This is a genomic window from Jezberella montanilacus, assembly GCF_003003055.1.
Lineage (GTDB): Bacteria > Pseudomonadota > Gammaproteobacteria > Burkholderiales > Burkholderiaceae_B > Zwartia > Zwartia montanilacus.
Genome location: NZ_PVTV01000001.1, coordinates 57,672 through 98,812, shown reverse-complemented (window position 1 = coordinate 98,812; position 41,141 = coordinate 57,672). Strand labels below are relative to the sequence as shown.

General features: G+C 52.0%; 44 protein-coding genes (1 of these 44 only partly in view). 22 read left to right on the top strand and 22 right to left on the bottom strand.

Features of this window, described 5'->3' with window-relative positions:
• Positions 1-227: 227 nt before the first annotated feature.
• A complete protein-coding gene (locus BCM14_RS00485; RefSeq protein ID WP_106226034.1) occupies positions 228-809 on the bottom strand; it encodes a phasin family protein in 582 nt (193 codons plus the stop codon).
• Positions 810-1,055: 246 nt separating this feature from the next.
• On the opposite strand from BCM14_RS00485, the gene BCM14_RS00480 reads away from it, so the two are divergent.
• Entirely contained in the window at positions 1,056-2,057 is a 1,002-nt protein-coding gene (locus tag BCM14_RS00480) for a tripartite tricarboxylate transporter substrate binding protein (protein ID WP_106226033.1), read from the top strand.
• A 6-nt stretch (positions 2,058-2,063) separates the two neighbouring features.
• Here the strand turns inward: BCM14_RS00480 and BCM14_RS00475 are convergent, their stop codons facing one another.
• Positions 2,064-2,879, bottom strand: a complete 816-nt coding sequence (locus BCM14_RS00475) for an IclR family transcriptional regulator (RefSeq protein ID WP_106226032.1) — start codon at positions 2,877-2,879, stop codon at positions 2,064-2,066.
• 11 nt (positions 2,880-2,890) lie between these two features.
• Positions 2,891-3,718 (bottom strand): competence/damage-inducible protein A, encoded by an 828-nt coding sequence (locus BCM14_RS00470; RefSeq protein WP_106226031.1) that lies wholly within the window; start codon positions 3,716-3,718, stop codon positions 2,891-2,893.
• A gap of 73 nt (positions 3,719-3,791) precedes the next feature.
• On the opposite strand from BCM14_RS00470, the gene BCM14_RS00465 reads away from it, so the two are divergent.
• The gene (locus BCM14_RS00465) at positions 3,792-4,181 is read left to right on the top strand and encodes a thioredoxin family protein (protein WP_106226030.1); all 390 of its coding nucleotides are present in this window, start codon (positions 3,792-3,794) and stop codon (positions 4,179-4,181) included.
• A gap of 39 nt (positions 4,182-4,220) precedes the next feature.
• Here the strand turns inward: BCM14_RS00465 and BCM14_RS00460 are convergent, their stop codons facing one another.
• The 3 genes from BCM14_RS00460 to BCM14_RS00450 are packed head-to-tail and all read right to left on the bottom strand — an operon-like array spanning position 4,221 to position 6,720.
• The gene (locus BCM14_RS00460; protein WP_106226029.1) at positions 4,221-5,651 is read right to left on the bottom strand and encodes a DEAD/DEAH box helicase; all 1,431 of its coding nucleotides are present in this window, start codon (positions 5,649-5,651) and stop codon (positions 4,221-4,223) included.
• A gap of 36 nt (positions 5,652-5,687) precedes the next feature.
• Positions 5,688-6,023, bottom strand: coding sequence for a branched-chain amino acid transport AzlD family protein (locus BCM14_RS00455; protein WP_375318449.1), 336 nt, complete (start codon positions 6,021-6,023; stop codon positions 5,688-5,690).
• Positions 6,010-6,720, bottom strand: a complete 711-nt coding sequence (locus tag BCM14_RS00450; protein ID WP_375318451.1) for an AzlC family ABC transporter permease — start codon at positions 6,718-6,720, stop codon at positions 6,010-6,012. The genes BCM14_RS00455 and BCM14_RS00450 overlap by 14 nt, the downstream gene beginning before the upstream one ends.
• A 180-nt stretch (positions 6,721-6,900) precedes the next feature.
• Between BCM14_RS00450 and BCM14_RS00445 the strand changes: the two genes are divergently transcribed.
• From BCM14_RS00445 to BCM14_RS00425, 5 genes are all read left to right on the top strand, one after another.
• Positions 6,901-7,071 carry a zinc-finger domain-containing protein gene (locus BCM14_RS00445; RefSeq protein ID WP_106226044.1) on the top strand — a complete coding sequence of 57 codons (171 nt, stop codon included), beginning with the start codon at positions 6,901-6,903 and terminating at the stop codon, positions 7,069-7,071.
• 17 nt (positions 7,072-7,088) lie between these two features.
• The gene (locus BCM14_RS00440) at positions 7,089-7,511 is read left to right on the top strand and encodes a YybH family protein (RefSeq protein WP_106226043.1); all 423 of its coding nucleotides are present in this window, start codon (positions 7,089-7,091) and stop codon (positions 7,509-7,511) included.
• A gap of 21 nt (positions 7,512-7,532) precedes the next feature.
• On the top strand, positions 7,533-8,528 hold the full coding sequence (locus tag BCM14_RS00435; RefSeq protein WP_106226028.1) for a YheT family hydrolase: 996 nt from the start codon (positions 7,533-7,535) through the stop codon (positions 8,526-8,528).
• 92 nt (positions 8,529-8,620) lie between these two features.
• The gene (locus tag BCM14_RS00430) at positions 8,621-8,989 is read left to right on the top strand and encodes a CidA/LrgA family protein (RefSeq protein ID WP_106226027.1); all 369 of its coding nucleotides are present in this window, start codon (positions 8,621-8,623) and stop codon (positions 8,987-8,989) included.
• Complete coding sequence (locus BCM14_RS00425; protein ID WP_106226026.1) at positions 8,964-9,689, top strand: LrgB family protein; 726 nt, start codon at positions 8,964-8,966, stop codon at positions 9,687-9,689. The genes BCM14_RS00430 and BCM14_RS00425 overlap by 26 nt, the downstream gene beginning before the upstream one ends.
• 2 nt (positions 9,690-9,691) lie before the next feature.
• On the opposite strand, the gene BCM14_RS00420 is transcribed toward BCM14_RS00425, so the two are convergent.
• Positions 9,692-11,149, bottom strand: a complete 1,458-nt coding sequence (locus BCM14_RS00420) for a M48 family metalloprotease (protein WP_259673313.1) — start codon at positions 11,147-11,149, stop codon at positions 9,692-9,694.
• 137 nt (positions 11,150-11,286) lie between these two features.
• Here BCM14_RS00420 and galU point away from each other — a divergent pair, with 137 nt between their 5' ends.
• Positions 11,287-12,123: a UTP--glucose-1-phosphate uridylyltransferase GalU gene (gene galU / locus BCM14_RS00415; protein WP_106226024.1), complete on the top strand. Its 837-nt coding sequence runs from the start codon at positions 11,287-11,289 to the stop codon at positions 12,121-12,123.
• A gap of 11 nt (positions 12,124-12,134) precedes the next feature.
• Here the strand turns inward: galU and BCM14_RS00410 are convergent, their stop codons facing one another.
• Both BCM14_RS00410 and BCM14_RS00405 read right to left on the bottom strand, forming a co-directional pair.
• Positions 12,135-12,962, bottom strand: coding sequence for a cytochrome c oxidase assembly protein (locus tag BCM14_RS00410; protein ID WP_106226042.1), 828 nt, complete (start codon positions 12,960-12,962; stop codon positions 12,135-12,137).
• Between the two features lie 32 nt (positions 12,963-12,994).
• Entirely contained in the window at positions 12,995-13,462 is a 468-nt protein-coding gene (locus tag BCM14_RS00405) for a TM2 domain-containing protein (RefSeq protein ID WP_106226023.1), read from the bottom strand.
• A 67-nt stretch (positions 13,463-13,529) separates the two neighbouring features.
• Between BCM14_RS00405 and BCM14_RS00400 the strand changes: the two genes are divergently transcribed.
• Genes BCM14_RS00400 through ruvA form a run of 6 tightly spaced genes read left to right on the top strand, consistent with a single transcriptional unit; the run spans position 13,530 to position 18,822 of the window.
• Positions 13,530-14,690, top strand: a complete 1,161-nt coding sequence (locus tag BCM14_RS00400) for an FAD-dependent monooxygenase (RefSeq protein ID WP_106226022.1) — start codon at positions 13,530-13,532, stop codon at positions 14,688-14,690.
• A gap of 20 nt (positions 14,691-14,710) precedes the next feature.
• The gene (gene dusB, locus BCM14_RS00395; RefSeq protein ID WP_106226021.1) at positions 14,711-15,763 is read left to right on the top strand and encodes a tRNA dihydrouridine synthase DusB; all 1,053 of its coding nucleotides are present in this window, start codon (positions 14,711-14,713) and stop codon (positions 15,761-15,763) included.
• Positions 15,764-15,779: 16 nt separating this feature from the next.
• Positions 15,780-16,016, top strand: coding sequence for a helix-turn-helix domain-containing protein (locus BCM14_RS00390; RefSeq protein WP_106226020.1), 237 nt, complete (start codon positions 15,780-15,782; stop codon positions 16,014-16,016).
• Positions 16,017-16,075: 59 nt separating this feature from the next.
• Positions 16,076-17,668, top strand: coding sequence for a bifunctional phosphoribosylaminoimidazolecarboxamide formyltransferase/IMP cyclohydrolase (gene purH, locus BCM14_RS00385; RefSeq protein ID WP_106226019.1), 1,593 nt, complete (start codon positions 16,076-16,078; stop codon positions 17,666-17,668).
• Between the two features lie 10 nt (positions 17,669-17,678).
• A complete protein-coding gene (ruvC, locus tag BCM14_RS00380) occupies positions 17,679-18,230 on the top strand; it encodes a crossover junction endodeoxyribonuclease RuvC (RefSeq protein WP_106226018.1) in 552 nt (183 codons plus the stop codon).
• A gap of 19 nt (positions 18,231-18,249) precedes the next feature.
• Complete coding sequence (gene ruvA / locus BCM14_RS00375) at positions 18,250-18,822, top strand: Holliday junction branch migration protein RuvA (protein ID WP_106226017.1); 573 nt, start codon at positions 18,250-18,252, stop codon at positions 18,820-18,822.
• 12 nt (positions 18,823-18,834) lie between these two features.
• On the opposite strand, the gene BCM14_RS00370 is transcribed toward ruvA, so the two are convergent.
• Positions 18,835-19,749 carry a complex I NDUFA9 subunit family protein gene (locus tag BCM14_RS00370; protein WP_106226016.1) on the bottom strand — a complete coding sequence of 305 codons (915 nt, stop codon included), beginning with the start codon at positions 19,747-19,749 and terminating at the stop codon, positions 18,835-18,837.
• Positions 19,750-19,779: 30 nt separating this feature from the next.
• Positions 19,780-20,754 (bottom strand): threo-3-hydroxy-L-aspartate ammonia-lyase, encoded by a 975-nt coding sequence (locus BCM14_RS00365; protein ID WP_106226015.1) that lies wholly within the window; start codon positions 20,752-20,754, stop codon positions 19,780-19,782.
• Positions 20,755-20,833: 79 nt separating this feature from the next.
• On the opposite strand from BCM14_RS00365, the gene ruvB reads away from it, so the two are divergent.
• Complete coding sequence (ruvB, locus tag BCM14_RS00360; protein ID WP_106226014.1) at positions 20,834-21,904, top strand: Holliday junction branch migration DNA helicase RuvB; 1,071 nt, start codon at positions 20,834-20,836, stop codon at positions 21,902-21,904.
• Here ruvB and recQ read toward each other — a convergent pair.
• A complete protein-coding gene (recQ, locus tag BCM14_RS00355; RefSeq protein WP_106226013.1) occupies positions 21,901-23,721 on the bottom strand; it encodes a DNA helicase RecQ in 1,821 nt (606 codons plus the stop codon). The two genes, ruvB and recQ, sit on opposite strands and share 4 nt — an antisense overlap.
• Before the next feature lie 118 nt (positions 23,722-23,839).
• Between recQ and BCM14_RS00350 the strand changes: the two genes are divergently transcribed.
• Both BCM14_RS00350 and BCM14_RS00345 read left to right on the top strand, forming a co-directional pair.
• Positions 23,840-24,541, top strand: coding sequence for a response regulator (locus BCM14_RS00350; RefSeq protein ID WP_106226041.1), 702 nt, complete (start codon positions 23,840-23,842; stop codon positions 24,539-24,541).
• 47 nt (positions 24,542-24,588) lie between these two features.
• On the top strand, positions 24,589-25,953 hold the full coding sequence (locus BCM14_RS00345) for an ATP-binding protein (protein WP_259673312.1): 1,365 nt from the start codon (positions 24,589-24,591) through the stop codon (positions 25,951-25,953).
• On the opposite strand, the gene BCM14_RS00340 is transcribed toward BCM14_RS00345, so the two are convergent.
• Positions 25,910-26,935, bottom strand: a complete 1,026-nt coding sequence (locus BCM14_RS00340; protein ID WP_106226011.1) for a cytochrome d ubiquinol oxidase subunit II — start codon at positions 26,933-26,935, stop codon at positions 25,910-25,912. The genes BCM14_RS00345 and BCM14_RS00340 overlap by 44 nt on opposite strands.
• The gene (locus BCM14_RS00335; protein ID WP_106226010.1) at positions 26,932-28,212 is read right to left on the bottom strand and encodes a cytochrome ubiquinol oxidase subunit I; all 1,281 of its coding nucleotides are present in this window, start codon (positions 28,210-28,212) and stop codon (positions 26,932-26,934) included. Before BCM14_RS00335 ends, BCM14_RS00340 begins: the two co-directional genes overlap by 4 nt.
• A 72-nt stretch (positions 28,213-28,284) precedes the next feature.
• Between BCM14_RS00335 and BCM14_RS00330 the strand changes: the two genes are divergently transcribed.
• From BCM14_RS00330 to minE, 4 genes are all read left to right on the top strand, one after another.
• Positions 28,285-30,057, top strand: a complete 1,773-nt coding sequence (locus BCM14_RS00330; protein ID WP_106226009.1) for a glutamine--tRNA ligase/YqeY domain fusion protein — start codon at positions 28,285-28,287, stop codon at positions 30,055-30,057.
• The gene (gene minC, locus BCM14_RS00325) at positions 30,054-30,821 is read left to right on the top strand and encodes a septum site-determining protein MinC (RefSeq protein ID WP_106226008.1); all 768 of its coding nucleotides are present in this window, start codon (positions 30,054-30,056) and stop codon (positions 30,819-30,821) included. The genes BCM14_RS00330 and minC overlap by 4 nt, the downstream gene beginning before the upstream one ends.
• Positions 30,822-30,894: 73 nt before the next feature.
• The gene (minD, locus tag BCM14_RS00320) at positions 30,895-31,710 is read left to right on the top strand and encodes a septum site-determining protein MinD (RefSeq protein ID WP_106226007.1); all 816 of its coding nucleotides are present in this window, start codon (positions 30,895-30,897) and stop codon (positions 31,708-31,710) included.
• On the top strand, positions 31,710-31,964 hold the full coding sequence (minE, locus tag BCM14_RS00315; RefSeq protein WP_106226006.1) for a cell division topological specificity factor MinE: 255 nt from the start codon (positions 31,710-31,712) through the stop codon (positions 31,962-31,964). The genes minD and minE overlap by 1 nt, the downstream gene beginning before the upstream one ends.
• A gap of 22 nt (positions 31,965-31,986) precedes the next feature.
• Here the strand turns inward: minE and BCM14_RS00310 are convergent, their stop codons facing one another.
• On the bottom strand, positions 31,987-32,424 hold the full coding sequence (locus BCM14_RS00310; protein WP_106226005.1) for an acyl-CoA thioesterase: 438 nt from the start codon (positions 32,422-32,424) through the stop codon (positions 31,987-31,989).
• Positions 32,421-34,094, bottom strand: a complete 1,674-nt coding sequence (ettA, locus tag BCM14_RS00305) for an energy-dependent translational throttle protein EttA (RefSeq protein WP_106226004.1) — start codon at positions 34,092-34,094, stop codon at positions 32,421-32,423. Before ettA ends, BCM14_RS00310 begins: the two co-directional genes overlap by 4 nt.
• 122 nt (positions 34,095-34,216) lie before the next feature.
• Between ettA and BCM14_RS00300 the strand changes: the two genes are divergently transcribed.
• Positions 34,217-34,741, top strand: a complete 525-nt coding sequence (locus BCM14_RS00300) for a hypothetical protein (protein ID WP_106226003.1) — start codon at positions 34,217-34,219, stop codon at positions 34,739-34,741.
• Between the two features lie 22 nt (positions 34,742-34,763).
• On the opposite strand, the gene BCM14_RS00295 is transcribed toward BCM14_RS00300, so the two are convergent.
• The 6 genes from BCM14_RS00295 to BCM14_RS00270 all read right to left on the bottom strand — a co-directional run.
• On the bottom strand, positions 34,764-35,789 hold the full coding sequence (locus tag BCM14_RS00295) for an ABC transporter ATP-binding protein (RefSeq protein WP_259673309.1): 1,026 nt from the start codon (positions 35,787-35,789) through the stop codon (positions 34,764-34,766).
• On the bottom strand, positions 35,786-36,754 hold the full coding sequence (locus tag BCM14_RS00290) for an ABC transporter ATP-binding protein (protein WP_106226002.1): 969 nt from the start codon (positions 36,752-36,754) through the stop codon (positions 35,786-35,788). Before BCM14_RS00290 ends, BCM14_RS00295 begins: the two co-directional genes overlap by 4 nt.
• An 8-nt stretch (positions 36,755-36,762) precedes the next feature.
• The gene (locus BCM14_RS00285; protein WP_106226001.1) at positions 36,763-37,677 is read right to left on the bottom strand and encodes an ABC transporter permease; all 915 of its coding nucleotides are present in this window, start codon (positions 37,675-37,677) and stop codon (positions 36,763-36,765) included.
• Positions 37,677-38,666, bottom strand: coding sequence for an ABC transporter permease (locus tag BCM14_RS00280; RefSeq protein WP_106226000.1), 990 nt, complete (start codon positions 38,664-38,666; stop codon positions 37,677-37,679). The genes BCM14_RS00285 and BCM14_RS00280 overlap by 1 nt, the downstream gene beginning before the upstream one ends.
• A 65-nt stretch (positions 38,667-38,731) precedes the next feature.
• On the bottom strand, positions 38,732-40,303 hold the full coding sequence (locus BCM14_RS00275; protein WP_106225999.1) for an ABC transporter substrate-binding protein: 1,572 nt from the start codon (positions 40,301-40,303) through the stop codon (positions 38,732-38,734).
• A gap of 116 nt (positions 40,304-40,419) precedes the next feature.
• Positions 40,420-41,141: the 3' portion of a glycosyltransferase family 2 protein gene (locus tag BCM14_RS00270; RefSeq protein ID WP_106225998.1), read on the bottom strand. The gene runs 310 nt beyond the window's last position; the window shows 722 of its 1,032 coding nt (coding positions 311-1,032); its start codon lies beyond the right edge, outside the window; the stop codon is at positions 40,420-40,422.

The following is a 41,141-nucleotide window of genomic DNA, read 5'->3' as shown; positions in this document are numbered from 1 at the left end:
CGCTGCTGTTGACCATGAGACATCAGCTCAAATTTGTACGCTTGCAATCGCTTCATGCTGTGATTATATACAGCAGTCTGTGTATTCACAAGATATCAACATCTAGGACAGCTACGCTGTCCGTGCTATTCATCCTCGCCCTGAACGCCGAGGTTTTCCGCACAATTTGATAAAAAAACCCACTCGCAAGGGATGCTAGTGGGTTTTGGAACCGCTTTTACTTCAACTTAAGCTGCAGTGCGGCGACCACGTGCTGTGGTTGTCTTAACAGCTTCTGCTGCTTGGTTCGCGACTTTGAATGAAGCTGAAGCAGCATCTGACAAGTTTTTCTCTGCAACAGCGCCAGCTTGCTTGGCAGCTTTGGTCATTGCTTCGAAGGCACCCGTTGCTTGAGCCAAGGACGATTTGATAATGGCAACCGCGCCTTCAGCACCAGTTGGGGCATGCTTGGACATCTGCTCAACAGCTTCGTGGATGTTTTTCTGGCCAGTCGCAATGTGGGCTTCACCCAATTTGCTCAGATCTGCCTGAACACCAGTTACGATGTCATAGATGTGCTTGCTGTAAGCCATTGCTTTCTCGGCAGCAGGCTGAGCCAGTGCTGAGGTCATCGCAACTGCTTCTTGAGGATCTTTAATCGAGATGGCTTCAGCGGATTTTTCTGAAACTTCATCCATCGACGCTTTCATGACTTTAAGATTCAAGTCAACCAGTTTTTCGAAACCGGTAAAGATTGTTGTTTGAGCAGAAATCATCGCTTCGAGGGCTGATTTCTGGCTGTCTAAAAACTGCTTAGGGATCTGGGACATGTGGGGCTCCGGTAAAAAAGGTTAAAGTTAAGTCAAAATACGATGCATGGATCACAGTACAGACGACTTCAAATACCTTTGTTGCACTGCACAATTCAATTATAGGTCTATTTCTTTTGAATTCAAGTGTTTTTTGTTGCATTGCAACAAAAAATTCATAATCCCGCTCTATTCCAATATTTGGATTAGCATGGCAGTACCACTTTTGCTTCCACAATCTTAAGCATTACTTATGGCTCACTCCTCATGCAAACTCTGAATCAACTGTGCCGAGCGCTTCGTCGCTTTGTTCTGGTCCTCGGGTTCAGCTCCCTGGCTGCAACCAGCTATACATTTGCCACCGAAACCCCCGAGCAATACCCAACACGTCCTATCAAAATCATTGTCGGCTTTGCACCGGGCGGTGGGTCTGATTTCATTGCGCGAATTGTTGCAAAAAAGCTCACCGAGAAACTGGGCCAGACTGTCTTCATCGAAAACAAACCTGGCGCGGGGGGTAATCTGGGCGCTGAAATTGCCCTGAAAGCGCCAAATGATGGCTACACCCTCTTTTTGGCGGCAGCGAGCTACACCGTCAACGCCAACCTCTATAGCCTGCCCTTCGATCCTATCAAAGACATCACGCCGATTGCGGTTTTAGCGGCCGGGCCCTTCATTGTTTCGGCAAACCCGAAGACAGGTTTCAAGACTCTTCCAGCGCTGGTCGATTTCGCAAAAAAGAACCCCGGAAAACTGAGCTATGCCTCTGCAGGCAGCGGCAGCATCACACACGTCGGAACCGAATACTTTCTCAGCGTTGCCGATCTTGATGTATTGCACGTGCCCTATAAAGGGACATCACCCGCGCTCACCGATACAGTCGGCGGTCAAGTGCAAATGATATTCGGTACAGTCGCCTCGACCCTGCCACACGTGAGCTCTGGCAAGTTAACAGCGCTAGCTGTGACGACCCCCACTCGCTTAGCCGCGTTACCAAATGTTCCAACGGTGGCTGAGTCAGGATATCCAGGATTTGACGTGCTTGTCTGGCACGGTCTGATTGGCCCTAAAGGCATCCCAGCCCCTATTGTCAATAAAATTAATCAAGCAATTCGAGAGTCACTGAGTGATGAGCAAACCACTGCTCAGTTCGCCTCTGACGGTTTAACCGCCCGGCCTGACACGCCCGAGCAATTCGCCTCGCTAATCGCTGAGGAAATCAAGCGCTGGGGCAAACTCATTAAAGAAAGAAACATCACCTTGCGATAGCAAAGCCTATTGTTTGCCGTCCGGGACAAACCCCAGAGATTGAGAGATGCTGGTCGCGGTGGCAACCAGATGGGGTATCCACTCATTTTGAAGTCTGTCGGCAGGGGCAGAAATCGACAAGCCAGCTACTAAGCGGCCGGTGTCGTCATGAATACCGGCGGCGATACAACGCACGCCCATTTCAAGCTCTTCGTTGTCACGGGCAAAGCCGAGACGCTTGACCGAAGCAAGGTCTTGCTCGAGCTTATGCACGTCTGTCAGGCTATTGACAGTGCTGCCGCTTAAGCCGGTGCGCAAGACGTAAGCGCGCAGCGCCCGGGCATCCAGTGAGCACAAAAACAATTTGCCCGTTGAAGTGAGATGCAAAGGTGCTCGCCCTCCGATCGCCCTAACCACCTGCATCCCGGATCGCTCGCTCCAAGCTCGATCAACATAGACAATTTCGTCGCCTTGTCGGACTGACAAATTGACGGTTTGCCCAGTGAGCTCATGCAACGATCGCATCGCATCGATGGCGGTCGCGCGCACATCCAAACGACCTTTAACAAGCGAGCCCAACTCAAGCAGGCGCATTCCAAGTTGATACGTGCCGTTATCAACGCGCTCGACATAACGGCCTATCACCAGATCGCTCAAAATTCTGTGCGCGGTTGACGGGTGTAAGCCTGTTGCAACGGCAAGATCTTTCAGGCTGACAGGATCAGATTTGTGAGCCAGCACATCAAGCAAGCGAGTCGCTCTATCCAATACCTGAATCGTCATGCCCGCTTCTTCGCGGCTGACGGATCCGTCACGTTGGCCAGGCAGTAGCTCAGCAGGCATCAAGATAGCGCTCAGTTACCCACACCCGAACCCACCGGTATTTCTATTCGAGCCCCCAGCCTTGTCGCCTCGTTGCGCAAGAATTCGAGGGCTGGTAAGGCTAAATCAGGAGGACCCTTGACGCCCAGTTCAATATGAGGCTGGCCACCCGCTTCTCCGACCGTTGGCAAACTAAAGGCCTTGACGCCGGGCCATTGTTTTTCAAGCGCCTCCATCGCGGGTGTAATCCGAGATTCGGGGATGGCATACGCGATAAAGGACTGCTCTGTGTGCTGGATAGCATGGTGCAAGTGGGGATAGCGGTGATCTAGCGTCCACTCGAGCATCGGCCACGCCATAACCGGAAAACCAGGCACAAAGGTGTGATTACGAATATAAAACCCGGGAATTCTGTTGTACGGATTAGCCACCGTCTCACAACCCTGAGGGAAGAAACCCATCTGCAGGCGTTGCTGATTTTCAGGCGTGCTCATATCAGCACTACCTTGCCCTTTCGCCGCCATTTCAGCACAACGCAAGGTGATTTGGTCTTTAGCGTCAGGATGCAACACAAGCGGCAAATCCAGCGCTGCTGCTGCCGCTTGACGAGTGTGATCATCCGGCGTGGCACCGATGCCACCACAGCTAAGTACGATATCGTCGGACGCAAAGCTTAGCCGCAAGGCCTTAGTCAACACTTCCCTGTCATCCGATAAAATCTGCACCCAATCGAGTTGCAAACCGCGGGCACTCAACAACTCGATGACTTTAGGCAGGTGCTTATCCTGGCGGCGACCCGACAGAATCTCATCACCCACCACGATTAGCCCAAGGCGATTTTTTTGTGTTGCTGCAGACATTGCGGATTCCAGTGGCAAAATTACAATCAGTAAAGAGATATATGATAGTCAAACAATTAGCTTCGCGCCTGATATGACTTTGTATTTTCCCGGCTCGCCAGAGCTCGCTCAACGGTTAACCAATCCCGATCATTTAATGGTTGCATGTTTTTGCGCCGCTTGGTGCGACACGTGTCAGCTCTATCAACCAAAACTTGAGCAATTATCGGTGCAACATCCAGACGTAAGCTTCGTGTGGATCGATATTGAAGACTACCCTGACTTAGTCGGCGACGAGGATGTCGAGAATTTCCCGACGATTCTGATCAATAAGCAAAAGCAAAACCGTTTCGCCGGCACGATCTTGCCCCACATTGAACATCTTGATCGACTCGTGCACGCTTTGGTCGAGAGTGAAAATAATCAACAGACCGCTTTACCTGCCGTGCGAGACCTGTTGATCGAGATGGCGGCCAGTCATTGACTGCCAGGGTCACTCAAGGTGGTCGGACCCAAGCAGGCTTCAGGCTTTTTTAATACCGCCCAGCAGTAGGCCTACAGGTCGTTTGGGCAAAGGCATACCCGGTCTGATCGCAGAACTAGTTGAAGAAGCTAGTTTGTCGGCCGATGACGAAGCCGGCACATAGGGCTTCAAGAAAAATTCATCTATCGGTGCTTGTTTAGCAGTGTAGCGACTGGGGCGCTCGGTTCGGCTGCCTCTATCGCGACGGTGCTCGTCGTCACCAGTTCTGGGACTCGATATTTTAAGTGCGCCGGGTATCTGCAGGGTTGCACGAGTAATCGTCGCTTTGATGAGCTTTTCAATATCGATCAAAAACTTTTCTTCGCCCGGTGCATAAAAAGCAATGGCTTCGCCTTTAGCGCCAGCGCGACCGGTTCGACCGATGCGATGGACATAGTCCTCTGCACTGTGCGGCAAGTCATAATTAATCACACAGGGAACACCCGCCACGTCTAGACCACGAGCTGCGACATCTGTCGCTACCAGCACTTCAAGCTCACCCGCCTTGAACGCCTCCAGCGCTTTCATCCGGTCGGCTTGGGTTTTATCGCCATGAATCGACTCGGCGCGTACGCCGTCCAACTCGAGTTGACGTGCCAGACGGCTAGTCCCGAGTTTGGTATTGGAGAAGACAATCACCTGCTTTAGGCCACGCGATTTAACGAGGTGAACCACCGCTGCACGTTTTTCGTCCGCGGGGATGGCATAGGCAATTTGCGTCACCGTATCGGCTGTCGCGTTGCGTTTAGCGACTTCGATCTCAATCGGTGCGTTGAGATAAGTGCGACCGAGTTTACGAATTTCGTTACTGAAAGTTGCCGAAAACAACAAAGTTTGGCGTTGTTGCGGCAGCAAGCGAATGATGCGTTCAAGATCGGGTAAGAAACCCATATCGAGCATGCGATCTGCCTCATCCAGCACGAGAATACCGACTTGCCCTAAATTGACATTTTTTTGTTCAACGTGATCAAGCAAGCGGCCGGGCGTCGCGATCAACACTTCACAACCATTACGCAGGGCTTCTTTTTGCGGACCAATATCGACACCACCGAATACCACTGCTGCGCGCAAGGGGGATTGTGCCCCATAACGCTTGACACTCTCAAAAACCTGATCGGCTAATTCGCGCGTCGGAGTGAGAATCAAGGCACGAACAGGATGTCGTGCAGGGGAGGCACTGGTATTAGCCAGAGGCATGAGTCGATGCAGAATGGGCAACGTGAATGCTGCAGTCTTGCCAGTACCGGTCTGGGCGGCACCCATCACATCCTGCCCAGCCATGATATGCGGCAAGGCCTGTGCCTGGATCGGGGTGGGCGATGTGTAACCAGTGTTGGTGACAGCCTGAAGCAAGGATGGGTGCAGACCGATTTCGGCAAATGTAGCGGCAATCGGTGCTGGGGATTCTGGAGTTTGGATGTTTGAAGTCATTGAATTATTTAGGAAATCTTGCTGCAGTGTAACCCACTAACCCATCCAGGTCCGTAATAACCACAATGCTACCGTCCCCCCCACAATCACCACGACAGCGCTTCGCGTAAGCTTGAAAAGTGCGATCGCGATCAATGCCGCCCATAATTTGAAATCGAACACGGGCCCTGCTCCAGCAGTCCAGGGCAGGATTTCGGGGACGATGATGGCGACCAGACCCGCAGCTGGCGCGTATTTCAAGGCTAGACGGACACGATCTGGCAGAGGAATGTGATGCCCAAAAAGCCAGTAACTGGCCCGCGTCGCCACGACTGAGACCATCAACAGGCAGATGGCCAGGTAAACGTACCACTGATCCTCAAAGCTCATCATTTTTCACTCGTTTGTGCTCAGCTTGCTCCGCCCACATCCCTCCGGCAATTCCAGCAAGTACCGCTAGCAGTAAGCCCAGTTTAAGTGGCAACGGTTGCGCAAGCCAGGCAACGCAACCCGCCACAGCGACCGATACCACCATGGGTTTTGATTTAACGATGGGCAGGACGATGGCCAACAAAGCCAGAATGGCTGAAAACTCGAGTGACCAGGCGCTCGGAACAACCGATCCAAGAGCAATCCCGACACAGGAAGCCAGTTGCCACAATAGCCAACAGACTGAAGCAGAGGCAAAATAAAACCAGCGTTGCTCGGTTGTCCCGCGCTCAGGTTGATCGGCGAATCTCGGCATAAATGCAACAAAACAAATGTCGACAGTTAAATAGCCCAAAAGCAATCGCTTCGGCCAGGACATATTTTGAAAAAATGGGTGTAGCGCTGCGCCAAAAATGAGAAACCTCAGATTAACAATGCAGCCAATTGCAAAAATAAGCCACAGCGGTGCACCGGCAGCGATGAGAGGCAGGGAGGTCAACTGGGCAGAGCCTGCATAGACCAGCACACTCATAGCGATGGCAGCGTGCTCAGTCAGCCCTGACTTCACCATGGCGACCCCAGTCACAATCCCCCAGACCGAAAGCGCAACAAAACCAGTTTGGCTGGCGCGTAATCCACTCAGAAAGGCCGCTTTACGCAAAGCGTGATGATTATCTACTGGCAAATCCACTATCACCGTCAAGTCGTTGGTTGAATTGTCATCATTGTAGACTCGGCCCTTGTTACAATCCGACCAATCCTTTTATTTTTGTCACTTTCCAAGCTGAGATACAACATGGCACAGTCAGGCTCCGCAGGGTCGACCACCTTGGACCCAATCATGGTGGGGTCAGAAGACCTCCCCCTTCACTGTCCGACCAACAGTACCCCGGTCTGGGATATGCACCCACGGGTCTTCCTCGACATCGTCGACACGGGATCCGCCCAGTGCCCTTATTGCGGTGCCAAATACCAACTGAAGCCGGGCGTTTCTGCCGGGCACGGTCATTAAGGTCAGGCATGCCTGTCATGTTCGCCACTGCAGAAGAAGCAGAACTTGCTTTCTACGACGCCCTTGAAAAAGCTGATTTGGTTCGTCTGATGCAGGTTTGGGCCGATGATGAAGAAATCGTTTGTGTTCATCCCGGCGGCCTGAGGGTAGTCGGCCATCACGCCGTGCAGGAATCTTTTCAAGAGATTCTGTCTTCTGGGGGTCTCCATATACGACCGGCACGCACCATGGTCGTCCATAGCATGATGAGTGCGGTGCATTCGCTGATTGAACAAGTGACTGTTCACGGGACCCAAAACACAGAAGTCGCGAATTGTTACGCGACCAATGTTTTTCACAAAGGGCCAACAGGCTGGCGAATGGTTATCCATCACGCTTCCGCTGCGCCCGCACAAGCTGGCACGCTCGACCTACACGATATCCCTGGTCTTCTCCATTAATCAAAACAAGTTGAACCGGTTGTGGCAGCACGCATAGACACCTCGCCGTGCCCAGTGCCGCCCTGGCTGCCTGGTGGTCACTTTCAAACGCTTTATGGCGCTTTATTTACGCCCTACGAACGCCTGGGCTTTATCCGAGAACGCGTTGATACGCCTGACGGTGACTTTATTGACTTCGACTGGTCAAAACCTTGGCAGGATGATCAAGCCAACCCCAGTCATCAGCGTGCCATGCTGTTGTTACACGGACTCGAGGGCAGCAGTCAGAGCCGCTATGCACAATCGATCGCTCACTATTTTTGGTCACGAGGTTGGGTTGTTGTCGTGGCTCATTTTCGTGGTTGCTCAGGGACACCCAACAGACTTGCGCGAGCGTATCACTCTGGCGACACGCAAGAAGTGGACTTTATCGTCAACACGCTCACGACAAAGCTGCCCCAAGCAGACTGGCATGCAGTTGGTATTTCACTGGGTGGCAATGCGCTTCTAAAGTACCTGGGTGAGTGCTGCGAACAGGCAAACTGGTTCAAAGCCGCCTGTGCGATTTCAGTACCGGTTGATTTGGTCGCCTCCGGCAATTATTTGTCGGATCAGTTTTTTAATCGCGAAGTCTACACACGCTTTTTTCTGCATGCGTTGAAACCAAAGGTGTTGGCCAAAGCGAGACAGTTTCCGGGTGCGATTGATGTTGAGCGGGTAGCAAAAGCAAAAACGCTCAGGGATTTTGATGACGCATATACTGCCCCGATGCACGGGTTCCGGGACGCACTGGATTACTGGACCACAGCGTCTAGCAAGCCATGGCTCACTAAAATTGATGTACCGACTTTATTGATCAATGCTCGCAATGATCCCTTCTGGCCCGAGGCCTGTCTCCCCTCCTCAGCCGAAGCCTCCGACAACATGATGCTGCATTATCCTGCTGAAGGTGGTCATGCCGGTTTTGTGACGGGCAGTTTCCCGGGCAATCTGGATTGGTTGCCGGCTCGGATCGATCGTTTTTTTGCGATTGATTAGCGATTAAGCAGTACCAACCGCCAACCCTCCAATACGCTCAGACGGCGTGGAAGGGTTGTGATCCGCTTGCCTCCTTGGCGTAAAATCGGGTCATGTTATCCGGACTGATTCAAATCCTTTTTTTTCAAGGCCTGGGCGAGCTAGCCTCCCGGCTGTTGATACCTCTGTTGCCTGGCCCGGTAATCGGACTGGTACTTCTGTTGTGTTGGTTGCTAATAAAAAAAGAAGTGGGTCCTGACTTGGCTATGGTTAGCAACGCGCTAAGCAAATATCTTGGTTTACTGTTCGTGCCAGCGGCGGTTGGGGTGGTCTTATTCTTGCCACAGTTAAAAGAAAATGCGCTTGCAATGATTTGCGCACTAGTCGGTAGCGTCACGTTGACGATTGGCGCCACCGCACTGTGCTTGAAGTTGAACAGACAGTCTGTAAAGCCAGATGACAAAAACAAATCTGATCACTGAGATTTGGGTCTATCTATCGGGCAGCCCCTTGCTGGCGCTGTTCATCACACTCACCGCCTATCAAATTGGGCTCATTGCTCACCAGAAATCCAAAACCAATCCCTTAGTTAATCCGGTTGCAATTGCTGTTGTATTGGTCGCGACTTTTATTCAGCTGTTTGATATGCCCTATGAGAAATATTTTCAGGGCGCTCAGTTTGTTCACTTTCTTCTTGGCTCTGCCACAGTGTCTCTGGCAATCCCAATATACAAGGGGATGGGCAGCTTGAAGGGTCGATCCTTACCCCTGCTGCTTGCCTTAGTGGTTGGTGGGTGCGTCTCGATTGGCAGCGCCGTTGGTATCGCTAAGCTACTGGGTGCCGATCACACCATTGTTGGGGCTTTTTATTCGAAGTCCGTGACGGCACCGATCGCAATGGGCATTGCCGAAAGAATTGGCACGTCCCCGACGTTGACTGCGATTTTTGCCATCTGCACTGGGATCTTAGGTTCGATCGCTGCGCCTTTTGTTTTTAAAGTTCTAAAAATAAAGGCATCGTGGCAGAAAGGCTTTTCCATGGGCGTTGGCGCGCACGGGATCGGCGCTTCGACTGCGTTCAGCATAAATATTGAAGCAGGCACCTACGCCAGCCTGGCCATGGGCCTTCACGGCATCGTCGGCTCGGTCGCGATCCCTTTGATCTATCATTTATTTAATTAACTTTACCCTGCCTTAAACCGCTCAAGCATTCTGCGTTCTTGAGTCATCTGCTCTCTGATTTTTTGTACTCTGGCATCAAGTTGAGACTGCTCGTAGAAGTCGTTAGACATCTTGCGCGCCTCTTGTAACTGATTCATTGCCGCGACTAGCGCACCCGTCAGCCGATAGTAGGTGGCGATGTTCTCTCTGGACTCAATGCGCAAGCCCATTCGCTCTTGCGCGTTACCAAGAGATTGATAAAGGCTGGGCACTTGATCTGGCCACCGCTGGATGTACTGGTTAAGAAGCTCGACGAGTTCATGATCTTTATGGGATACCTCATAGACCTTCACCAGGCGCTGCAGAATAGCCACTTGCTCGGGCCATTTTTTGATTGCTGCCTGAGCAGTAACCAGGGCATGGTTTGTATTGCCCTGTGCCAAATCAATATCGATAGCCTGGGCAGACAAAAAAGGGGATGCCGGGACGTTGACCTGAGCGGATTTCAAATACTGCTCGGCGGCAGGATAGTTTTTATTTTGAAACGCCAGCAAAGACAAACCAAACAAAGCGGCAGACCGATTGGATCCGTCGCTCACTCGAGCCTCTTCTTGAAACTGCTCAGTGACCAGCAAAGCGGTTTTCACGTCACGAGACTGAATAACGCGAGCTTTTGCCCGCACATACCAATAGTTGGCCGAACTTTGATTGGGCACGGGCTTCATTAACCGAGCCCGATTCTGCATGTCGGTCATGCGTTGCATACTGAGTGGATGTGTACTTGCAAACACCCCGCCACGAACGCTTTCGTTGAGCGTCGCCGCATTCGTCATGCCAGCAAACATTCGAACCATACCCGTTGGGTCATAGCCTGCTTGGCTGAGCATGTCGAAACCAATTCGATCTGCTTCTTGCTCAGCTTCTCTTGAAAATCCGAGCTGCTGGTCTAAGGCTGCTGCCTGACCGAACAAGGCAACCCCTGCCGCTGCGTTGCCCCCAGCATGCGCCAAAGCGGCCAAGATCGCGGCTGCCATCGACGCAAGCATGATGGCATTGCTTTGTTTCTGTTGCGTCAGACCTCTTGCCATATGACGTTGCACGACATGAGCCGTTTCATGTGCCAACACCCCAGCCAATTCGGCTTCGGATTTCGTTGACACGATCAGACCAGTATTCACACCAATAAAGCCACCAGGCATGGCAAAGGCATTGACGACAGGATCTCTGACCCCAAACACGTCAAGCTCGGGTCCACCATGTGGTGCAAAAGCAACCAGATGATGGGCCATGTCGTTAAGATACTGATTAATCGCCGGATCTGACACGAAATCCGGATCGCGACGAGCTTCGACCATGATGGCTTCGCCCAGTTTTCTTTCAACAGCTGGCGAAAGTTCATCGGCTGAAGCAGGCCCAAGCGACGGGGCGCCCATTGGCTGAGCGTGGGTTAAACCGACCGATAAAGAACAAAAAATACTCATTAACAATCGTTGAGATCGAGTCAAGGAGAATTTCGCGCGTCGATTGATGAACGTCACAGCTTTATGCATTCGCTTATGATAGCTTTCTGATTGATTGGTTCCGACATTTTTTGAATGACACCTCAGGATAATAAATTATGCGCCCGGTTCGTAAAGCAGTTTTCCCCGTTGCTGGCATGGGAACGCGTTTCTTGCCCGCCACCAAGGCGATGCCTAAAGAAATGCTGCCCGTCGTCGATAAGCCACTGATTCAGTATGCAGTCGAGGAGGCAGTTGCCGCAGGCATCACTGATCTGATTTTTGTCACGGGTCGTAACAAACGTGCTATCGAGGATCATTTTGACTCCAATCCTGAGCTTGAAGCAGAATTGGATAAAAAGGGTAAGGATGCCTTGCTCTCTATCGTCAGAAACATCCTGCCTTCCAACGTCAATTGCATCTACATTCGTCAGTCAGCACCGTTAGGGCTCGGCCACGCCGTTCTCACTGCTGCCCCCATTGTCGGGGATGAGCCCTTTGCAGTGATATTGGCTGACGATCTGCTCGATGCGGATCGCCCCGTGATTGGTCAACTGATCGACGCTGCACTCACTCATCAGGGAAGTGTGCTGGGTGTTCAAGAGGTCCCTCCCTCAGATACTGACAAATACGGCATTGTGGCAACCGAGTCTGTCGATGATCGCACCGAACGCGTGTTGCACATCGTCGAAAAACCCAAACCGGAAGTTGCTCCTTCAACACTGGCTGTGGTGGGTCGTTACGTACTTGATCCAAGAATTTTTGCTCATTTACGTCAAACTCAACCAGGCGCAGGTGGTGAAATTCAGTTGACCGACGGGATTGCGTCACTGATGAATGAAAAATCGGTATTTGCGCATCGCTACGAAGGCCAGCGTTACGATTGCGGCAACAAAGAAGGTATGTTCGCCGCAACGGTCGCGTTAGGTCGAAAATACCATGGCCTCAAAGTCTAGCTAAACACCAGTCAGTTTTTGGTGTCGCGAACACCCCAGCGCAACTTAGACGACAAATGCATCAAGTTGCGCAGGGCGACGATCAAGCCAATGACTTCTGTCAGCGCTGCGGGTATCCACATGGTTAAACCACCAATCATCTGATCGGTCTGCGCCGTCATGGCGATCGCTCGACCACACAGGTCAAATAACGGATACAAATCCCGCTCAGTAAAAGCGATCACCGCACCTGCAACCATCTGAGGTGCCATCGTGAGAATGGGTGATATCACACGACCTCCCGGCGACATGGCTGCTGGTGGGCAAGGTCGTCGATCAAGGATAAGGTTCCAGTACAAGAAGCCGGTGATCACCACTGACCAGTTCATCAATCGATAAAGACGCCAGTCCAGCATTGAAAAAAACTGCACAGACGGGATAAGCCAGATGATGACTAAAAGAACGAACAGGCTCGGGATAAGAATTGGATTGGTAAGCAAGCCAATCAGGATTTGGCCAAACCAAGCGTCACCGATTCGTTTGAGCCTCACCCGCCAAGAGAGAGGCAACCCGGCCCGCAACACTGAACCAGGGTATGCCGCCATCACCAGTAACGGACCCATGTGATGCAACACAAGATGCTGCACACGATGCATAAAAAACATGCGTTCGGCGTAGTAATCGAGCATGGTGTGCAAGGACAGGTAAAGTGCAGCCCAACCGAGCCAGAAAAACGCCTGTCTGGCCTTGGTCACGCGTCGAGCGCGCGTGCCGCGCACGAACAAGGCCGCACTGATCATAAACAGCGCAACCAATGTTGGTGAGAACTCCCAAGGGATTAGCCAGCTCAACCACGTCATCATGCCTAGCCTTTATGCAACATGCGCTTGAGCTAATCGGGATTCAGATTGAAGCCTTCCAGCCATCCCAACAGATCCCAGACATATATCACCACCATGGCAATACCAAACATTAATAGCACCGTGCCAATCAACAGGGTGAATACGGCAATCAATACAGGGCCCCATCGGCTAGGATGCTCACGAGTCAAACCAGGGTTCAGTTTTGCGTCAAAGCGATCGTCGCTCATCAAACACCAGACTAACGCCTCGATAAAACCATCCAGCGTCGGAATGAACAGCAGGAAGAAAGCGGGGTTCTCAAACCACCGCGTCTGCTGGCTAGCAATGATCATGAGCGCAACTGAAAGGATCGTCACGAGCCAAGCGTAAGGTCGCTTCAGGTACCACCAGTGAGCGCCGATACAACCGAGTACGGCTGCCAGTAATCCAAGGGTGACTTTATTTCTAAACGCCGACTGGTTGGATGCGGAAATATTATCGGTTCTGGTATCGGACATATTGTTTCATCAGTCATACAGATACTTCGATTGTAGTGCTTCGCCGCAGACAGACTAAAATACGGTGATGAGCATTAAAAACTTTCGCGTGGCGATTATTGGGGGCGGGCCGACGGGTAGCGCTTTGGCGTTGATGCTTGCGCGAGCGTGCAAAATGCCTGAGCAAATCGCGCTAATTCAAGCGGATGCCTTAACCAACTATGGTTTCGATCCAAATAAAGATCCTCGTGTCTTAGCAATCAACCACGGCAGTAAAGTATTGCTTGAATCGCTTGATGCGTGGTCAACCCAGTCGGTTGCAATCGAGCATATCCACGTCTCTCAAAAAGGCTATTTTGGTCGAACCGTCATTGATCGCGATGATTTTAAGGTAGCGCAATTAGGGTGTGTCGTGGCGTACGCCGGTCTTCACGCCGCACTCAGCGAGGCTGTTCAAGCCAGCGGGGTTGAGATCTTGCGCGGCCAAGCCGGTCAGGTTCTTGCGCACGACGCTAACGGCGCAGACATCTCTGTTGGTGCTGACACCATTCGTGCGCAGGTTGTTATTCAAGCTGATGGCATTGCTCAAGCGGACAAGACTCGTGACTATACGCAAGCAGCAATCATTGCCTATGCCCGGGCCAGCCATCCCAAAAAAGGATGGGCTTTTGAACGATTCACGAACGAAGGTCCGCTTGCTGTCTTACCTCATCCACTCGCGCCGGATCAGCAAGCCGTGGTCTGGTGCTGCTCACCAGAGCGAGCTTACGCCCTCAAGCAAATGAGCTGCGGTGATTTCTCAACCGCATTAACGGACATGTTTGGTGCAAGGCTCGGGTTCCTGAGGGTTGAAGCACCCGTCAGCGTTTTTCCGTTGACGCTCAATGTGAAACAAAAACTGGTTGACGGCCGTTGTGCGGTCATCGGCAATGCCGCTCAAACGATGCACCCAGTGGCTGGTCAAGGACTCAATTTAGGCTTAAGAGATGCTGCGGTGCTCGCCCGGCATTTAACAGCGTGGCTCTGTGAGGCGACAACATCCCCCGATGGCGGTCTGAAACAGTTCGAACAAGATCGCCTGATCGATCGAAACCTAACCGTACGCATGACAGACACGATGTCGCGTTTTTTTGCAACCAAGAATCCCTTGCCTCATCACATCGCCGGCTTGGGACTGTTCGCGTTAGACACTCTACCCGCCCTCAGAATGCCGCTGGCAAGACATTTATTACAGGGACTCAGGCTTTAACAGGCTGGGCGTATCCGACAATGCAAATCGGTCAGTGGTCTCTAGCGAACAACGTCTTTGCAGCGCCAATGGCCGGCGTGACCGATCGCCCTTATCGCCAGCTCTGCAAACGTCTAGGGGCGGGGTATGCCGTTTCTGAAATGGCCGCGAGCAATCCGCAACTCTGGAACAGTGTCAAATCGTCGCGTCGGCTGAATCATGACGGGGAAAGCGAACCAATTGCTGTGCAAATCGCGGGTGCAGATCCCGAGATGATGGCCCAAGCCGCCGTCTTCAACATCGGCAAAGGCGCAAAGATCATTGACATCAATATGGGCTGTCCTGTCAAAAAGGTCTGTAACGTTGCTTCTGGATCAGCACTACTAAGAAATGAAGCCCTTGTCGCAAAAATCCTGCAGACTGTGGTGACTGCCTGTCAGCCGTTTGATGTGCCTGTCACGCTCAAAACGCGAACCGGCTGGAGCCGCGATGAGCGCAACGCCCTAACGATTGCCCGCCTCGCCGAAGACTGTGGCATCAGCGCCCTGACACTGCACGGCCGCACAAGAGCAGATATGTACGACGGTCAGGCCGAATACGACACAATCAAAGCCGTGAAAGCGTCCATCTCTATCCCTGTCATTGCTAACGGTGATATCGACAGCCCCGAAAAAGCCCGCCACGTGCTCGATTACACCGGCGCCAATGCAGTCATGATCGGCAGAGCTGCGCTTGGCAAGCCGTGGTTATTTCGGGAAGTCGACCATTATTTGAAAACGGGCGAGACCCTTGCTCGCCCCACCTGGTCTGAAATGACCGAGTTGCTGCTAAATCACCTCGATGACCATTACCGGTTTTATGGCGAACGCACTGGTGTGAGAACCGCCAGAAAGCATATTGGCTGGTATCTCAGCGAACTACCCAACGGAAAAAATCTGATTGACGAAATTAATTTGATCGACTCAACTGTTGATCAACACCGAATTTTGCAGAACTGGCTTATACAACAAGAAAACGTTTTACAGAACGTCGAAACAAACTGCGACAATGTCGGGAACACATCCGACTACGTCCACTTGGGCACTGTGGCATAAGCAACTTTGATTAACCATGAAAAAGAAAAACAATCTCGCTGAGAGCGTCAGAGACCATCTGACCCAGTATTTGTCGGACTTCGGCGATGGCGACCCATCGGACTTGCACAGCATGGTGATACAGTGCGTTGAAAAGCCCTTACTCGAAGTTGCCATGAGCCGCGCTGCCGGCAATCAGTCTCGCGCAGCCGATATGCTTGGCATCACACGCTCAACGCTTCGAAAAAAACTCGTTGCATACGACTTGTTGTAGTCACTGTCAGTCGAGTCTTCATCACCCCCTTCGCTAAACTTTGTTTTCTGCCCTAAATAATGAAAATCCAAACTGCTCTGATTTCTGTATCTGATAAAACCGGTGTTGTTGATTTCGCGAAAGAGCTCGCTGCACGAGGCGTCCGCCTGCTATCAACTGGTGGTACAGCAAAATTGCTCGCTCAAGCAGGCTTAACCGTTACCGAGGTGGCAGACCACACGGGATCGCCAGAGATTCTGGATGGTCGTGTCAAAACATTGCATCCAAAAATTCACGGTGGCCTGCTCGCCAGACGTGACAGCGCTGAGCATCTGCGCACAATCAAAAAGCACGGCATTGATGCGATTGATTTGCTGGTTGTGAATCTTTATCCCTTCCGCGAAACGGTTGCAAAAATCGATTGCAGCTTCGCTGATGCAGTTGAAAATATTGATATTGGCGGTCCTGCGATGTTGCGTGCGGCGGCAAAAAATCACGGCACACGCGAAGGTGGCATCACGGTCGTGATCGACCCGGCCGACTATGCGACTGTCCTGAAAGAAATGGACGGCCCCACGGGCGGCACATCCTTTGGTCTGCGCTTATCCCTGGCAGCTAAAGTCTATGCACATACGAGCGCTTACGACGGTGCGATTGCCGCCTACATGAGTAGTCTCGCCAACGCCGAACCAGAGCAGGATATCCCACCTGAACGCAACATTTGGCCTGATGTACTGACCTTACAGGTCTACCAGAAACAAGGACTGCGTTACGGTGAAAACGCTCAACAAATTGCGTCGTTTTATGTAGATCCGTTTTGCCCAGCTGGTCTCATGGCGAATTTCAAACAGTTGCAAGGTAAAGAACTGTCATACAACAACATCGCTGATTCAGATGCAGCATGGGATTGCGTGCGTAGCTTTGACGAGCCCGCTTGCGTCATTGTCAAGCACGCCAATCCGTGTGGCGTAGCCATCGCCAGCAACGTACACGAGGCTTATATCAAGGCACTCAAAACGGACACGACATCGGCCTTTGGCGGCATCATCGCGTTTAACCGACCAATCGACGCAGCCACTGCACAGACAGTCAGTGCACAGTTTCTCGAGGTCGTCCTGGCGCCCGGCTACGATGCAGACGCCTTAGCGATATTCGCGGCCAAAAAGAATGTTCGTGTTTTAACAATACCCATGGGTGCTGGGCAAAACGACATTGATGTCAAACGGGTAGGTGGTGGATGGCTGGTTCAAACCCCTGACGCTAAAAAGCTAGCGCTGGCTGATTTAGTGGTTGCTTCAAAACGTCAGCCAACCGCTGAACAATTGCAAGATTTAATGTTCGCCTGGAAGGTCGCGAAGTACGTGAAATCCAATGCGATTGTGTTCGTCGGCAACGGCATGACCTTGGGGGTTGGTGCGGGTCAGATGAGTCGAATTGATTCAGCCCGTATTGCCTCAATCAAAGCTGAAAATGCTGGCCTCAGCCTGCAGGGTTCTGCGGTCGCTTCAGACGCGTTTTTCCCCTTCCGTGATGGGCTCGATGTGGTCGTGAAGGCAGGCGCGACTTGCGTCATCCAGCCCGGTGGCAGTATGCGAGACGATGAAGTGATTGCGGCGGCTAACGAACACGATATCGTCATGGTGCTGACCGCTATGCGTCACTTCCGGCATTGATGAGTCTGTGATGCGCATACTGGGGGTTGACCCGGGTTTAAGACGCACTGGGTTCGGTGTAATTGAGGTGCGCGGTTCAAAACTGACTTACGTCGCCAGTGGCACAATCGTCGTGCCCACCGACGTGACATTGCCGTTACGGCTAAAGGTGATTTTGGATAATCTGCGGGAGGTTGTCGAGCAACATCAACCCGACGTATCCGCAATGGAAATCGTTTTTATGAATACCAACCCGGCCTCTACGTTGCTGCTTGGTCAAGCAAGGGGTGCGGCGCTGTGCGCACTGGCAGACAGAGGACTGGCTGTTCACGAATACACAGCATTACAAATCAAAAAATCTGTCGTCGGCGCTGGTCGCGCGGCAAAAGAACAGGTTCAAATGATGGTGCAGCGTCTGCTCAATCTTGATGGCATACCAGCACCAGATTCAGCCGATGCCCTCGCTTGCGCCATTTGCCACGCGCACATCTCACCAATCTCTGAGAAAATCGCCGAGCTGAACTATGCCGCCCGCAGCTCACGCGGTCGTACCAAAGTTCGCGCTGGTCGTATGCTTGGCTAATTACTTAGGACACTAAAAAATGATCGGACGACTGACTGGGAAACTTTACGAAAAAGCGCCGCCAAAGGTGGGGCTTGACGTAGGTGGGGTCGGCTACGAATTAGACGTGTCGATGACCACCTTTTACTTGCTACCAGAGCTCGGTCAGACGACCACTTTACTGACACATCTGGTCGTGCGTGAGGACGCACATTTACTCTTTGGTTTCGCGACGGCTGAAGAGCGCCAAACTTTTCGTGAAATCACTAAGGTCACCGGTATCGGGGCTCGAACGGCTCTGGCGGTCTTGTCAGGTATGACCTCTGCTGAACTGGCTCAGGCAATCACCATGCAGGACACGGCACCTTTGATCAGAGTGCCGGGCATAGGCAAAAAAACGGCAGAGCGACTGCTGCTTGAGATGAAGGGCAAACTAGGTGCCGATCTTGGGGTTGGCGCCCCTCAAGTAAGGGGTGGCCAGACGGATATCCTGCACGCCTTGACCGCCTTAGGCTACTCAGAAAAAGAAGCGCTGCTGGCTACTAAAAACCTGCCCGAGGATATCAGTGTTTCGGACGGCATTCGGCTGGCGCTCAAAGGATTGGCACGCTAGTCGCGTCCAGGATTACTTGTTCAAATAATTCGGCGCGACGGATTCTAACGGTGTAGGCACAACGCCCAGGATTGGATCGATGCCATTGACACTCACGTTATCCACAGTCAGCGAATCCAGATTATCTCTGGACATGAGTGGTGCGCCCGGCAGACATTCGAAGAAGAACGCCTGTAATTGACCAATAAAAAAGGGCATGGGGATGATCGATCTGGGGTGCCCGGACCAGATTGCCGCCAGACTAACTAACTCGCCGAGTGTGTAAACACGCGGACCAACTAGATCGTAGGTGTGACCGTAAGTGTGAGTATTTTGAAGAGCATTGACGATGGCTTGAGCAACATCCTCGACAAAGACGGGTTGCAATCTGGCCTTAGAGCCAGCCAGTGGTAGGGCGGGAAACCATTTAGCTAAAGTTGCAAACATATTCATGAACTGATCCTCCGCACCGAAAACCACCGAAGGACGCATGATGGTGCAATGACCATCAGACCAGTTCGCAAAGATATCCTGCAAGACTTTTTCGCCCGCCGCTTTAGATCTCAGATAAGCGCTTGGGCCAGTCGTGCTGGCGCCCAGTGCACTGACGTGAATCAGTCGGGTAACCTGGGCTTGCTTACAAGCAAGCGCTATGCGCCTGGGTAATTGAACATGTGCCTGATCGAAATCTGCACCGAAAGGCATCCCTGAGCGACTATGAAGAATACCGACTAGATTAATCACGGCATCGCAACTTGCAACCAAGCCCTGCAAAACAGCGTCGTCCTGGACATTGGCTTCAAGCACCGTCACTGTTGGATAGACCAGCAGCTCACGGCCCTGCGCGTAGCGTCGTGTTGGCACATGCACCGTATGCCCGTTCGCGACTAAACGTCCCACTAACTGTCGACCAATAAATCCAGTCCCACCAATCACGAGCACGCGCATTTGAGATCCTTTAAAGCTTCGTGGTTTGACCTAAGCGGTTTGAGACAAAAAACCAGCGTAAGCGTTCAGATCCACATTACCGCCGCTAAGGATAACACCAACCCTTGATCCAGCAGGAACTTTTAACGCGCCGTGCAGGATCGCAGCAGCAGCCAGACATCCCGTTGGCTCGACGACCATCTTCATGCGTTCACCAAAAAACTTCATGGTTTGAATAAGCTGTGCATCACTAACCGTCAACATATCAGTCACCTTGTCTTGGATGATAGCGAAAGTCAATTGACCCAGGTAGTTTGTTAAAGCGCCATCAGCGATAGATCTGGGGGTTGCGATGGACACGATCTCACCCTGACGAAAAGACTGCTGACCATCATTACCAGCCTCTGGCTCAACACCAAACACCTGGCAATTGGGGCTTAGGCCTTTTGCCGCTAGAGCGCATCCTGCCAACAACCCGCCGCCACCGACACACACAAGCAGGTAGTCTAGCTCCCCCACGTCCTCAATCAACTCTTTCGCAGCAGTGCCTTGCCCAGCGATGACATGAAAATGATCGTAGGGCGGGACGACCGTCATGCCCGTCTCTTCTTGCATGGCGCGGGCGAGTTCTTCGCGGCTTTGCGTATAGCGATCGTAGGTGACAACCGTCGCCCCATACCCCTCAGTGGCTGCCTTCTTGGCCGCAGGGGCATCCTCAGGCATGAGGATGACTGTTTTCACACCCAGCAACTGGCCCGATAAGGCAATCGCTTGAGCATGGTTGCCGGATGAATACGCAAGCACGCCTTTGGCACGCTGCTCGTCGTTCAAGCTGGCAATCGCGTTATAGCCGCCGCGAAATTTAAACGCCCCCATACGCTGATAATTTTCTGCTTTAAAAAATATTTTTGCGCCGGTTTGACTGTCAGCGGTTCTGGATGTCAACACGGGGGTCCGATGGGCAACCCCCTTCAGGATTTCAGAAGCTTTTGCGACGTCGTCAAAAGTGGGCAAAATTAAAGTCATGATTTCCTCTGGCAGTTAATAAGATCAGTGGGATAGTGTACGATTCTTGCAAATGGTTTGAGCAGAGGCTCTATTTTTTATGGCAATACAATCAGATTCGCTGTCTTCTCACCCTGACAACAGTCGGATTGTGGCACCGCAGGCGATAACTCCTCAAGAAGAATCGATAGAGAGAGCCTTGCGGCCGAAAGCCCTTCAAGAATATGTTGGCCAGCAACGGGTTCGAGAACAGCTTGAAATTTTCATCTCGGCAGCCCGTAACCGAAACGAGTCGCTAGATCACGTTCTGTTGTTCGGCCCACCCGGACTGGGCAAAACGACCCTTGCCCACATTGTTGCGTACGAAATGGGCGTCAATCTGCGCCAGACTTCAGGACCTGTGCTGGAGCGCCCGGGCGATCTGGCGGCCTTGTTGACCAATCTCGAGCGCAACGACGTTTTATTCATTGACGAAATCCATCGACTCTCTCCGGTGGTCGAAGAGATCCTTTATCCAGCACTAGAAGACTTTCAGATCGATATTTTGATCGGTGAAGGCCCAGCTGCTCGGAGCGTCAAACTCGACCTTCAGCCCTTCACGCTCGTCGGGGCAACAACGCGGGCGGGGATGCTGACCAATCCACTCAGAGACCGTTTCGGCATCGTCTCGCGGCTAGAGTTTTATTCGCCAGAGGAACTCACCCGGATCGTCACTCGCAGTGCAAACTTGTTACAAGCACCCATTACGCCTGAAGGCGCAGCCGAGATCGCCAAGCGCGCGCGCGGCACCCCTCGGATAGCCAATCGTTTATTGCGACGCGTGAGAGACTACGCTCAGGTGAAATCCAACGGCACAATAGACAACGACGTTGCAGCCAGAGCGCTAGTCATGCTTGAGGTCGACCCTCAGGGTTTAGATCTGATGGATCGTAAACTGCTCGAGGCCATTGTTCATAAATTTGACGGTGGTCCGGTTGGAGTAGACAGTCTGGCTGCAGCAATTGGCGAGGCACGCGACACGATTGAAGACGTGATCGAGCCCTATTTGATTCAACATGGCTATTTGCAGCGAACTAACCGCGGCAGGATGGCAACCCAGACAACCTGGCGACATCTTGGTTTAACACCACCCGCTGGTCGCTCAGGAGAGCAACCCTCCTTGCCACTTTAGGCGGCTTCTCTGGCAATGCACGCCAGCAGCAACTGCCCATAGGCTTCGAGCTTGCGAGCCCCCACCCCTGTGATATGTGACAAAGCGTTTAAGTCCACTGGGCGTGTAATCGCAATCTCACGTAGTGTGGCGTCATGAAAAATTACATAGGCTGGGACACCGTGATCGCGTGCAACGGCCGCTCGCCACTGGCGCAAACTTTCGTATAAAGCAATCGCCCGATTCGGTAAATCCGGATGAAGCGGTTTGGGTCGCGGAGCACTGCCCTTGGCTGGTCGTGCCACCTCTCGTCGCAGCAACAAGGTCTGCTCGCCTTTTAAGACTTTTCTAGCACTATCAGTCAACGCTAAGGTGCCGTAACCTTCGTGATCGACCATCAAAAATCCCTGAGCCAACAATTGCCGTAGCACGCTGCGCCAATTTTGTTCCGACAAATCTTGCCCAATTCCGAAAACAGACAAAGAGGCATGATCCTGCTCAAGCACGCGTGGGGTTTGTTTACCTCTCAGTATGTCGATCAAATGACCAGCACCATAGCGCTGACCCCGCTCATTCATCAAGCGAAAGACGGCAGACAGTAATTTTTGTGCGGCGACTGTGCCATCCCAGGCGTCCGGTGGCATTAAGCAGTTATCACAATTACCGCAAAACTCGATGGTTTGACCAAAATACTGCAGCAAGCGCTGGCGGCGACAACCGATCGCCTCACATAGGCTCAACATGGCATCGAGTTGTTGACCCAGCCGACGCCGAAACACCTCATCGCCGCTCGATTCGTCAATCATGCGACGTTGCTGCACGACATCCTGCAGCCCATAGGCCAACCAAGCAGAAGCGGCCAAGCCATCGCGACCGGCACGGCCCGTCTCTTGATAGTAGCCTTCTATCGATTTTGGCATGTCGACATGAGCGACAAATCTGACGTCAGGCTTGTCAATGCCCATACCAAAGGCAATCGTCGCGACCATCACCACACTGTCTTCGCGCAAAAACCGCGCTTGATTCTGCGATCTTAGGGTCGCGCTTAAGCCAGCGTGATATGCCAAAGCGGTAATGCCGTGAGCGCAAAGAAATTCAGCGGTTTCCTCCACTTTGTTTCGTGACAGGCAATAAACGATACCAGCGTCACCGGCGTGATCTTGCTGAATCAAACGCAAAAGTTGTTTGCGAGCATCTTGTTTTTCTACAATCTGATAGCGGATATTAGGACGATCAAAACTGGAGACAAAATGCTCTGCGTCATCGAGTGCCAGTCGCTGAGCAATCTCGCGGCGAGTGAATTCGGTAGCCGTCGCCGTTAAGGCGATGCGGGGGATGTCGGGCCATCGTTCGTGCAAGATGGATAAGCCAAGATATTCAGGACGAAAATCATGCCCCCACTGAGAAACGCAATGCGCCTCATCAATGGCAAACAAGGCGATGCGGCCCCTTGATAACAAATCGAGGCAACGATCCGTCAGCAAACGTTCGGGGGCGACATACAACAGATCAATCTCACCCTTTAAGAAAGCCTGCTCAACTTCGCGACCACGTTGCCAATCTTGAGTTGAATTTAAAAAAGCCGCTCGAACGCCCAATTCAGTGAGTGCATCTACCTGATCCTGCATTAAAGCAATCAGAGGGGATAACACCACACCGACACCAGGCCTAACGAGCGCAGGTATTTGATAGCAAAGGGATTTACCACCCCCGGTCGGCATCAATACCAAAGCATCGCCGCCGCTGACAACATGATCAATAATCGCGGCTTGCTCACCACGAAACGACTCATAACCGAAGACGCGCTGCAAGACGTCAAGCGCGCTGTGCTCAGACATTCGAACGCTACCTGCTAAAGATTGGGACATCCGTCAGTTTATGCTTGTGCGGGCGGGTAAAAGTGGGGTTGCGACAAAATATTTGGCAAACCCGAACCATTATTCAGTAACATCCCCGATTATGAATCCAAGAATCAAATTGCTTGTCGTGGATGACGATCCTGCCTTGCGGCAGTTGCTGGCGGACTACCTCAACAAACACGACTATGACACCCTCATTGCGCCCGACGCCACTGATCTGGACGCGAAGATTCAACGTTTCAATCCAGCGCTGATCGTGCTGGATCGGATGATGCCAGGCATCGATGGATTAGACGCTTGCAAACGTTTGCGCGATCGGGGTGAGGATATACCGATCATCCTGCTCACCGCTAAAGACACCATACAAGAAAAAATCGCAGGTCTGAAAGCGGGCGCCGACGACTATTTGGGTAAACCGTTCGATCCTCGAGAGTTACTTGCACGGATCGAAGCCATACTCAGACGCAAACAAGGCCCCTCGTCCCTCCAGCAGGATCAGTCGGTCAGTTTTGGTCGTTTCGTGTTTGACTATGCCACCCGGCAACTCACCCAGGACAACGAGATTGTCAAACTGACTGGCGGTGAAATTAACTTGCTGGAAGCCCTGATCAAAAACTCAGGCAAAGCTTTATCGCGCGAGCGACTGTTGTTGCTCGCACGTGACGACGAAAACGGTGAGCGAAACGACAGGGCGATCGATATCGCCATTTTACGTTTGCGTCGAGTCATTGAAGTTGACCCTAAACAACCCAGATGGATACAAACCGTTTGGGGTACCGGCTATCGCTTCTCGCCTTGAAATATCTTAAACGCGTCCTGCTGCTCTCTTTGCGAACGAGACTGATAATGCTCGTGTTGATCACTGCCTTAACCATGCAGGCAATCACCACTTACTGGCTATATTTGTACCGTAGCAATCACACGAATACCGTTGCTATGCAGTTAATTGCAACGACGATTCACACCATCCAAACTGCAGTTGAAGATTTACCGAGCCAGGAAAGACGTGAGTTCGTTAAACATGCGACAGGTGGTCAATGGCAGATTATCAGTGGGCGGCTACCAGCTAATGTTTACTTTCCGCACCGAACCTCCAGCGGCGAGCCGGGAGAACAGTCGATCACGATGGACGAGGTGCGTCAAAGTTTGCAAGGTCTGGTCGTCAAGCTAAAAACAGAATTGAGTCCTGGTACCCGTATCGCCCTTTCTCGCGGATCCGACGCACAGTTCTTCGTTTCAGTTAAAAATCAAAAGGCCCTTGATAGCCAAACTACACATCGAGATTGGCTGGTCATTCCGATTAACTTGATCGATCCACCAGTCCAGATTCGACTGGTCACTTTGTGGATGGGGGCACTTGCGGCGCTGACGCTTGTCGCGCTGTGGTTTTCATGGCATATCACCCGTCCGATCACTCAACTCATGGCCGCCACCGACCAGCTTGCCTCAGGTCAGCCGATACGGGTCAAGCCGACTGGCCCGACGGAGACCCGCATATTGGGCGAGCGATTCAATGGCATGCTGGACGCCCTGGCAGCTGCGGAATCTGTTAAACGGACGCTACTGGCTGGGTTGCCCCATGATCTTAAAGGCCCAATGACGAGAATGTGGTTACGTATCGAGATGTCCGACGATACTCTTTTGAAAGAAGGTATCAAAAAAGATCTGGAGGATATGCAACACATCGCCGAGCAATTCATTCAATATCTTCGAGGAACCGATGGCGCCGCCTACGATCGGCGCCCCATCCGCATGGATGCCTGGGTCGCGGAGCGGGTTAATAACTGGCGAAGCGCTGGTAGTGATGTCAGCTTGATCGGTAAGCCTTACTCGTGCTTCGTGATGGGGGACTCACTGGCCCTATCGCGTTTACTTGATAATTTGATTGAAAATGCACTGCATCACGGCCGGCCGCCAGTGCAAGTATCTCTAACGTCACAAGGTCAAGACGCGGTACTTCGCGTCATTGATCACGGGGCCGGCATACACGAAAGCAAGCGCAAAGAGGCAATAGAGCCGTTTGTTCGACTGGATCAAGCCCGAACACGCAGCGGAAACGTCGGCTTGGGTTTGGCATTGGCCGTTATCATTAGCCAAGCACATTCGGGCTCATTGACTCTCGGGCAAAGCGCCACGGGGGGGTTAGAAGTTCAGGTGAATCTACCGCTTACGGTGCCCGACCAAATAGCGACCGATATCCCATCAAGTTAAAAAGAACCATGATGGGCACGGCAACAAAAGTAATCAATAAAATGAGTTTCAGCGATCCGACAGCTGAAGCAGCATCCCAGATGGTCATGTTATCCAAGATAACGAAGGGAAACATACTGTAAGCCAGGCCACTCAGCAGCAGAAAAAACAGCAAAACACACAAAGCAAAGGGCGTCCAGGCTAGCGTTTGATACTTGGCTTTAGTCACACGAAGCAGACCCATATCCATGCCGACAAAGCAACCCAGCATTAATAACCAAATTGGCATGGCGAGAACCAGTCGAGTGGTATTGCTCCATTTGTAGAAGATGGCGGGATTTGCTAGCCCGAGAGCGACGGCAACAGCTACCATGCCAGCCGCGGCCCAGCGAATAGCGTGCCTTGCCCAACCTGCCGCCTTTTGCTGCAGATCACCCTGCAAGCGCATAACTAGCCAACAAGCACCAAGCAACGCATAGGCGGCCACCGTGCAAAGCGCTAAAAACAGACTAAACCAAGTTGAATCATTCCCTTGTTGATAGCCTGTTACAACCGACGCCAATAACAGTCCGTGCCCAATTGCAGTCAAGAGCGAACCGAACCAGAATCTCCTTACCCAAACCACTCGTTGCTCGGCAGGCGCGCGAATTCGAAACTCAAAGGCAACATTACGCAAGGTCGTCCCCAACATCGTGAACGTTAGCGGAACATACAAATGACCGAGTACCGCAGACCAACCTAGCGGAAACGCCGCCAAGAACAAGCCAAGCGCCAAAATCAGCCACACCTCGTTTGCATCTCGCCACGGAGACAAGATAACCATCATTCTCGCCCGCTCAACTGACGGAGCAACGCCCAGCAATAGGCCCACACCCACATCAAATCCATCAAACAGCAAACCACCCAGAGTCAATAAAAAGAGCATGCCCATCAATAGCAAGGGCATCCAGAACGCAGCGTCGGTAACCGCCATTCCCATCGAGCCTGCCAAGGTTGAGATCATGACCGACCCCCGGGTTTTCGAACTGGGACAACACCAAATCTGGCAGCGTGTCGCAACAGGCTAACAAAGCCTAGTGTCAGCAGTCCGTAGCACACAATCATGCCACTGAGCCCCAGCAACAAAGTGAATGCGTCAGTCTCGGTTGCCAAATCCGCTTGCAACAATGTGCCCCATATCAGGTAGGGAAAACGGCTGATATCGACGATGTTCCAGAGCGCAAACCACAAGGCAACACCTGCCCAGGCAGACCAAACTGCAGTTCTAAGTAACCACGTCGGGTAATTCGATGCGTCTGAGCCTTTGCGCGTGCGTTGCCATGACAAAACGATCAGGAGAAAGACCAGACCAGAGATCAAGATCAGCGCGCAGCGAGCTAACCAATACAACAATTCAACGGGCGGTGACTGGCCATCAGGCAGTTCAAGGCCTCTCATTGTTCCATCGGCGTTCCTGCCTAACCATCGGGTACTGAGCTTAGTACTCTCAGTCGACGTTCTCTCCCAATACCCCATGACGGCAGCGGCCGCAGCAGGTCGATACTGAGCAACCAAGCGTTCATTACCGTCAACAGCAACGCCGAGCACGAGCAAACTGAGAATTGCCAGCCAATAAGCGGTCATAAACGTCGAGCGTTCACCATCTTCGAGTGGTCTGCGCAGGGCTTGCCAGGCCGAGACACCAATTAGCAAAAAGGCGGATATCACGCCTGCGCCCGAAAAAAACAGCAATACTTGCCAACCGAGTGAGGCATTGAATACGACTTCGACCCAGTCAAAAACCTGGTAGCGTCCGTCAATCAAGGTGGCCCCATCGGGGGTGAGCGTCCAGGATTGCAAAACAAGGCCCCAGAACACGGTTGCGCTCAAGCCAAGAGACACCATAAAAATACTGAACAGATGGCCCAGGGGTGAGGCGCGTTTTTGGCCAAAGAGCATGACCCCCAGAAATACGGCTTTAATCACAAAGAAGGTCACAATGCTAGCAGCCAGCAAAGGGCCTGCCACATTGCCGATTCGTTCGAGCAAACTGGGCCATAAAGTGCCCAGTTCAACTAAAAATGGTACTGCGCAACCCAGAGCGATAATGAGTGTCAGAGCAAAGATTCTGGCCCAAAAGCGGTAAGCCGGCTGCCAACCACCGTCAAGATTCCGAATGGATCGCCAGCGCATAAAGAAAAGCAGCCAACCCAACGCTGTCGCAAGCGCCGCAAACAAAACGAGAAAATTCAGGCTGAGGGTAAATTGCGCCCGTGCCATCCAAAGTGCGGAAATTTCCATGATCGCGCATAGTGTAGTCGGCAACGTGGCAAAATGTGTCTTTTGCTAGCAAAGAGTGACCCATAAAACCGTATGACGTCCGATTTCGCCCCACCCGCAGCTTCTGTCACGACTAACTTTCTTCGCAACATCATCGAGGATGATCTTGCAGAAGATCGTTTCGCTCAAAAACGTTGGGCAAATGCGCCAGCTACCGCTGACTTACTGGCGACAGCACCACTGGATCCGGCGCGGATTCGGACCCGGTTTCCCCCAGAACCCAATGGATATCTGCACATCGGCCATGCTAAAAGCATTTGCCTGAATTTCGGCTTAGCACGCGACTACGGCGGGGTCTGCCACCTCAGATTTGACGATACCAATCCTGAGAAAGAAGACCAGGAATACGTCGACGCCATCATGGATGCCGTCAAGTGGCTGGGATTCGACTGGACAACACACGCTAAAGAGCACCTGTATTTCGCCAGTGACTATTTCGAGTTGATGTTCAAGTTCGCTCGCTCGCTAATCAGCGCGGGTCATGCCTATGTCGACCAGCAAAGTCCAGAGGAAATGCGCAACATGCGCGGGACTCTGACTGAGCCGGGTAAAGACTCACCCTGGCGCGATCGTCCGATCGTCGAATCCGAGCGCTTATTTGATGCGATGCGCGCTGGCATGCATGCTGACGGCAGCATGGCCGTGCGCGCCCGGATCGATATGAGATCGCCGAATATCAACATGCGCGATCCAGTCATCTACCGGATTCGTCATGCTGAACACCACCGTACCGGCAATAAATGGTGTGTCTATCCAATGTATGCCTTTGCCCATCCGATCGAAGACGCGTTGGAGGGTATAACCCACAGCATCTGTACGCTCGAATTTGAAGACCAGCGCCCTTTTTATGACTGGACACTCTCACAGCTGAGAGATCTGGGGCATCTGTCGGCTCAGCTTCCGCAACAGTACGAGTTTGCTCGTTTGAATATGAGCTATATCGTCACCAGCAAACGAAAACTGCTTCAACTGGTAAAAGACAATCACGTTGAAGGTTGGGATGACCCACGCATGCCAACTCTGGCTGGTTTGCGAAGGCGCGGCTATACCGCCTCTGCGTTGCGCCTGTTCTGCGAACGCACAGGTGTCTCGAAATCCAATTCGCGAATTGATTATGCCTTGTTGGATCAAGCTTTGCGCGAAGATCAGGATCCGGTCGCCCGTCGATCAGTCGCCATTTTGAAGCCTCTGAAACTTGTTATCACGAACTTTCCGGCAGACAAAGTCGAACCTTGCCACGCTCCGAATAATCCGCACGACGAGTCAGCTGGGCAACGCAATTTTCCCTTCACTCGTGAGCTCTGGATTGAGGAAGAAGACTTTGCAGAAGTCCCTCCTCCAAAATATTTCCGCCTGTTCCCGGGGAATTCAGTACGTTTGAAATACGGCTATATCGTCACCTGCACTGGATGCGTCAAGGATGAAACTGGGCGCGTAATTGAGGTTCACGCTGAATATAATCCCGACACTAAAAGTGGCACGGCTGGTGCAAATTCAGTAAAAGTCAAAGGGACAATCACCTGGATCAGTACACTCAGTGCGATCGCAACGGAGTTCCGTCTCTATGACCGTCTGTTTTCGGAACCATTCCCTGACGCAGGCGATCGCGATTTTCTGACTTGCCTTAATCCAGCCTCTAAAGAGATCGTTCACGGTTGGCTTGAGCCCGGCACACTTGCAGAAAAAGGCGTGCTGTGGCAATTTGAGCGCTTGGGATACTTTACGCCCGATTTACTGGACTCTAGTGCTTCGGCGCCTGTTTTTAATCGAACCACCACGCTTAAAGATACTTGGGCTAATTCATGACAAACGAAACACCCGCCCTGGATTTCAAGAGCGCCACGCTCTATGCAATTCGACTGGTGCTACACAAAGGCGATACCGAAGCCTTGATCTCGACCTTAGCCAAGCGCATGAAAGAATCGAGTACTTTTTTTGAAGATGAGCCGGTGGTGATAGATGCCACTAACCTTGAAGGCAGCATCGACTGGGGAAAGCTGCTCAATGCGCTGAAGTCGCATCGTCTTCCGGTCATTGGGGTCGCAGCCGCAGGCGAGCATTTATTTACCGCCAAAGCCTTTGGCTTAAACGAAGTAGACCTCTCTGCAAGTCCGATTAAACCTGCCTCAGAGCCAAAACCCGCTGCGCCCGAAGCCAATGCAGGCCAGGCCCTACCAGCAGTCGCTATACCCCCGAGCCCTGCTCCTGTACCCGTTCTCAGCAACGAGCCTGTCCAAACAACCATGGTGGTTCACGGTCCCTTACGGTCGGGACAGCGTATCTACGCGCGTCAGCGAGATCTGATTGTCATGGGTCTGGTGAGTCAAGGCGCTGAAGTCATTGCAGATGGCAACATCCACGTTTATGGTCCCTTGCGCGGCAAAGCGATGGCGGGTGCGCTGGGTGATCAGCGCGCTCGGATTTTTACGACTCAGTTCGAACCTGAGCTGGTCGCGGTGGCCGGGGTGTATCGCGTCGTCGATACGAAGTTGTCTGCTAATGTTCACAAAAAAGCGGCGATGGTTTTTCTGGACGGGCAAGCCCTGAATATCACACCGCTTGACCAGTAAGATACACTCTGCGTCATTAGCTTCGTTTTTTTTATCAGCAATTTTTATTTCATTTACATAAGGTTTTAGCGTCATGACTCGTATTGTGGTGGTGACTTCCGGCAAAGGCGGTGTTGGCAAAACAACGACCAGCGCCAGTTTCTCTTCAGGTTTAGCTATTCGAGGCTTCAAGACGGCCGTTATCGATTTTGATGTGGGTCTTCGTAATCTTGATTTGATTATGGGCTGCGAGCGACGGGTCGTTTATGACTTTGTCAATGTCATCACAGGGGAAGCTACGCTTAATCAGGCCTTGATTAAAGATAAAAACCTCGAAAACCTCTTTGTTTTGCCCGCGTCTCAAACCCGTGACAAAGACGCTTTGTCCAAGGAAGGCGTTGAGAAAGTCATCAATGATCTGAAAGGGATGGGCTTTGATTACATCGTCTGTGATTCGCCTGCTGGGATCGAAACAGGCGCCTTACTCGCTGCCTATTTTGCTGATGACGCCATCGTTGTGACTAATCCAGAGGTCTCTTCGGTGCGCGACTCAGATCGTATCCTGGGGATTCTTGCGTCAAAGTCCCGCCGTGCCGTCGAAGGCGATGACCCAATCAAAGAGTACCTGCTGCTCACTCGCTACAACCCCAAGCGTGTTGAAGATGGCGAGATGCTGTCTTTACAAGATATCGAAGATATCTTGCGTATCAAACTGATCGGTGTGATTCCCGAGTCAGAGGATGTTTTACAGGCATCGAATCAAGGCTTACCAGCAATCCATCTGAAAGGCACTGCTGTGTCAGAGGCCTACACGGACGTCGTTGCACGTTACCTGGGTGAAGAAAAGCCATTGCGCTTCGTCGATTATGAGAAGCCAGGCTTGTTCAAGCGTATTTTCGGAGGCAAATAATGTCTTTTTTGTCTATGCTGCTTGGGCAAAGAAAAACCTCTGCCAATGTCGCCAAAGAACGTCTTCAGATCATTCTGGCTCACGAACGCGGCTCCTCTAATGTCTCACCCGACTACTTACCGGCTCTGCAAAAAGAGTTGATCGCGGTGATTTCAAAATACGTCAACATCAATCCCGACGACATCACGGTTCAACTTGAAAATCAAGGGAATCTCTCGGTGCTTGAAGTCAAGATCGAGATGCCGCAAAAGTAAACCGAAACAAATCTGCCCCGTTTCAGGGGCGGATCAGTTTGCTGAGTGCCTGAACCACCTCTGCCGGCATCGATACCGGACGATTAGTGTCACGATCAACATAAACGTGTACAAAATGACCTTCAGCACTCGCTGAGTTTTCGTCATTTTTAAAAATGCCGAGTTCATAACGAACGCTACTGTTACCCAGTTTGGCGACACGTAAGCCGACATGCACGATATCTGGGAAAGCCACAGACTGGTGGTAGCGACATTGCGTCTCAACCACCAAGCACAAGGTCGGTGAGTGCTGAGGGTCAAGCACCCCTTGAGCAATCGAGTAACCAGTCACGCACGTGTCGAAATAGGAGTAATACACGACGTTGTTGACGTGACCGTATACGTCGTTGTCTTTCCAGCGAGTCGTAATTTCGCAAAAATGCGCGAACTTGTCACGCGTTTCAGGAAGTGGACGACTCATCGCAAAGCCTTGTAACGCAAACGCTTGGGGGCAGCGCCCGCTTCACCCAGACGACGTTTTTTATCAGCTTCGTATTCTTGGTAATTACCGTCAAAAAATACGACCTGAGAATCACCCTCAAAGGCGAGAATATGCGTGGCGATCCGATCCAGGAACCAACGATCATGACTGATCACCATGACACTGCCTGCGAACTCAAGCAACGCGTCCTCGAGCGCACGCAAGGTTTCAACGTCCAGATCGTTTGACGGTTCATCCAGCAACAAAACGTTTCCGCCTTTGATCAAGGTTTTAGCGAGATGCAACCGACCGCGCTCGCCACCAGATAACTGACCGACCGTTTTGTTTTGATCACCACCCTTGAAGTTAAAACGTCCCAAATAAGCACGGGCAGGCATTTCAAAACGGCCAACGGTTAACAAATCGGCCCCGTCAGAAATCGTATCGAAGACCGTTTTTGCATCTGGTAAAGCATCGCGTGACTGATCAACAAACGCAATGTTTACTGTCTTGCCCACTATGACTTCGCCGCTGTCAGGCGTATCCTGACCTGCAATCATTCTGAACAAGGTCGACTTCCCTGCACCGTTGGGGCCGATAATCCCAACGATCGCGCCAGGTGGGACTCTAAAGCTCAAATTATCGATGAGCAGACGGTCACCAAAAGCCTTACTGACATTATTGAACTCAAACACTTCGTTACCCAACCGCTCGGCGACGGGGATAAAGATTTCTGATGTCTCGTTACGCTTCTGATATTCGTGCGACGACAGTTCTTCAAAACGCGTCATCCGGGCCTTGGCTTTAGCCTGACGCCCTTTCGCGTTTTGGCGAACCCATTCGAGTTCTTTCTTGATGGTTTTTTGACGAGCAGATTCAGTTGCCTCTTCTTGCTTCAGGCGCTCGTCTTTCTGCTCAAGCCACGAGCTGTAATTGCCTTTCCAGGGGATACCGTGTCCACGGTCCAGCTCAAGAATCCATTCAGCAGCATTGTCGAGAAAGTATCGATCATGCGTGACGCCAACGACGGTGCCGGGAAATTTTTTCAGAAAAACCTCAAGCCACTCAACGCTCTCGGCATCCAGATGGTTAGTGGGCTCATCCAGCAGCAACATGTCCGGTTTGGATAACAATAAGCGACACAAGGCCACTCGCCGCTTTTCACCACCAGACAGCTTGCCTACGTTCGCGTCCCAAGGCGGTAGGCGCAATGCATCGGCAGCGATTTCCATTTGTGTCTCTGTATCATCCGCACCACTTGAGGCTGCAGCTGAAATGATGGCTTCCAGATCGGCCTGCTCGGCCGCCAGGGCATCGAAATCAGCGTCCGGCTCAGCATAAGCTGCATAGACTTCATCCAGTCTCTTGCGAGCAGCAACTACAGCGCCCATCCCCTCTTCAACTGCTTCGCGTACGGTGTGCTCAGGGTTGAGTTTGGGTTCTTGCTCGAGGTAGCCGATGTTCAGACCTGGCATAGGCACGGCTTCGCCTTCGATCTCTTTATCAACACCCGCCATAATTTTTAACAATGTTGATTTACCAGAGCCGTTCAGACCAAGTACACCAATCTTCGCACCAGGGAAGAATGAAAGAGAAATGTCACGCAGAATCTGACGCTTGGGGGGCACGATTTTGCCAACCCGGTGCATGGTGTAAACGTATTGAGCCATTTTTGATTGAGCACACAAATAACAGTAAGACTGGCATTGTAGAGCGTAGTCTGTGACATTGGAATGCCAGAGGACTATCATATGGGGCTGATCATCCAGTGCCCTTTTGGGGAGCCTCAACCATGTCTGCATCTGATTTCACGCTTAATTTCACCGAAGAAGAACTGATCATGCTCGGTAAAACCGCTGACGGCCTCAGTGCCTATATGGGCAAGTCGGTGTTAGCTGAAATCGGCATGGATGACGAGGCAGAATGGGTGATTTTTGCGATCCCTCTTGGGGTGGATGAAGAACACGACGATAAGGCCGTCCATGTGCAAATGGGTGGCTCAGGTGCGCGCTTTGTTGGCGGGCGCGGTGGCTTGGATCTGGATACCGACATCTATGACTGCCGTTACCTCTGGTCAATTCAGATTACCGATGACCCAGAGGCTCGCTTTGTGCGGCTTGACGAACACGGAAATGAATTTGATTTCTCTAACGATCTAGCCGAGTTGCTGCCGTTTGAGACAACCGACGAAGAACTGCCAGATCCGGACTTGGAACTGGCGGAAGATTTAGGTGATGACCAAGAGCCTGAGGACTTCGAAGGTGATGATGACAGAGGTGATCACGGTCGCCACACACACAAAGGGCCACTGCATTAACTTAGGCGGATTTGTTTACAGATTACGCTTGCCACGCCTCGATGACAGCATGGCATGCAACGTCGGTACCTTCAAATTTAGCCAAGGCCGGCGCGTCCTGTTTGCATTTATCTCGCGCATAAGGGCACCGCGGATGAAAAGTGCAACCCGAAGGTGGGTTGAGTGGATTAGGGACTTCACCCAACACGGCTGTGCGTGCTAATCCTTGCCCTGAGATGTCGGGAATCGCGGCCAGCAACATCCGCGTGTAAGGATGTTTAGGATGCTTAAACAATTCATCCCTGTCGGCAATCTCCACAATCCGCCCTAAATACATCACACCCACCCTGTCGGCCATGTGGTGCACGACTGCGAGATTATGAGAGATGAATAAATAGGTCAAACCCAGCCGTCGCTGCAAATCCTTCATGATGTTGAGCACTTGTGCCTGAACCGATACATCCAGTGCAGATGTTGGTTCGTCACACACTAAGAACTCAGGGTTAACCGCCAGGGCACGTGCAATCGAAATCCGCTGTCGTTGACCACCTGAAAACTGATGTGGATAGCGGTTTGAATCCGTGGGATGCAAGCCGACCTGAGAGAGAAGTTCGTTGACTCGTTCTGCGCGCTGAGCTGGGGTCAAGTCCGTATGCGCCAGCATAGGCTCTGCAATGATTCGACCGACCCGCCAGCGCGGATTTAAGCTTGCGTAAGGATCTTGAAAAATCATTTGCAAACGTTTGCGCATCGCCAAGCCGCCTGACTGCTGCATACGATTTAACGATTCACCATCAAATGTGATTTGCCCCCTCGTCAGCGGATAGAGACCAACCAGTAAACGCGCCAAGGTTGACTTACCGCAACCCGACTCGCCAACCAACGCAAGCGTCTCGCCTTTGCGTATAGTGAACGACACACCATCAACCGCTTTTAGGCTCACACGAGGCTTGCCGGCGAAAACTCTCTCAATCCACGCCGGCGACACATCGAACCAGCGAGCTGCGTCAGTGACTTCAATCAGCACGTGATCACGCTTGGCGGTCGAGTCCTGGTGATCTGTGATCACGACAGCTCCTTGTGCAACCAGCAAGCTGCGCGTGAAGTACTGGTTTGAAACAACGTTGGTTGATCCACTTTACAAATTGACATCACCTGTTGGCATCTTGGGTTAAAGGCGCAGCCAACGGGGATAGCATTTAATCGCGGCATGGATCCGTCTATCTGAGCTAAGCGCTCAACATCGAGATGAATCGAAGGGATAGCACCCATCAAGCCTGCTGTGTAGGGATGCTTGGGTTCGCCAATCAAATCGCCCACCCTCCCTTCTTCTATGACGCGGCCGGCATACATCACCACTACCCGGTCGGCAGTCTCGGCTATCACGCCCATATCATGCGTGATGAGCATCACGGCGGCACCGTTCTCTCTGCATACCTTTTTCAGTAAATCGATAATCTGTGCTTGTATCGACACATCAAGCGCAGTGGTTGGCTCATCGGCGACAATCAATTTTGGTTCTGCGGCTAAAGCCAGAGCAATGACAACTCGTTGCCGCATACCACCTGAGAATTGATGTGGGTAATGATCAATACGTTCTCTCGCCGCTGGGATGCCAGTCGATTCAAGCAGTTCAATGGCGCGCTGACGCGCCTGAGACCGCGTCAGAGGCAAATGGGTCTCGATCGTCTCGGTTAATTGTTGCCCCACGCTGTACAGTGGATTGAGCGATGTCAGTGGATCTTGAAAAATAGCACCGATCTCGCGCCCCCTGACCGACCGCATCTGATCGTCAGAAAACTGGTCGATTCGACGGCCAGACACCCAGACCTCACCCGACGAAATGCGCCCAGGCGGTTCAAGCAAACCAATGATGGCCGCACCAGTGAGTGATTTACCCGCACCAGACTCACCCACCACCCCTAGCACTTCTCCAGGAGCAATCGCAAACGATACGTCGTTCAGTGCTTTCAAAGTCCCTCGCCGCGAGGGGAACTCGACACTTAGGTTTTTGAGTTCGAGAACAGGTTGCATGGGCTGACTCAATTCAGACGCGGATTGAGGGCGTCACGCAACCAATCGCCCAATAAGTTGACCGAGAGCACCAATAGCACCAGCGCAGCACCAGGAAATATTGTGATCCACCACTCGCCTGAAAAAAGAAAATCATTACCGATTCGGATCAAGGTACCCAAAGAAGGCGTCGTCGCAGGTACGCCGACCCCCAAAAAAGATAATGTTGCTTCTGTGATGATTGCCGTGGCTAGATGCACGGTTGCCAATACAAGCACGGGTCCCAGAACGTTGGGCAAAACATGCCTGAACATAATGACCGGCGTAGAAATTCCGATGATTCGTGCCGCTTGGACATATTCGCGGTTTTTTTCGACCATGGTTGAGCCTCTGACCGTCCGGGCATATTGCGGCCAACCAGCTAGAGCAATGGCACATATCAGAACCGGGAAGGCGATGATTTCATGCAAGTTACCCGGAAATACGGCACGAGCGATACCATCGATCAGCAAGGCGATCAGGATGGCGGGAAATGACAACTGAACATCGGCGATACGCATAATGGTTGAATCAACAGCCCCCCCCGCATACCCAGCGATTAAGCCCAATGAGATACCCAATGCCATTGCACCAATCACCGCCCCTGCCCCGATCAATAAGGACGATCTCATCCCGTACATGAGTGCGGACAGGATATCTCGACCTTGTCCATCTGTCCCAAGCAAATAGTCAGCGGTACCGTCAGGTGACCATATCGGCGGCTTTAACGCGTCAAGCAAATTAAGCGTGCCCAGATCAAAAGGATCATAGGGGGCAATCCAAGTGGCTCCCACCGAACACACTAACAGAGCAGACAAAATCAGCGTCGCAGTGATTGCGACTGGGGAATGCCGCCACGACCAGACAAAATCGCTGTCCCAAATCTTGTCAAACAGGGGCTTCATTAATGACGCCCCGCTGGTTTATCCAGACCTGCGTTTAAGCGGGGATCAACCACGAAGTAGAGCAGGTCTACAAGCAGATTGATCACCACAAAGATGAGAGATATCAAACACAGGTAAGCCGCCATGACTGGTATGTCAGCGAACTGAACCGCCTGAATAAAGAGCAAGCCCATCCCAGGCCACTGAAACACTGTTTCAGTGACAATAGCAAAAGCAATGATGCCGCCGAGCTGCAAACCCATGATGGTGATCACCGGCACCAGTGTATTTTTGAGTGCATGACCAAAATGAATCGCTCGTTTCGTCAGGCCACGAGCGCGGGCAAATTTAATGTAGTCAGTCCGCAGTACCTCAAGCATCTCAGAGCGCACCAATCGCAGGACAAGTGTCATCTGAAAAAAAGACAGGGTTACTGCCGGCAAAATAAGATGACTCCAGCCAGTTCGTGTGAGAAATCCTGTTGACCAAAAGCCGAGCTGAATCACATCGCCCCGACCATAACTCGGCAACCATCCCAGCAAGACTGAAAACACCAGAATCAGCAAGATGCCAATCAAAAAAGTCGGCAGCGAGACGCCAAGCAAAGATAGCGCCAACAAGGCTTGAGAGAGTTTGCCGTTGCGCTTCAAAGCGGTATACACACCAAGCGGTAACCCGACGCTGAGAGCTATCACCGCTGCACTAAGGGATAGTTCGAGAGTGGCTGGCAATCTGTCGCGCAACAGCGTTGAGACCTTTTGACCTTGTCGTAAAGATAAACCGAATTCGCCCTGTGCCGCATTCACGACGAAATGATAGAACTGAACAACGACTGGTTTATTTAGGCCAAGCTCTTGCCGCAACCTTGCCCGATCGAGATCGGTCGCATCCTGACCCAACATGATCGTGACTGGGTCGCCGACATATTGAAACATCACGAAGGCCAACAGCGCTACCGTCAACATGACGGCAACCGACTGCAATAAACGGCGAACGATAAAAGCGAACATGCAATCTCACAAAAACGGCGTACACGAAAGCCTACGTGCACGCCGACAACAACACAACGCGATGATTAATCGATCACAATCCATTCAATCACCGGACGATTGGTCGCCCGATGAAGTGCGTTGACGTTCTTTTTCATGGCCCAGGGGATGACTTGATCATGGAGAGGCAGGGAGCCAAAGTCTTTACTGAACAAGGCAAAGGCCTCGTGAATCATGTCATCTCGTTTCTTTTCGTCAGTTTCATTTTTTATGGCATCAATCAGCTGATCTACTTTCGGATTTGAATAGTTGCCATAGTTGAAACTGCCATTTGCGCCTTCACCCTTGCTGTGTATCAGGGCTTCGAGCGTATAGAAAGCATCAAAGGTTGGTACGCCCCACCCGAACAAATAGGCGCTCGTATCCAAACCAGCAACTTTGGGGAAGAACTGCGCTCTGGGCATGGCTGTTACGCTGGTTTTTACACCGACCTTGGTCCACATGGCTGCAACAGCCTGACAGATCGCTTCATCATTGATATAACGATTATTCGGGCAATCAATAGTCAACTCGAATCCTTTCTCGTAGCCAGCGTCTTTGAGCAAAGCCTTTGCCTTATTGACGTCGTAAGGGAGGCGCGTAGCCATTTCTTTGGTCCAGCCGTGAACTTGCGGGGCGATCATCGCTCCCGTTGGTGCCGACATGCCGCGCATGACTGCTTTTTTAATCGCTTCGATATCAATGGCACGGTAGAGCGCTTCACGAACTCTCACATCCTTCAATGGGTTGGCACCTTTGATATTGCTGTACTTGAGTTCAGCGCTTTTTTGATCTAGCCCAATGTAAATGGTACGGTTCTCGTTACCATCTACTACCTTGACTTGCTGACGCAAGCGATCCATATCTTGCGTTGGCGGATCCAGTACAAAATCGATTTCACCCGATAGCAAGGCGGCTGTGCGCGTCGCATTCTGCTTAATCGGGGTGTAGATGATCTCTGTCACGTTGCCCTTTTTAGTTGGCTTACCCCACCACTCTGGGTTCTCGACATAAACAGTTTTGATGTCGACCTCACGTAATTTCAACATGTAAGGGCCGGTGCCCATTGCATGACGGGCAGAGTAACTCTCTTCGTTTTTGTTGAAATCCTGTGGTACGACGGTATTGTTTTTCTCAGACCATGCTTTGCTCATCATGCCGAGAACGGTCAATTGATGCAGCAAGACAGGATTCGGGCCCGACAGAATCACCTCTAAGGTCAGCGGATCGATTGCCTTTGCGTCCTGGACGCCAGCCACGTAGGATTTGAATTGCGACGAAGGCGCCATGGCGCGCTTAATTGAGAACGCGGCATCTTCTGCGGTAAAGGCCGTGCCATCGTGGAACTTCACCCCAGGCCGAATCTTGAAACGCCAGAGAGTCGGGCTCACTTGCTCCCATGACGTCGCGAGCGCCGGCACTGGCTGAAAGTTTGCATCATCGGCGACCAGGGGATCATAAACCAGCAAATTTGCTGTAATATTCAGGCCTTCGTTTTGCGAGTATGGGTCAAGCGTCAGGATATCGCCCTGGCTGGCCCACTTGAAGGTCTTGGCAAAGGATGGTGCAGTGAGGGCAGCAAGCGAAATAGCGATGGCAGCGATAAAAGTACGGCGCATTGAGGGCTCCTAGTCTCGAGTGTCTGCTGATATTACCCGACCTAGATACAGCCGCCAATGGCTATCCACATTAATCCGCTGAGCAGGCGAAGTTTCCTTCGTGACGATCGCAAGGGCTAAGCGTGGCCGCGTGAGACATCTCGCCGATAGGCAAGCCAGCCTATTGGATAAGTCAGCCAGATCAACATGATCGCCAAAGGCTTGGTAACACGGTAAAGGTCTGTTGCAGCAGTGACTGTCGAATCTCTTGTCTTCAGCAGACTGGCTGCGGTGGGCTTGAGCTGAGCCTGTTCGACCCTGAGCGTGAAACGCGTGTGTCGAGCCGCCGCAAGGATAAAGGCCGATGGTCTGACCCAAAACCAGTTCAGATGATTCGTTAGCGTGTCATGCGCCAACGCACGCAGGCCTTGAATACTGGCGTCTGAAGAAACGGGCTTTTCGTCAGCACGCGAGATGGAATCAGGCGAGTCATAGTAGGTTCTTAAAACAACATTCACGAAACGGGTCTGGTAGCCCGACTTGGCGATTCGCCACCAGATAATGCTCTCTGGCAAATAGCCGTCGACATCCTCGGGAAAAGGATACTGACGCATCACGTCGACGCGTTGAAAACCGAATTTTTCACCCCTGACTTGATAGCGAAGGATCATCTCCATGGGGGTGCTATCCATCATATCTCTGGGATACTTCTGGCCAACGATCGTGCCATCAGGGCGCTCGCAAAGCCCTGTAACCGCTGAAAATGATGATCTTTGTTCGACGGGAATATCCAACCAAAGTCTTTGCATCGTTGTCAGCGCATCCGACCTCATCGTGTCGTCGCTATCGAGTACTACTA

Coding starts and splice junctions, on each gene's coding strand:
- BCM14_RS00485 (WP_106226034.1), bottom strand. CDS start 809: ATGTCCCAGATCCCTAAGCAGTTTTTAGACAGCCAGAAATCAGCCCTC.
- BCM14_RS00480 (WP_106226033.1), top strand. CDS start 1,056: ATGCAAACTCTGAATCAACTGTGCCGAGCGCTTCGTCGCTTTGTTCTG.
- BCM14_RS00475 (WP_106226032.1), bottom strand. CDS start 2,879: ATGCCTGCTGAGCTACTGCCTGGCCAACGTGACGGATCCGTCAGCCGC.
- BCM14_RS00470 (WP_106226031.1), bottom strand. CDS start 3,718: ATGTCTGCAGCAACACAAAAAAATCGCCTTGGGCTAATCGTGGTGGGT.
- BCM14_RS00465 (WP_106226030.1), top strand. CDS start 3,792: ATGACTTTGTATTTTCCCGGCTCGCCAGAGCTCGCTCAACGGTTAACC.
- BCM14_RS00460 (WP_106226029.1), bottom strand. CDS start 5,651: ATGACTTCAAACATCCAAACTCCAGAATCCCCAGCACCGATTGCCGCT.
- BCM14_RS00455 (WP_375318449.1), bottom strand. CDS start 6,023: ATGATGAGCTTTGAGGATCAGTGGTACGTTTACCTGGCCATCTGCCTG.
- BCM14_RS00445 (WP_106226044.1), top strand. CDS start 6,901: ATGGTGGGGTCAGAAGACCTCCCCCTTCACTGTCCGACCAACAGTACC.
- BCM14_RS00440 (WP_106226043.1), top strand. CDS start 7,089: ATGTTCGCCACTGCAGAAGAAGCAGAACTTGCTTTCTACGACGCCCTT.
- BCM14_RS00430 (WP_106226027.1), top strand. CDS start 8,621: ATGTTATCCGGACTGATTCAAATCCTTTTTTTTCAAGGCCTGGGCGAG.
- BCM14_RS00425 (WP_106226026.1), top strand. CDS start 8,964: ATGACAAAAACAAATCTGATCACTGAGATTTGGGTCTATCTATCGGGC.
- BCM14_RS00420 (WP_259673313.1), bottom strand. CDS start 11,149: ATGAGTATTTTTTGTTCTTTATCGGTCGGTTTAACCCACGCTCAGCCA.
- galU (WP_106226024.1), top strand. CDS start 11,287: ATGCGCCCGGTTCGTAAAGCAGTTTTCCCCGTTGCTGGCATGGGAACG.
- BCM14_RS00410 (WP_106226042.1), bottom strand. CDS start 12,962: ATGACGTGGTTGAGCTGGCTAATCCCTTGGGAGTTCTCACCAACATTG.
- BCM14_RS00405 (WP_106226023.1), bottom strand. CDS start 13,462: ATGTCCGATACCAGAACCGATAATATTTCCGCATCCAACCAGTCGGCG.
- BCM14_RS00400 (WP_106226022.1), top strand. CDS start 13,530: ATGAGCATTAAAAACTTTCGCGTGGCGATTATTGGGGGCGGGCCGACG.
- dusB (WP_106226021.1), top strand. CDS start 14,711: ATGCAAATCGGTCAGTGGTCTCTAGCGAACAACGTCTTTGCAGCGCCA.
- BCM14_RS00390 (WP_106226020.1), top strand. CDS start 15,780: ATGAAAAAGAAAAACAATCTCGCTGAGAGCGTCAGAGACCATCTGACC.
- purH (WP_106226019.1), top strand. CDS start 16,076: ATGAAAATCCAAACTGCTCTGATTTCTGTATCTGATAAAACCGGTGTT.
- ruvC (WP_106226018.1), top strand. CDS start 17,679: ATGCGCATACTGGGGGTTGACCCGGGTTTAAGACGCACTGGGTTCGGT.
- ruvA (WP_106226017.1), top strand. CDS start 18,250: ATGATCGGACGACTGACTGGGAAACTTTACGAAAAAGCGCCGCCAAAG.
- BCM14_RS00370 (WP_106226016.1), bottom strand. CDS start 19,749: ATGCGCGTGCTCGTGATTGGTGGGACTGGATTTATTGGTCGACAGTTA.
- BCM14_RS00365 (WP_106226015.1), bottom strand. CDS start 20,754: ATGACTTTAATTTTGCCCACTTTTGACGACGTCGCAAAAGCTTCTGAA.
- ruvB (WP_106226014.1), top strand. CDS start 20,834: ATGGCAATACAATCAGATTCGCTGTCTTCTCACCCTGACAACAGTCGG.
- recQ (WP_106226013.1), bottom strand. CDS start 23,721: ATGTCTGAGCACAGCGCGCTTGACGTCTTGCAGCGCGTCTTCGGTTAT.
- BCM14_RS00345 (WP_259673312.1), top strand. CDS start 24,589: ATGCTCGTGTTGATCACTGCCTTAACCATGCAGGCAATCACCACTTAC.
- BCM14_RS00340 (WP_106226011.1), bottom strand. CDS start 26,935: ATGATCTCAACCTTGGCAGGCTCGATGGGAATGGCGGTTACCGACGCT.
- BCM14_RS00335 (WP_106226010.1), bottom strand. CDS start 28,212: ATGGAAATTTCCGCACTTTGGATGGCACGGGCGCAATTTACCCTCAGC.
- BCM14_RS00330 (WP_106226009.1), top strand. CDS start 28,285: ATGACGTCCGATTTCGCCCCACCCGCAGCTTCTGTCACGACTAACTTT.
- minC (WP_106226008.1), top strand. CDS start 30,054: ATGACAAACGAAACACCCGCCCTGGATTTCAAGAGCGCCACGCTCTAT.
- minD (WP_106226007.1), top strand. CDS start 30,895: ATGACTCGTATTGTGGTGGTGACTTCCGGCAAAGGCGGTGTTGGCAAA.
- minE (WP_106226006.1), top strand. CDS start 31,710: ATGTCTTTTTTGTCTATGCTGCTTGGGCAAAGAAAAACCTCTGCCAAT.
- BCM14_RS00310 (WP_106226005.1), bottom strand. CDS start 32,424: ATGAGTCGTCCACTTCCTGAAACGCGTGACAAGTTCGCGCATTTTTGC.
- ettA (WP_106226004.1), bottom strand. CDS start 34,094: ATGGCTCAATACGTTTACACCATGCACCGGGTTGGCAAAATCGTGCCC.
- BCM14_RS00300 (WP_106226003.1), top strand. CDS start 34,217: ATGTCTGCATCTGATTTCACGCTTAATTTCACCGAAGAAGAACTGATC.
- BCM14_RS00290 (WP_106226002.1), bottom strand. CDS start 36,754: ATGCAACCTGTTCTCGAACTCAAAAACCTAAGTGTCGAGTTCCCCTCG.
- BCM14_RS00285 (WP_106226001.1), bottom strand. CDS start 37,677: ATGAAGCCCCTGTTTGACAAGATTTGGGACAGCGATTTTGTCTGGTCG.
- BCM14_RS00280 (WP_106226000.1), bottom strand. CDS start 38,666: ATGTTCGCTTTTATCGTTCGCCGTTTATTGCAGTCGGTTGCCGTCATG.
- BCM14_RS00275 (WP_106225999.1), bottom strand. CDS start 40,303: ATGCGCCGTACTTTTATCGCTGCCATCGCTATTTCGCTTGCTGCCCTC.